The organism is Winogradskyella psychrotolerans, assembly GCF_018860565.1.
Taxonomy (GTDB): Bacteria; Bacteroidota; Bacteroidia; order Flavobacteriales; family Flavobacteriaceae; genus Winogradskyella; species Winogradskyella damuponensis.
Window position 1 is genome coordinate 521,223 of sequence record NZ_JAHKPS010000022.1, and the last position, 57,671, is coordinate 578,893.

At 32.7% G+C, this 57,671-nt stretch carries 56 protein-coding genes and 1 tRNA gene (2 of these 57 cut by a window edge); 39 read left to right on the forward strand and 18 right to left on the reverse strand.

Features of this window, described 5'->3' with window-relative positions; translation table 11 throughout:
• The 3 genes from KO504_RS11205 to KO504_RS11215 all read left to right on the forward strand — a co-directional run.
• Positions 1–722 carry the 3' portion of an exodeoxyribonuclease III gene (locus KO504_RS11205; protein ID WP_215926897.1) on the forward strand. The gene continues 40 nt to the left of window position 1, outside the view, so 722 of the gene's 762 nt are visible here — the last part of the coding sequence; the start codon falls outside the window, past its left edge; the stop codon is at positions 720–722.
• A 52-nt stretch (positions 723–774) separates the two neighbouring features.
• On the forward strand, positions 775–1,734 hold the full coding sequence (locus KO504_RS11210; RefSeq protein WP_215926899.1) for an OmpA family protein: 960 nt from the start codon (positions 775–777) through the stop codon (positions 1,732–1,734).
• A 227-nt stretch (positions 1,735–1,961) separates the two neighbouring features.
• On the forward strand, positions 1,962–2,999 hold the full coding sequence (locus KO504_RS11215) for an aldo/keto reductase (RefSeq protein ID WP_215926901.1): 1,038 nt from the start codon (positions 1,962–1,964) through the stop codon (positions 2,997–2,999).
• Between the two features lie 3 nt (positions 3,000–3,002).
• Here KO504_RS11215 and KO504_RS11220 read toward each other — a convergent pair whose 3' ends face one another.
• Together KO504_RS11220 and KO504_RS11225 are read right to left on the reverse strand one after the other, a co-directional pair.
• Entirely contained in the window at positions 3,003–3,473 is a 471-nt protein-coding gene (locus KO504_RS11220) for an Lrp/AsnC ligand binding domain-containing protein (protein WP_215927423.1), read from the reverse strand.
• Between the two features lie 90 nt (positions 3,474–3,563).
• Positions 3,564–4,928: a saccharopine dehydrogenase family protein gene (locus KO504_RS11225; protein WP_215926903.1), complete on the reverse strand. Its 1,365-nt coding sequence runs from the start codon at positions 4,926–4,928 to the stop codon at positions 3,564–3,566.
• Positions 4,929–5,010: 82 nt separating this feature from the next.
• On the opposite strand from KO504_RS11225, the gene KO504_RS11230 reads away from it, so the two are divergent.
• Both KO504_RS11230 and pckA read left to right on the forward strand, forming a co-directional pair.
• Positions 5,011–5,400, forward strand: coding sequence for a DUF423 domain-containing protein (locus KO504_RS11230; RefSeq protein WP_215926905.1), 390 nt, complete (start codon positions 5,011–5,013; stop codon positions 5,398–5,400).
• A 65-nt stretch (positions 5,401–5,465) separates the two neighbouring features.
• Positions 5,466–7,082 carry a phosphoenolpyruvate carboxykinase (ATP) gene (gene pckA / locus KO504_RS11235; protein WP_215926906.1) on the forward strand — a complete coding sequence of 539 codons (1,617 nt, stop codon included), beginning with the start codon at positions 5,466–5,468 and terminating at the stop codon, positions 7,080–7,082.
• A gap of 74 nt (positions 7,083–7,156) precedes the next feature.
• On the opposite strand, the gene KO504_RS11240 is transcribed toward pckA, so the two are convergent.
• Positions 7,157–7,906 carry a uroporphyrinogen-III synthase gene (locus tag KO504_RS11240; protein ID WP_215926908.1) on the reverse strand — a complete coding sequence of 250 codons (750 nt, stop codon included), beginning with the start codon at positions 7,904–7,906 and terminating at the stop codon, positions 7,157–7,159.
• Positions 7,907–7,923: 17 nt separating this feature from the next.
• Positions 7,924–8,574 (reverse strand): DUF4271 domain-containing protein, encoded by a 651-nt coding sequence (locus KO504_RS11245; RefSeq protein WP_215926909.1) that lies wholly within the window; start codon positions 8,572–8,574, stop codon positions 7,924–7,926.
• A gap of 134 nt (positions 8,575–8,708) precedes the next feature.
• Between KO504_RS11245 and KO504_RS11250 the strand changes: the two genes are divergently transcribed.
• Genes KO504_RS11250 through KO504_RS11260 form a run of 3 tightly spaced genes read left to right on the forward strand, consistent with a single transcriptional unit; the run spans position 8,709 to position 11,266 of the window.
• Positions 8,709–9,431: a polyprenol monophosphomannose synthase gene (locus KO504_RS11250; RefSeq protein WP_215926910.1), complete on the forward strand. Its 723-nt coding sequence runs from the start codon at positions 8,709–8,711 to the stop codon at positions 9,429–9,431.
• A gap of 10 nt (positions 9,432–9,441) precedes the next feature.
• Positions 9,442–10,785, forward strand: coding sequence for a dihydroorotase (locus KO504_RS11255; protein ID WP_215926911.1), 1,344 nt, complete (start codon positions 9,442–9,444; stop codon positions 10,783–10,785).
• Position 10,786: 1 nt separating this feature from the next.
• On the forward strand, positions 10,787–11,266 hold the full coding sequence (locus KO504_RS11260; RefSeq protein WP_215926912.1) for a DUF4296 domain-containing protein: 480 nt from the start codon (positions 10,787–10,789) through the stop codon (positions 11,264–11,266).
• Here KO504_RS11260 and KO504_RS11265 read toward each other — a convergent pair.
• Complete coding sequence (locus tag KO504_RS11265; RefSeq protein ID WP_354667394.1) at positions 11,226–12,260, reverse strand: NAD-dependent epimerase/dehydratase family protein; 1,035 nt, start codon at positions 12,258–12,260, stop codon at positions 11,226–11,228. The genes KO504_RS11260 and KO504_RS11265 overlap by 41 nt on opposite strands.
• A 274-nt stretch (positions 12,261–12,534) precedes the next feature.
• On the opposite strand from KO504_RS11265, the gene tyrS reads away from it, so the two are divergent.
• Together tyrS and KO504_RS11275 are read left to right on the forward strand one after the other, a co-directional pair.
• Positions 12,535–13,845, forward strand: a complete 1,311-nt coding sequence (gene tyrS, locus KO504_RS11270; RefSeq protein ID WP_215926913.1) for a tyrosine--tRNA ligase — start codon at positions 12,535–12,537, stop codon at positions 13,843–13,845.
• A gap of 131 nt (positions 13,846–13,976) precedes the next feature.
• Positions 13,977–14,447 carry a DUF1572 family protein gene (locus KO504_RS11275; RefSeq protein WP_215926914.1) on the forward strand — a complete coding sequence of 157 codons (471 nt, stop codon included), beginning with the start codon at positions 13,977–13,979 and terminating at the stop codon, positions 14,445–14,447.
• A 205-nt stretch (positions 14,448–14,652) separates the two neighbouring features.
• Here KO504_RS11275 and KO504_RS11280 read toward each other — a convergent pair whose 3' ends face one another.
• Positions 14,653–15,633 carry an acyl transferase gene (locus KO504_RS11280; protein WP_215926915.1) on the reverse strand — a complete coding sequence of 327 codons (981 nt, stop codon included), beginning with the start codon at positions 15,631–15,633 and terminating at the stop codon, positions 14,653–14,655.
• Positions 15,634–15,707: 74 nt separating this feature from the next.
• Complete coding sequence (locus KO504_RS11285; protein ID WP_215926916.1) at positions 15,708–17,369, reverse strand: T9SS type A sorting domain-containing protein; 1,662 nt, start codon at positions 17,367–17,369, stop codon at positions 15,708–15,710.
• 232 nt (positions 17,370–17,601) lie between these two features.
• On the opposite strand from KO504_RS11285, the gene KO504_RS11290 reads away from it, so the two are divergent.
• Both KO504_RS11290 and KO504_RS11295 read left to right on the forward strand, forming a co-directional pair.
• Positions 17,602–18,288, forward strand: a complete 687-nt coding sequence (locus KO504_RS11290) for a response regulator transcription factor (RefSeq protein WP_215926917.1) — start codon at positions 17,602–17,604, stop codon at positions 18,286–18,288.
• Positions 18,288–19,331 carry a sensor histidine kinase gene (locus KO504_RS11295; protein WP_215926919.1) on the forward strand — a complete coding sequence of 348 codons (1,044 nt, stop codon included), beginning with the start codon at positions 18,288–18,290 and terminating at the stop codon, positions 19,329–19,331. The genes KO504_RS11290 and KO504_RS11295 overlap by 1 nt, the downstream gene beginning before the upstream one ends.
• Here the strand turns inward: KO504_RS11295 and KO504_RS11300 are convergent.
• On the reverse strand, positions 19,314–20,195 hold the full coding sequence (locus KO504_RS11300) for a glycosyltransferase (protein ID WP_252723669.1): 882 nt from the start codon (positions 20,193–20,195) through the stop codon (positions 19,314–19,316). The genes KO504_RS11295 and KO504_RS11300 overlap by 18 nt on opposite strands.
• A gap of 280 nt (positions 20,196–20,475) precedes the next feature.
• On the opposite strand from KO504_RS11300, the gene trmB reads away from it, so the two are divergent.
• The 7 genes from trmB to KO504_RS11335 all read left to right on the forward strand — a co-directional run bounded on the left by trmB (position 20,476) and on the right by KO504_RS11335 (position 25,208).
• A complete protein-coding gene (trmB, locus tag KO504_RS11305; RefSeq protein ID WP_215926921.1) occupies positions 20,476–21,150 on the forward strand; it encodes a tRNA (guanosine(46)-N7)-methyltransferase TrmB in 675 nt (224 codons plus the stop codon).
• A gap of 3 nt (positions 21,151–21,153) precedes the next feature.
• Positions 21,154–21,783, forward strand: a complete 630-nt coding sequence (locus tag KO504_RS11310; RefSeq protein WP_215926923.1) for a LysE family transporter — start codon at positions 21,154–21,156, stop codon at positions 21,781–21,783.
• Between the two features lies 1 nt (position 21,784).
• Positions 21,785–22,114 (forward strand): MGMT family protein, encoded by a 330-nt coding sequence (locus KO504_RS11315; RefSeq protein ID WP_215926925.1) that lies wholly within the window; start codon positions 21,785–21,787, stop codon positions 22,112–22,114.
• Positions 22,115–22,372: 258 nt separating this feature from the next.
• Entirely contained in the window at positions 22,373–23,512 is a 1,140-nt protein-coding gene (locus tag KO504_RS11320; protein ID WP_215926927.1) for an Mrp/NBP35 family ATP-binding protein, read from the forward strand.
• A complete protein-coding gene (locus KO504_RS11325) occupies positions 23,513–23,752 on the forward strand; it encodes a NifU family protein (protein ID WP_215926929.1) in 240 nt (79 codons plus the stop codon).
• Between the two features lie 65 nt (positions 23,753–23,817).
• Complete coding sequence (locus tag KO504_RS11330; protein WP_215926931.1) at positions 23,818–24,873, forward strand: NAD(P)/FAD-dependent oxidoreductase; 1,056 nt, start codon at positions 23,818–23,820, stop codon at positions 24,871–24,873.
• Positions 24,873–25,208, forward strand: a complete 336-nt coding sequence (locus tag KO504_RS11335; protein ID WP_215926933.1) for a 2Fe-2S iron-sulfur cluster-binding protein — start codon at positions 24,873–24,875, stop codon at positions 25,206–25,208. The genes KO504_RS11330 and KO504_RS11335 overlap by 1 nt, the downstream gene beginning before the upstream one ends.
• A 355-nt stretch (positions 25,209–25,563) precedes the next feature.
• On the opposite strand, the gene KO504_RS11340 is transcribed toward KO504_RS11335, so the two are convergent.
• The 6 genes from KO504_RS11340 to KO504_RS11365 all read right to left on the reverse strand — a co-directional run bounded on the left by KO504_RS11340 (position 25,564) and on the right by KO504_RS11365 (position 30,314).
• Positions 25,564–26,055: a TlpA family protein disulfide reductase gene (locus tag KO504_RS11340; RefSeq protein ID WP_215926935.1), complete on the reverse strand. Its 492-nt coding sequence runs from the start codon at positions 26,053–26,055 to the stop codon at positions 25,564–25,566.
• Between the two features lie 16 nt (positions 26,056–26,071).
• Positions 26,072–26,968 (reverse strand): metallophosphoesterase family protein, encoded by an 897-nt coding sequence (locus tag KO504_RS11345; RefSeq protein ID WP_215926937.1) that lies wholly within the window; start codon positions 26,966–26,968, stop codon positions 26,072–26,074.
• A gap of 122 nt (positions 26,969–27,090) precedes the next feature.
• Entirely contained in the window at positions 27,091–28,269 is a 1,179-nt protein-coding gene (locus tag KO504_RS11350) for an acyl-CoA dehydrogenase family protein (protein ID WP_215926939.1), read from the reverse strand.
• A 111-nt stretch (positions 28,270–28,380) separates the two neighbouring features.
• Positions 28,381–29,097, reverse strand: a complete 717-nt coding sequence (locus KO504_RS11355; RefSeq protein ID WP_215926941.1) for a tRNA1(Val) (adenine(37)-N6)-methyltransferase — start codon at positions 29,095–29,097, stop codon at positions 28,381–28,383.
• The gene (gene rimM, locus KO504_RS11360; RefSeq protein ID WP_215926943.1) at positions 29,097–29,627 is read right to left on the reverse strand and encodes a ribosome maturation factor RimM; all 531 of its coding nucleotides are present in this window, start codon (positions 29,625–29,627) and stop codon (positions 29,097–29,099) included. Before rimM ends, KO504_RS11355 begins: the two co-directional genes overlap by 1 nt.
• A 174-nt stretch (positions 29,628–29,801) precedes the next feature.
• Positions 29,802–30,314 carry a 30S ribosomal protein S16 gene (locus KO504_RS11365; RefSeq protein ID WP_215926945.1) on the reverse strand — a complete coding sequence of 171 codons (513 nt, stop codon included), beginning with the start codon at positions 30,312–30,314 and terminating at the stop codon, positions 29,802–29,804.
• Between the two features lie 302 nt (positions 30,315–30,616).
• Here KO504_RS11365 and KO504_RS11370 point away from each other — a divergent pair, with 302 nt between their 5' ends.
• The 16 genes from KO504_RS11370 to KO504_RS11445 all read left to right on the forward strand — a co-directional run bounded on the left by KO504_RS11370 (position 30,617) and on the right by KO504_RS11445 (position 49,378).
• On the forward strand, positions 30,617–31,945 hold the full coding sequence (locus KO504_RS11370; protein WP_215926947.1) for a DUF6252 family protein: 1,329 nt from the start codon (positions 30,617–30,619) through the stop codon (positions 31,943–31,945).
• A 226-nt stretch (positions 31,946–32,171) separates the two neighbouring features.
• Entirely contained in the window at positions 32,172–36,557 is a 4,386-nt protein-coding gene (dnaE, locus tag KO504_RS11375) for a DNA polymerase III subunit alpha (RefSeq protein ID WP_215926949.1), read from the forward strand.
• A gap of 267 nt (positions 36,558–36,824) precedes the next feature.
• The gene (locus tag KO504_RS11380) at positions 36,825–37,394 is read left to right on the forward strand and encodes a TetR/AcrR family transcriptional regulator (protein WP_252723670.1); all 570 of its coding nucleotides are present in this window, start codon (positions 36,825–36,827) and stop codon (positions 37,392–37,394) included.
• 51 nt (positions 37,395–37,445) lie between these two features.
• Complete coding sequence (locus tag KO504_RS11385; RefSeq protein WP_215926950.1) at positions 37,446–38,306, forward strand: SDR family oxidoreductase; 861 nt, start codon at positions 37,446–37,448, stop codon at positions 38,304–38,306.
• Between the two features lie 9 nt (positions 38,307–38,315).
• On the forward strand, positions 38,316–38,669 hold the full coding sequence (locus KO504_RS11390) for a DoxX family protein (RefSeq protein ID WP_215926952.1): 354 nt from the start codon (positions 38,316–38,318) through the stop codon (positions 38,667–38,669).
• Between the two features lie 201 nt (positions 38,670–38,870).
• Positions 38,871–39,128, forward strand: a complete 258-nt coding sequence (locus tag KO504_RS17355) for an SdpI family protein (RefSeq protein ID WP_354667397.1) — start codon at positions 38,871–38,873, stop codon at positions 39,126–39,128.
• A 142-nt stretch (positions 39,129–39,270) separates the two neighbouring features.
• On the forward strand, positions 39,271–39,834 hold the full coding sequence (locus KO504_RS11400; RefSeq protein WP_215926954.1) for a TetR/AcrR family transcriptional regulator: 564 nt from the start codon (positions 39,271–39,273) through the stop codon (positions 39,832–39,834).
• A gap of 63 nt (positions 39,835–39,897) precedes the next feature.
• Entirely contained in the window at positions 39,898–40,644 is a 747-nt protein-coding gene (locus tag KO504_RS11405; protein ID WP_215927431.1) for an SDR family NAD(P)-dependent oxidoreductase, read from the forward strand.
• A gap of 107 nt (positions 40,645–40,751) precedes the next feature.
• A complete protein-coding gene (locus tag KO504_RS11410) occupies positions 40,752–41,720 on the forward strand; it encodes an alpha/beta fold hydrolase (protein ID WP_215926956.1) in 969 nt (322 codons plus the stop codon).
• Positions 41,721–42,014: 294 nt separating this feature from the next.
• Positions 42,015–42,332 (forward strand): thioredoxin, encoded by a 318-nt coding sequence (gene trxA, locus KO504_RS11415; RefSeq protein ID WP_020898224.1) that lies wholly within the window; start codon positions 42,015–42,017, stop codon positions 42,330–42,332.
• A 136-nt stretch (positions 42,333–42,468) separates the two neighbouring features.
• Positions 42,469–44,235, forward strand: a complete 1,767-nt coding sequence (locus KO504_RS11420) for a chondroitinase-B domain-containing protein (RefSeq protein ID WP_215926958.1) — start codon at positions 42,469–42,471, stop codon at positions 44,233–44,235.
• A gap of 36 nt (positions 44,236–44,271) precedes the next feature.
• The gene (locus KO504_RS11425; protein ID WP_215926960.1) at positions 44,272–45,201 is read left to right on the forward strand and encodes a DUF58 domain-containing protein; all 930 of its coding nucleotides are present in this window, start codon (positions 44,272–44,274) and stop codon (positions 45,199–45,201) included.
• A gap of 76 nt (positions 45,202–45,277) precedes the next feature.
• A tRNA-Asp gene (locus tag KO504_RS11430) sits at positions 45,278–45,351 on the forward strand.
• Positions 45,352–46,319: 968 nt separating this feature from the next.
• Positions 46,320–46,493 carry a hypothetical protein gene (locus KO504_RS11435; protein WP_215926961.1) on the forward strand — a complete coding sequence of 58 codons (174 nt, stop codon included), beginning with the start codon at positions 46,320–46,322 and terminating at the stop codon, positions 46,491–46,493.
• A gap of 106 nt (positions 46,494–46,599) precedes the next feature.
• Positions 46,600–48,630 (forward strand): tetratricopeptide repeat-containing sensor histidine kinase, encoded by a 2,031-nt coding sequence (locus KO504_RS11440; RefSeq protein ID WP_215926963.1) that lies wholly within the window; start codon positions 46,600–46,602, stop codon positions 48,628–48,630.
• A 79-nt stretch (positions 48,631–48,709) separates the two neighbouring features.
• On the forward strand, positions 48,710–49,378 hold the full coding sequence (locus KO504_RS11445; RefSeq protein WP_215926965.1) for a response regulator: 669 nt from the start codon (positions 48,710–48,712) through the stop codon (positions 49,376–49,378).
• Between the two features lie 254 nt (positions 49,379–49,632).
• Here KO504_RS11445 and KO504_RS11450 read toward each other — a convergent pair whose 3' ends face one another.
• Positions 49,633–50,130 (reverse strand): DUF456 domain-containing protein, encoded by a 498-nt coding sequence (locus KO504_RS11450; RefSeq protein ID WP_215926967.1) that lies wholly within the window; start codon positions 50,128–50,130, stop codon positions 49,633–49,635.
• Between the two features lie 226 nt (positions 50,131–50,356).
• Here KO504_RS11450 and KO504_RS11455 point away from each other — a divergent pair, with 226 nt between their 5' ends.
• The 4 genes from KO504_RS11455 (at position 50,357) to KO504_RS11470 (ending at position 54,740) form a co-directional block, all read left to right on the forward strand.
• The gene (locus tag KO504_RS11455; protein ID WP_215926969.1) at positions 50,357–50,716 is read left to right on the forward strand and encodes a BlaI/MecI/CopY family transcriptional regulator; all 360 of its coding nucleotides are present in this window, start codon (positions 50,357–50,359) and stop codon (positions 50,714–50,716) included.
• Positions 50,717–50,718: 2 nt separating this feature from the next.
• Positions 50,719–53,001 (forward strand): M56 family metallopeptidase, encoded by a 2,283-nt coding sequence (locus KO504_RS11460; RefSeq protein ID WP_215926971.1) that lies wholly within the window; start codon positions 50,719–50,721, stop codon positions 52,999–53,001.
• A 15-nt stretch (positions 53,002–53,016) separates the two neighbouring features.
• On the forward strand, positions 53,017–54,150 hold the full coding sequence (locus KO504_RS11465; RefSeq protein WP_215926973.1) for a tetratricopeptide repeat protein: 1,134 nt from the start codon (positions 53,017–53,019) through the stop codon (positions 54,148–54,150).
• Between the two features lie 113 nt (positions 54,151–54,263).
• A complete protein-coding gene (locus KO504_RS11470; RefSeq protein ID WP_215926975.1) occupies positions 54,264–54,740 on the forward strand; it encodes a hypothetical protein in 477 nt (158 codons plus the stop codon).
• Positions 54,741–54,831: 91 nt separating this feature from the next.
• On the opposite strand, the gene KO504_RS11475 is transcribed toward KO504_RS11470, so the two are convergent.
• The 3 genes in view from KO504_RS11475 to KO504_RS11485 are tightly spaced (at most 53 nt apart) and all read right to left on the reverse strand, a layout consistent with a single transcriptional unit that may run on beyond the window.
• Positions 54,832–55,695 carry a hypothetical protein gene (locus KO504_RS11475; RefSeq protein ID WP_215926977.1) on the reverse strand — a complete coding sequence of 288 codons (864 nt, stop codon included), beginning with the start codon at positions 55,693–55,695 and terminating at the stop codon, positions 54,832–54,834.
• A gap of 53 nt (positions 55,696–55,748) precedes the next feature.
• Positions 55,749–56,897: a glycosyltransferase gene (locus KO504_RS11480; RefSeq protein WP_215926979.1), complete on the reverse strand. Its 1,149-nt coding sequence runs from the start codon at positions 56,895–56,897 to the stop codon at positions 55,749–55,751.
• Positions 56,897–57,671 carry the 3' portion of a lysylphosphatidylglycerol synthase domain-containing protein gene (locus tag KO504_RS11485; protein ID WP_252723672.1) on the reverse strand. 158 nt of this gene lie beyond the right edge of the window, so 775 of the gene's 933 nt are visible here — the last part of the coding sequence; its start codon lies off the right edge, out of view; the stop codon is at positions 56,897–56,899. The genes KO504_RS11480 and KO504_RS11485 overlap by 1 nt, the downstream gene beginning before the upstream one ends.

Below are 57,671 nucleotides of genomic sequence, written 5' to 3' on the forward strand. Positions count from 1 at the left end.
CATTAAATAAAGGTTTTATAGAATGGTTAAAAGCAACAGACCCTGATGTGGTTTGTTTACAAGAAATTAAAGCCATGGAAGAGCAATTAGACCTCAATGTGTTCACTGAAGCTGGTTACGATTATAATTATTGGTTTAGTGCTCAGAAAAAAGGGTATAGTGGAGTTGCTATTTTATGCAAAAAAAAGCCTAATCATATTGAGTTTGGAACAGGAATAGAGTCTATGGATTTTGAAGGTAGAAATATCAGAGTCGATTACGATGAGGTTTCAATAATGAGTATGTATTTGCCATCTGGGACTAACGACGCTAGATTGTCGCATAAGTTTGAATATATGAACCTTATTCAGGAGTATTTGAGCGCATTACAAACTGAAAAACCAAATTTAGTGGTTTGTGGAGATTATAATATTTGTCATGAAGAAATCGATATTCATAACCCAAAAATGAAAGGAGTTTCAGGATTTTTACCAGAAGAGCGTGAGTGGTTAGGAGCATTTATAGATAGTGGGTTTATAGATAGTTTTAGATATTTACACCCTGAGCGCCAGGAATATTCATGGTGGAGCTATAGAGCAAATTCTAGAGCAAATAACAAAGGTTGGAGATTGGATTACGCCATGGTAAGTTCACCATTACAAGAAAAAATAAAACGCAGCGTTATATTAACGGAAGCGGTTCATAGTGATCATTGCCCGATTATGCTTGAATTAGATATATAAGGTCTTAAGCAATTACAAAACGATTAATAAATATAAAAATAGCCTCAAAATCATGATTAAAAAACTTTCAATTTTAGCATTAACAATTACATTGTTTTCATCTTGTGTGTCAAAGAAGATTTACACAGATCTTGAAGATAAATACGCGAACCTTAAAAAGGAAAATCGCAGTATGTCTGATGAATTAGAAACTTTATCTAAAGACAAAACGCAGTTAAGTAATGATTTAAGTAAACTTCAAGCAGCTTACGATGCTGCTGTTGCCGAACGTGATAAGCTTCAAACAGATTATGCTGCAGCTAAAACAAATTTAGAAACATTAAAAGCGTCCTACCAAGCTTTAGAAGAAAATAGTTCGGCTGCAATTGCTAAAAATTCACAGAAGAACAGAGAGCTCTTAGCACAATTAGAAGCTAAAGAGCAAGCTTTAGCAGCGGAGAATGAACGATTAAATACTTTGAAACAAGAATTAGAAAGTCGTTCGCAACGTGTTGCAGAATTAGAAAATGTTATTGCCTCAAAAGATGCTGCAATGCATAAACTAAAAGATGCTATCTCTAAAGCCTTAACTAATTTTGAAGGTAAAGGATTAACCGTGGAGCAACGCAATGGTAAAGTCTATATTTCTATGGAAAACAAATTGTTGTTTGAATCTGGAAGTTGGTATGTTGGCGCACAAGGAAAGCAAGCGGTAAAACAATTAGGTAGTGTATTGGCTGAAAATCCTGAAATCTCAGTTTTAATTGAAGGTCATACGGATAATGTACCATATAAAGGCAATGCGCAATTGAGTGGTAACTGGGATTTGTCTGCAAAACGTGCTACAGCCATTGTAAATATTCTTAGAGAAAATGACGCTATTAATCCTGAAAACTTAACAGCAGCAGGTCGTGGAGAATTTGCGCCAATTGCCACAAATGATACTGCAGAAGGAAAAGCAAAAAATAGAAGAATTGAGGTGATTCTAACACCTAAGTTAGATGAGATTTCTAAGTTATTGAATGAGATATAATGCATTCTTGCAAACGCAGAAGTCCTTAGGTTAGAAACCTTAACAAACATTTAGACCTCACAAGTTGTTATTACCTGTGAGGTCTTCTTATTTTTGTTTGTCATGTCTAGGTAAGTAGTATTGAACGCAAAATATCTTTTGCTTTAAGATAACTTAGGCAGTAAGTTGAAACCTAATAGAAAATTAAGTATAATTAAATTGAGATTCCTGTTTTCGCAGGAGGTGCTATGAAATACACAACACTACCAAATACGGATATAAAAGTTAGCAAAATATGCCTTGGCACCATGACTTGGGGTAATCAAAATACTCAGGACGAAGGTTTTGCTCAAATGGATTTTGCATTAAATAAAGGAGTTAATTTTTTTGATACAGCAGAGTTGTATCCTGTTCCCGCAAGAAAGGAAACTTATGCAGAAACCGAACGTATTATAGGCAATTGGTTTGCTAAAACAGGAAACAGAGACAAGGTTGTTTTAGCTTCAAAAATTGCTGGAACTGGAGATTATACAGCTCATATAAGAACTAACGGTTTTAGTAAAGAAGCGCTTAACGATGCGGTAAATAGTAGTTTGAAACGTTTAAAAACCGACTATATTGATTTGTATCAATTACATTGGCCAGAGCGTCAAACCAATACTTTTGGAGTTAGAGATTATAAGTATAATTTAAATGATAAATGGGAAGATAATTTTAATGAAATTCTTCACAATTTAGATGAGATTATAAAATCTGGAAAAATAAGGCAAGTCGGTATTTCTAATGAAAAGGCTTGGGGAACAATGCGCTATTTAGAAGAATCTAAAACGCATCACTTACCAAGAATGATTACAGTTCAAAATGCTTATTCTTTAATAAATAGAATTTTTGAAGGTGATATGGCAGAAGTTGCTCATAGAGAACATATAGGTTTATTAGCCTATTCGCCAATGGCATTTGGTGTATTATCTGGGAAGTACATAAAAGGAACAGCGACAAAAGATGCAAGACTAAATGTGTATTCACATTTTTCAAGATATAATAGTGCAAATGCTACAGAAGCTACAAAACGTTATTTAAAAATTGCAGAAGATAATAATATGTCTTTAGCACAAATGGCTTTAGCGTTCGTCAATGAAAGACCTTTTGTAACTAGTAATATCATAGGAGCAACTAACCTTAAGCAATTAGAAGAGAATATTGATAGTATAAATATATCGTTATCTGATGAGGTCTTGAAAGCTATTAATACTGTGCATGCAGAGATTCCTAATCCTGCACCATAAAATTTAGATTTTAATTTGTCTATTAATCTGTTCTTGTAAAGAGATAAACGTTTCTGTGCGAGACACTCCTTTTATACTTTGTATTTCAGAATTAAGAACATGCATTAAATGCTCATTGTCTTTTGAAAGAATTTTAATAAAAATAGACCAATTCCCAGTGGTGTAATGGCATTCAATCACTTCAGGAATTTTTCGTAATTGTTTTACGGCTTCTGGGTTACTTATGGCTTTATCGAGGTAAACACCTACAAATGCCATAGTGGTATAACCTAATGCTTTTGGGTTAATGATAAACTTAGAACCAGCTAAAAGTCCAGATTTTTCTAGTTTTTTTAAACGTTGGTGAATCGCTGCTCCCGAGATTCCGACGTTACGAGCAATTTCTAAAATTGGTGTTCTAGCATCTTCCATTAGTGCGCGTAGTATTTTTTTATCAATACCATCGATATAAATACCATTGTCGTTAATCTTCATGAATTTAGGTTCTAATAAATTGAAAGCTAAAGATAAAAAAAGCGTTTCAATTTGAAACGCTTTCATTGTTTAATCTATATAAATTTTTGTTTAAATACTTAATGGGTTGTAACCTAAATAAGGCACTTCATATTCTTTAAATACAACATCATAAGATTCTAATTCTTTTAAAATTGGAGTGTATACTTCTTTTGTAATTGGAATTTGAACTCCTGGCGTTTTAATTTTACCGTTAAGAATCGCTAAAGTAGCAATTGCTACAGGTAAACCTACGGTTTTAGCCATTGCAGTATAGGTTTGGTCTTGACCAAGAGTAACCATGGTGGCATCAATTTGGTATTTTTTACCATCGAGTTCGTATCCAAATTTATGATACATTACAATCATATCTTTATCTTGTTGACTAAGCGTCCAGCTATCCATTAAGATTTTCTGAAGAATTTGAGCAGGAGTGCCTTTGTCAAGTTCTACCATCTTTTTAGGGTTAAAAATATCGAGTTCTAAAAACTTATCCCAAACCATATCGTCTTGGTCAATTTTAAGGGCGTGTCTAAATTTAAGTTCTACAGAATCGGTTGGGCTATATGGTAAAAATGAATTAACAAAATCGCGATAACTCATATTAATGCTGTCGTCAATAGTGTAGCTATCATCTGTCATGCCTAATTGTACAAAGGCATTCCAAGCTCTACTAAATCCAACGCGTCTAATGGTTCCACGATATAAAGTTTTAACATGGTCTAAGCCATACACTTCTTGGTATTTTAAAGAATCTCTATTGGCATAACCCTCAAAACGTCCGTAACCTTCAACATCTAAAAATTCGGTACGTCTAAACAAACGGTTATAAGGAATATACTTAAATTGGTTTTCTTGTAAAAATTTAGCAGCACCACCTTGTCCTGCAAGTACAACGTTTCTTGGGTTCCAAGTAAATTTATAGTTCCAAAGGTTATTGTCACTTTCAGGGGCAACTAGTCCACCTGTAAAAGATTCAAATAAAATTAATTTACCACCTTTATCTCTAATACGGTCTATTACGTGCATAGCACTCATGTGGTCTACACCAGGATCTACACCAATTTCATTCATAAAAATGAGGTTATTGGCTTTGGCATCGGCATCTAAGGCTTGCATTTCTGGGCTAACATAAGAGGCTGTAACCATATTCTTCTTATAGGTAATACAGTCTTTGGCAACTTCAATATGAAAACGTGCAGGCAGCATTGAAACGACAATATCTGCTTTTTTAACTGCAGCAACTCTAGATTCGGCATTAAAGACATCTAAATGAATAACATCTGTATTAGGATGCGATCCAACGAGTTTTTTAGCGTTATCTACATTGAGATCTCCAATGGTAATATGAAGCTTTTCTGATTGTGAATTGTCTAGTAAATATTTTATAAGATAAGAACAAGATTTTCCTGCTCCAATGATTAATATGTTTCGCATAATGAGTTTATATAACTAATTTTGTATTGTACGAATGTAATAAATACAAGAGGTATAATAAACCGAATTCACATTTTTTATTATGAACAAGACATTATTAGTTACTGGATCTGTTTTAGGAATTTTAGGTATTATTTTAGGTGCTTTTGCAGCGCATGGTTTAGAAAAACTGGTAGAGCCAGATGCTATTAAATCCTTTGAAACAGGTGTGCGTTATCAACTTTACCATGCCTTCTTTCTTCTAATTATTGGAAGCACTTCTTTTGTGAATTTAAAAATAAAAAAAGCAATTTTATATTTAGTGATTTTAGGTGTTGTTTTCTTCTCAGGATCTATTTACGGGTTGGCTACAAATGCGCTTTCAAGCTTTGATTTTAAGACGGTTGCAGTTGTAACGCCTGTAGGCGGATTACTACTAATTCTAGCTTGGGTGGTGATGTTAGTCGGTATAATTAGAAATAAGGTCGATTAATGTAAATCATATATGCTGATTCAAAATAAAATTATAGTTTTGCAGTACTAAACAACACAAATATTATGGCAAATCATTCCCAATCAACGAAAACGATTTCGTTGGATCAATATGGAATTAAAAATGCAAAAGTTAATTATCAACTATCTTCAGATGAATTACACGCTGAAACCATTTCTAAAGGATTAGGTGTAGAGTCTTCTTCTGGTGCTTTAGCAGTTAACACAGGTGAGTTTACTGGTCGTTCTCCATTAGATAGGTTCATTGTAAAAGATGATATCACTAAAGACAAAGTTTGGTGGGGAGACATCAATATTGCTTTTGATAGTGATAAATTTCAAAAACTTTATGACAAAGTAGCTGATTATTTGTCTGAAAAAGAAATTTATGTACGTGATAGTTACGCTTGTGCAGATGAGAATTACAAATTAAATATTAGAGTTATTAATGAATATCCTTGGAGCAATATGTTTGCATACAACATGTTTTTGCGTCCAACGGAAGACGAATTAAATGACTTTTCACCAGAGTGGACTGTTGTAAACGCACCTAGTTTTATGGCAGATCCAGAAGTTGATGGTACACGTCAACACAACTTTGCAATTTTAGATTTTACGCGTAAAATTGCTTTAATTGGAGGAACGGGTTATACAGGTGAAATTAAAAAAGGAATCTTTTCGGCTTTAAATTTCATACTTCCTGTTTATAAAAATACTTTACCAATGCACTGTAGTGCTAATGTTGGTAAGGATGGAGATACTGCAATTTTCTTTGGCTTATCTGGAACAGGAAAAACAACACTTTCTACAGATCCTAATCGTAGTTTAATAGGTGATGATGAACATGGTTGGACTAAAGAAAATACTGTATTTAATTTTGAAGGTGGTTGCTACGCTAAAGTGATTAACTTGTCTCAAGAGCAAGAACCTGAGATTTTTGCGGCTATTAAAAAAGGCGCAATTTTAGAAAATGTTATTATGGATGATAAAGGCAATGTTGATTTTGCTGATACATCTATTACACAAAATACAAGAGTAAGTTATCCAATTTATCATATTGATAATATTAGAAAGCCTTCTATAGGAAAGAACCCTAAGAATATATTTTTCTTAACGGCAGATGCTTTTGGAGTTTTGCCTCCAATATCTAAATTAACTCCAAGTCAGGCAGCGTATCACTTTATTTCTGGTTATACCGCAAAAGTTGCTGGTACAGAAGCAGGTGTTGTAGAGCCTGTGCCAAGTTTTTCAGCTTGTTTTGGAGCGCCATTTATGCCATTGCATCCAACAGAATATGCTCAGATGTTAAGCAAAAAAATGAAAGATGCTGGTGTTAATGTTTGGCTGGTAAATACAGGTTGGACAGGTGGTCCTTACGGAGTAGGTACACGTATGAAATTAAAATACACACGTGCTATGATTAATGCCGCTTTAAATGGTGACTTAAATGATTATACTTATGAAGATTATCATATACACTCTGTATTTGGTGTTGCTCAGCCAAGAACTTGTCCTGGAGTACCAACAGAAGTGTTAAGTCCAAGAACGACATGGAATGATGATGAAGCTTATTACACTATGGCATTTAAATTATCTAATGCCTTTAGAGAGAACTTTAAAAAGTTTGAGTCTTATGCTTCAGAAGAAGTAAGACGTGGAGGGCCTCAACGTTATTCGTTTTAGACATAACTTATAAAAACTAAAAAAGCGATTCTAAATTTTAGAATCGCTTTTTTTATGTTATAATCGTTTTATAACTACTTCCCTTTATTTACAGCATCAATATACTTCTGTAAAGCCATAGTCATAGAAGGAGTTTCAGGTGTTGGTGCAGAAATATCTACACGTAAGCCTTTTTCTTTAACTGCTTTTACCGTTGTGTTACCAAATACAGCAATACGTGTGTCGTTTTGCTCAAAATCTGGAAAATTATGGAAAAGTGATTCTATGCCAGAAGGGCTAAAAAATACTAAGATATCATAAGTAACATTTGATAAATCAGATAAGTCACTAATAACCGTTTTGTAAAACGTTGCTTGTTTCCAATTAACACCAAGACTATCTAAAGTCTCAGGTATAATAGGTTTTACCTTATCTGTAGTAGGTAATAAAAACGCTTCGTCTTTATATTTTTTAATTAGCGGCATTAAATCTTCAAAGGTGCGCTTGCCAACATAAATTTTACGCTTTCTATAAACGACATATTTTTGTAAATAATATGCAACAGCTTCAGACTGGCAAAAATATTTCATAGAATCTGGAACTTTAAAGCGCATTTCGTCTGCTACTCTAAAGAAGTGATCTACTGAATTTCTACTTGTAAGTATAATAGCTGTGTATTTGCTGAGATCAACTTTTTGTTGTCTTATGTCTTTGGATGATACACCTTCAACATGAATAAATGGTCTAAAGTCTACCTTAACTTTTTGCTTTTCTTGCAAATCAAAGTATGGGGAGTTCTCTATTTTAGGCTCTGGTTGTGATACTAAAATTGTTTTCACTTTCATACGTAAACCTTGTGTTTTTATGTGTTATATTCTCTAATTACCTTAAATAAAAGAATATAAGGTCCAATTTCGAGAGCGCAAAGATACAATAAAAAATAGAAAAAATTGAGATTAATTAGCTTTTGATAAGTTTTGAAAGAAGTTAAAAAACCTATGACGTTTATAAGACATACCAATGAAAACGCGGATATCAAGGTAATCTCTAGAGGTATATTGGTGTATAGTAGAAACAAATTTGCAATTAAAAATACAATACCAGAATAATTTTTAAATGTTGTTTTTTGAAATAAATAATGGTCTATTAGGCTATCTATTTCAAAAAGACTACCAATTAGTCGTTCTATAAGCGTTTTTATGATAATAATTGTAGAAACCGTAAACAGCAGTTTTAAGAATGCAATTAATTCAAAAGATATTGGCGAAATAAATGTAGAATAGGCAAAATAAATAAAAATACTAAAAGATAAAGCGAGATTTATAAATAGAAAACTATCAAACTGGTCTATGAATTTTTGATCTTTGGTGTAGATCTTTAGGTATTTAGAGTTGCCAATAACATAAAGAAAATCATTAAACCTAAGTGTGTTTACAAATTTTGCAGCTACAATAGAAAGCAACCCTACAATTGTAAAGATGGTAAACCATTCGTATGTAATGAAATTTCGCATTGTGCTAAATTATAAAGAAAAATAGAATAAGTTAAGTTCTATCAAAAAAGTTAATTAAAGTATTTAGTCCATTAAAAACTTTATTTTTGTTCAAATTTTAAAAACCGTTTAAAAGCGTATTAAAAAGTGAGTTAATGTCTGACGCAATTGTCATAATTCCTACTTATAATGAGATTGAAAATATAGAATCAATCATAAGAGCTGTGTTTTCGCAACAGAAAGACTTTCATGTTTTAGTTGTAGACGATAACTCACCAGATCAAACAAGTAATATTGTTAAAGGGTTACAGAACGAGTTTAAAAACCGATTATTTTTAGTAGAGCGTAAAGAAAAAAGCGGATTAGGAACTGCATATATTGCAGGTTTTAAATGGGCTTTAGAACGATCGTATCAATACCTTTTTGAAATGGATGCCGATTTTTCACATAATCCCAACGATTTAATAAGATTATATAATGCATGCGCCAACGATGGAGCAGATATTTCGGTAGGTTCGCGTTATGTAAAAGGAATTACAGTTGTTAATTGGCCAATGTCTCGTATTTTATTGTCTTATGGAGCATCGCGCTATGTAAGATTAATAACGCGAATGCGCGTTAAAGATTCTACTGCAGGTTTTGTGTGTTATAAAAGAAGCGTGTTAGAAGCCATTAATCTCGAAAAAATAGAATTTGTAGGTTATGCGTTTCAGATTGAAATGAAATTTAAAGCTCATAAAAAGGGGTTTAAAATTGTAGAAATTCCTGTTATCTTTAAAGATAGAACAAAAGGGAAGTCAAAAATGAGTGGAAGTATTATATCTGAAGCTATTTTTGGTGTGATTAGTTTAAAATTTAAAAGTTTATTTGCAAAGTAAGAAAGAGCACATGAAGCGAAATACCCTTATAAAAAACGCTAAAATCGTTAACGAAGGAAAAATTGTCGAAGGAGATATTCTTATCGAAGACAATATTATTAAAGAAATAGATATCTCAATAAGTGTAAAGTCTGCGGATATGACCGTTATTGATGTTGAAGGTAATTACGTATTGCCAGGCATGATTGACGATCAGGTGCATTTTAGAGAACCCGGATTAACCCATAAAGCAAATATAGAAACCGAATCTAAAGCGGCTTTGGCTGGAGGGATTACGTCTTTTATAGAAATGCCAAATACCAATCCACAAACAACAACCGTAGAAAGGTTAGAGGAAAAATTTGCTATTGCGGCAGAATCTTCATATGCTAACTATTCGTTTATGTTTGGAGGAACAAATGATAACTTAGATGAGATTTTAAAAATCGATCCTAAGACTGTTGCAGGTTTGAAATTATTTTTAGGATCTTCTACAGGTAATATGTTAGTTGATGATCCTAAGGTGATTGAAAAAATATTTTCAAGTACAGATATGGTAATTTCTGTGCATTGTGAAGATGAAGCAACTATAAAAGAAAATTTGGCTAAATACAAAGCGGAGTATGGAGATGACATTCCTATGGAAAAACATCCAATTATTAGGAGTGAAGAAGCTTGTTATATTTCGTCTTCTAAAGCCATTGAATTAGCCAAGAAAACAGGTGCTAGATTGCATGTGTTTCATTTGTCAACAGGGAAAGAAACGAGTTTGTTCTCTAATAAAATTCCGTTAAAAGATAAAAAGATCACAGCAGAGGTTTGTGTACATCATTTGTGGTTTTCGGATGAAGACTATGCTAAAAAAGGAAGCTATATAAAATGGAATCCTGCGGTAAAAACAGCAAAAGATAGAGATCAACTTTGGAAAGCATTATTAGATGATAGAATAGATGTTATTGCAACAGACCATGCGCCACATACGCTTGAAGAGAAAAATAATCTATACACCAGTGCGCCTTCAGGCGGACCTTTAGTGCAACATGCTTTAGTGGCGCTATTAGAAGCGCACCATCAAGGTAAGATTTCAGTAGAAAAAATAGTAGAGAAAGCCTGCCATAATCCTGCTATATTATTTAATGTAGAAAAGCGTGGTTATATAAGAGAAGGATATTTTGCAGATTTAGTTGTTGTAGATCCACAAAGTCCTTGGACTGTAAATAAAAGTAATATTCTTTATAAATGTGGATGGTCTCCTTTTGAAGGGAATACATTTAAAAGTAGAATAACACATACTTTTGTTAATGGGCAATTAGCCTATAACAATTTTAAGGTTTTAGACGTTAAAGCAGGGCAACGATTAACTTTTAATAGATAAAATGTTTAAACGAATTAGCTTATTATTAATATTAGGAATTTTGGTTTTAGCATGTAATGGCTTTGATAAACCCAAAAAGCCGGATAATTTAATTTCAGAAACTCAGATGTCTGAGCTTTTATACGACTTATATATTGTTAATTCAGCAAAAGGAGTAAACAAAAAAATATTGGAAGCTAATGGCGTTGTTCCAGAGTCTTATATTTTAACAAAACACAATATTGATAGCGCTCAATTTGCAGATAGTAATACGTATTACACTTATGATACAGAAGCTTATAAAGCTATTGTAGAGCGTGTAAAAGCAAGATTAGAAAAAGAAAAACAAGAATTACAAGAATTAGCAGAAAGAGAGAACGACTCAATAAAAAGACGCAAAGACTCTATTAAAAGTTTGAATAAAAATAAAAGAGGAGAGCTAAAGGTTAAAAAGCAAAATGCTAAAGGTCTTTTAGGTACAATTGACTCACTTCCTCAATAGAATCATTTATAGGTTTGAATTTAAAATCTAAAGCTTTTTTCAATTTTGAAGCATCAAACTTCGAAATTCTAACGGCAGATTTTGCGTTTTGTTTGGATAAATTTCTAGGCCTTCCTAGAATCTTATGATTTAACCAATCTAGTCGCCAAGCAATTTCTAATAACCATGGTTTAGCTTCTTTTGTTGGAGGTTTAACATCTAGGGCTTTAGCGGTTTTAATCTGTAAAGTTTTAAAACTTAAGTTTTCAGAAACTAAAATAAACCCTTCATTCTTAAGGTTACTGTTCATGAGTTGTTCCATAGCATTTACGACATCCCAAACATCTATATAGCCCGTAATACCATTGGTGTAATATCTCATGCCCTTAAATATTCGCTTAAATAAACTACCGCTACCTCCTTCATTCCAAAATCCCGCACCTAAAATAATTCCTGGATTTACAATGACAACATTTAAACCCTCTTGAGTTCCACGCCAAACCTCCAGTTCTGCTCCATATTTGGTTATGGCATACACACTATTGTCGTCTTCAGGATTCCAATCGGTTTGTTCATTTATTAATTTTTCGGGATCACTATGATGTCCTACAGTAGCAACAGAGCTAACATAACACAGTTTTTTAACCTGTTGACTTATGCATAAATTAACAATGTTAGCAGTGCCTTCAATATTTACTTTTCGTAGTGTATTATATTTGTTAGGTTCAAAAGAGATATAAGCAGCACAATGATAGACGTGAGTAACGTCTTTAAATGCATCACTTAATTTTGGAACGTTATTAAGATCTGCTTCAACCCATTCAATTTTATTAAAAAGCACTTCGGCATCATCAGAAAAGTAAGAAAAGACATGTTTTACGCGTGTTAATGTTTTCTTATTCCTATATATTGAACGAATAGGAATGTTACTTTTTAAAAGTTGAAATAGTAAATGCGATCCAACTAACCCTGTTCCGCCTGTAACTAATACCAATTGATCTTTAAAATTAGGCATAAATAAATTGAATTATTTTTAGAAGAGTTGAAGTAGGAAATAGTAGTGAACCAATAATTGCAGTTGTCTTTTCAAATGAAAAATAAGCAGAAAATAAACGAATTATAGGTGTCATTAGGCGAAGTTAAAAATCTTACAGCTATTTTAGTGTTAGAGCTTTGTTAATAAGCTTAGGGATATCATAATTATTGATTCCTAAATTGGTTTAAAATTGTCTTTTGTCTTTAAAAGCGGAAACATATCTTTGCGCAAATCAATTTGAAACTAAAAAGCAATGGCAAATAAGTTTGTAGAAGAATTACGTTGGAGAGGAATGGTACACGATATCATGCCTGGTACAGAAGAACAATTAGATAGTGAGATGACTACTGCCTATATTGGTTTTGATCCTACATCAGATTCGTTACACATTGGTAGCTTAGTACCAATAATATTATTAGTTCATTTAGAAAAAGCAGGTCATAAACCTGTGGCTTTAGTAGGTGGTGCTACTGGTATGATTGGTGATCCTTCTGGTAAAAGTGACGAACGTAATTTATTAGATGAAGTCGCTTTAGCGCATAACGTTGCAGGAATAAAAAGCGTATTATCTCGCTTTTTAGATTTTAATTCTACTAAAAAAAATGCTCCAGTATTAGTGAATAACTACGATTGGATGAAAGATTTTAGTTTTATTGACTTTGCTAGAGATGTTGGTAAACGTATCACAGTAAATTATATGATGGCTAAAGATTCTGTGAAAAAACGTTTTTCTGGTGACGAAGGAAGCGTTGGTATGTCTTTTACAGAGTTTACTTACCAATTAATTCAAGGTTACGATTTTCATCACTTGTACAAAACCATGGGCTGTAAATTGCAAATGGGAGGTAGTGACCAATGGGGAAACATTACTACAGGAACAGAATTGGTAAGACGTATGCATGATGGTGAAGACCAAGCAAAAGCTTATGCTATGACCTGTCCTTTAATTACAAAAGCAGATGGTTCTAAATTTGGAAAATCGGAAGGTGGCAATGTTTGGTTAGATGCCGATAAAACTTCTGTGTACAAATTCTACCAATTTTGGTTAAATTCTACAGATGAAGATGCCGAAAAGTACATTAAAATTTTTACGTTTTTAGATAAAGAAACGATTGAGAACTTAATTAAAGACCATAAGGAAACTCCGCATTTAAGATTGTTGCAAAAACGCTTAGCCGAAGAGGTTACTATTTTTGTACATAGCAAAGAGGATTACGATAATGCTGTTAAAGCTTCTAAAATATTGTTTAGTAAAGATTTTAAAAATGAAATTAAACAATTACCAGAAACCTTGTTCTTAGATGTTTTTGAAGGAGTAAAGCATGCCGAAATTTCTGAATCAGAATTTAATGAAGGTGTAGATATGATTGGAGCTTTAGCTGCAAAAACCAACTTTTTAAGCTCTAATGCAGATGCAAGACGTGCTTTAAAAGAAAATGCTATAGCTGTAAATAAAGAAAAAGTAAAAGAAGATTATATATTGTCTGCAGAAGATCTAATTCACGATAAATATATTATTCTTAGTAGAGGTAAGAAAACCAATTTTATTTTGAAAGTGGTTTAATAATCTAATAAAATAATTTTATTTAAGACCTGTCTAGTTAAAAAATAAGACAGGTCTTTTTTTTGCTTTATGACTAACTTTGGTAGGCTTATAAAAGTAAATTAATAGGTTTTTATTAACTTACACTTCAGATGAAGCAAACAAAACAACTAGCAAATCGATTAAGAGAAGTTATTCTTAATGGTACTTGGATTGCAAACACTAATTATAAAGACCAATTAGAAAATTTAGATTGGAGGCTTGCAAATGTAAAATTTGAATCCTTTAATACGATTTCAGATTTAGCTCAGCATATGCATTATTATATCTCTGGAATAACAAATGTGTTTGTTAATAATACACTTGAAATAAGGGATAAGTATAGCTTTGATTTTTCCCCAATACAATCACAACAAGAGTGGGATAGATTTTTAAATCAATTTTGGAACGACACAGCACAACTAGCTAATTTAATAGAAAAACTACCGGAAGAAACCTTAAACAATGAGTTTGTAGATAAAAAATACGGTACATTTTTACGAAATATTGATGGTATGATTGAGCATAGTTACTATCATTTGGGGCAAATAGTATTGATTAAAAAAATCCTATTAAAAAATTAAATAATAGTTTTTATAGTATAAAAAAAAGTGCCCAAAATTACTTCTGAGCACTTCTAACCAATCAATCAACTATTGAAAACCTTTCTTTTTCATAGCTTTACAATAGTCGTAGCTAAATCTTTATCCTTACAATATTTGAATTAATTAAATTTAAGTTGGCCAAATAGCGTTCAAATCCTATTGCTTTTAGAATATCAAATTTAAATTATAAAGCCATTAAATTACAGCCTCTAATATCTGAATTATCAAATCTTCCAATGATTTCAAAATGGCCATTATCATAGACTTTTCCTAAGTCTTGAGTGGCGATAAATGAACACGAATTTATATTCGCCAAATCAATTACGTTAATGCCGCCTGTTTTGTTAGGCCGCTGTATGGTTAGTGCGTCTTCAGTATCGCGCGTTAAAATTTTCATCCAAGGCGGACACTCAAAAATGCCATTACCTTTAGAATAGGCTTGGCTTAAAAGCTCGGTCATACCATATTCACTGTGAATTTGCTTGACACCAAAGCCAGTTTGTAAAATTTGATGCAGCTCTTGTCTGATAATTTCTTTTCGTCTGCCTTTCATACCACCAGTTTCCATGATTGTAGTATGATTTAAGTTAAGCTGAAATTGCTCAACCAAATCTAATAAAGCAAAAGACACTCCAATAAGCAGTGTTTTCTGTTTTTTAGTTTCTAGGGCTTTTAATGTATGTGCTAACTCTTCAATATTGTTAAGGTAAAATCCGCTTTCAGTTTGTTTAGATTTATCAATTAAATCATTCACCATATATATAAGTGAAGACCCTTCACGTTCTAAATAAGAAGGAAGTAACGCTAATACTACATAGTCTTCAATATCACCATAAAAGTGCTTAAAAGCTTTTGTATAACTGTCTTCATAAAGTTTTACGTCGGTGACTAAATGCTTACTTGTTGTACTTCCAGTTGTACCAGAGCTAGAAAAGGTTTTTTCTATAGGTTGTACAGTGCTTAAAACATCGTGCGATTTAAAGAACTGAATAGGTAAAAACGGAATATCTGAAGTGCACTTTACATCTGAAGGATGCTTATATAATAAGTCACAAAATGAGCGATACACTTTATTGTGTTCAAACTGAAATTTAAAAACGTCTAAAGCTAGGCTATCAAACTCAGCTCTAGATGTAATCTTAAAAATGTCGTCTTTAGAAATCATGCCGCAAAAATATGGAAAATAAAAAAGCGTCTCGATAATTTTCGAGACGCTTTAAGTATGATTTTAAAATATACTTATTTAATCACTAATTTCTTAGTAGTTGAAGTATTGTTTTGAGTGATTTTTACAATGTAAACACCAGACTTTAAGTTAGCAACATTTAATGTGTTGTTAGTTAAAGTTTCGTTTTTAACTTGCTTACCTAAAATATCAAATACTTGAACAGAGATTGCTTCACTATTTCTAGATGTAATAGAAACAAAACCAGTATTTGTTGGGTTAGGATATAAGCTAAATGTATTAGCATTAAAATTATTTACACTTAATGGTGGTGCGATATCACTAGCATATCTAGGGAAAATTTGATAATCATCATTATACTGACCGCCTAAACCAGTAATGCTAGCAGCACCTGTTGGTATTGCAGAACCTACAAGATCTTCATCACCAAAAGCAACTCGTGCAATAGTCACATCAGCACCATCAGCTACGTTATAGTTAGTACCACTTTCAAAAATTCCTGAATCTTCAAACGTAACATTGTTTAAAGTGATTAATCTACTTTCGTATGCCTCACCATTGTTTATAAGTTCAGAAGCACTAACCACTATTGGTGTTAATGTATTTCCTGTAGAAGAAGCACTAGCTACATTTTCACTTGGAACAAACTGAAGTGTATTCGCAAATTCAGTAAGTTGTCCTTTTAAGCCAGTTATTCCATCACCATTATTAAATGCAGTACTTAATGTGCCGCTAGTATCGTCAATTAAGATTCCGGCACCTTCATCTTGAATGAATTTTTGGTTTCTAGAACTACTCGTAGCAATATAAGATATAATAGCTTCACCTGTTAGCTCGTAAAACTCACCTACAGTTCCTGCACGTAATGCTGTAATATTTGCGACTTGTGTCGTAGACGTCACATCAAATGATACAGAAGCAGTAACTGGGCTTGCTAATGGTTGGTGACTGTTATCTACTAATTCTAAATCTAAAGTATGCGTGCCATCAGTTAGTCCTGTTAAGCTAATAGGGTCAGTGTCATATTTCATAACAACAGAACCACCATCAACAGAGTAATGGATATGACCATCAATACCTGCACCAGCATTACCAACTACAAAGTTTTGAACACTAATTTCTACATTTACATCAGGACCTGCTACTAATTCACCATTTGAAGGAGTAGTCACACTTAAAGTAGGCACGGCTCCAGCCTCTTGGAAAAACGAAAAATCATCCCAATAAACAACGGCAGAACCATAAGTTCTAACTTCAAAATAGAATCCAGCAGCTGTTGCTGGAGCAGTTACTGTTACGCTATATTCTGTCCATTGGTTGCCATTGTTGTCAAAATATGAGTTGTTTGGGCCTCTTAATTCGGCAGCGTTATCATTAATATTAGCATCCGAACCATCTTTCCAGTAACTCCAAATTCTAGCATCAGTATCATCTCCAGACTCTACTTTATACCACATTGATATTGTGTATGAGTTGCCAGGAGTAATACCTGTTATGGTTTGTCCTAAATCTTTTGTACCATCTCCGGTCTGTTTAGCAGAAAAACTACCACTATGAGTCTCTGTAGATTCTTGAGCTACATTCTCAATTTTGGTCCAGCTTTCAGGGGTGCTGGCATCTGTCCATGTCTCAAAATTCCCATTCAATAACAATTCTTGTCCAAATGTTAAAGAAGTAATTGCTAAGGCAATAAATAAAAAGTAAATTTTCTTCATAATTGATTTTTTATAAAAAGTTAGATTACAAATATAACAACAAATAGTGAGTTTTAAGAATCAGATTCGTTAATACTTATCATTTTACAATAAGTTAATATGGTAACTATCAGGGGCTTCTTAGTTTCAGTGATTTATATTTTTAATGTTAGGGAATTGTTATCAATTCAATATTTTTAGAGAGTTAAGATGGATATATTTTATATTTACAATTATTAAAACAAATATACCATTGAAAAAGAAAGACATTAAGATACTATTAGTAGATGATGAGCCAGATATTTTAGAGATTGTAGGTTACAATTTATCTGCTGAAGGTTATCAAGTTATTAAAGGCGAAAATGGTTTAGAAGCTTTAGAACTAGCAAAAAAGCATAAACCTCATTTAATTATTTTAGATGTGATGATGCCAAAAATGGATGGTATTGAAGCTTGTGAAAGAATAAGATCGCAACAAGATTTAAGTGAAACAATCATTACGTTTTTAACAGCAAGAGGAGAAGATTATTCTCAAGTGGCTGGTTTTGATGCTGGTGCAGATGATTATATTGCAAAACCTATAAGGCCTAAAGTTTTAATAAGTAAAGTAAAAGCTTTGCTTAGAAGACTTAAGCAAACCGAAGGTGATGTTGAAACTATCTTAAAGATTGGTGATTTAGTGATTTATAAAGAAGAATATAAAATCATTAATAAAGGAGTAGAGATTACTTTGCCAAGAAAAGAGTTTGAATTATTATCTTTGTTAGCAACCAAACCTGGTAAAGTTTTTAAACGTGATGAGATTTTAGATAAAGTCTGGGGAAATGAAGTCGTTGTTGGAGGTAGAACCATCGATGTTCATATTAGAAAGCTTCGTGAAAAAATTGGAGACAAATCTTTTAAAACGGTTAAAGGTGTTGGTTACAAGTTTGTAGACTAATGCAAGGTAAAAATTTAAAGAAATCTTATAAATTCGCATTGCGAACAGCACTATATGTAACGTTGTTTACAACGGTTCTTGTTAGTGCTTTTTTGCATTTTTACCACGCCATTAATTGGCATCTTGTATTTTACCCTCTGCTATGTTTTCCTTTATGTTTTTTTATTATTCAATATAGGGTTGAACGTTTTATATACAAGCGTGTTAAGAAAATATACGATGATTTAACATTGCTAGAATCTACGAGCTTAAGACAACAACCCATAACTACAGATATGGGAACCTTAACCAAAGAGATTGATAAATATGCCAAAAACAAAAAATTTGAAATCGAAACGCTCAAAATAAGAGAAGAGTATCGAAAAGAATTTATAGGTAATGTTTCTCATGAGTTAAAAACACCTTTGTTTACCGTTCAAAGCTATTTACTCACATTATTAGATGGAGGTATTGAAGACGAAAAAATTAGAAAAAAATACCTTACACGAGCAAGTAAAGGAGTTGAGCGCTTAACTTATATAATTAAAGACTTAGATATGATTACCAAATTAGAGGTTGGTGATCTTAGTTTGGAGAAAGAGAATTTTGATATCGTTAAATTGGTGCAGAGTGTGTTTGATCTTTTTGAAATGAAAGCCGCTAAAAAAAATATTACCTTAATTTTTGATATCGATTATCCTAAGCCTATTATGGTCTATGCAGATAAGGAACGTATTCAACAAGTTTTAACCAACCTTATTGTTAACTCTATTAAATACGGACGTGAAAAAGGGACTACAGAAGTTAGTATAGAGAACCTTATTAAAAACAAAGCTATTATTAGAGTTACTGATAATGGAGAAGGTATTGCTAAAGCTAATTTGCAAAGGCTGTTCGAACGTTTTTATCGTGTAGATAAAAGTGGTTCTCGTAAAGAAGGTGGTTCTGGTTTAGGCTTGTCTATTGTAAAGCATATTATAGAAGCTCACGAAGAAAAAATATATATAGAAAGCCAATTAGGTGTTGGTAGTGAGTTTTCCTTCACGCTAGAAAAGTCCAAATAATTTGTTGTAGTTTACCTGAAATGCTTCAAATTTAAAACCGTTGTAGTTTTCAATCTCAGTTAATTGTTCAATATCAAATTCATCCTGGTTGGCGTAAGGTGCAATATGTTCTGCCTTCAATTTTTTAGCTAAATATTCTTGTTCAAATTGACCAGGAGTAGGAATAAAAAAGGCTTTCTTTTCAAGCTTTGCTAAATCCATAATAGAAGTGTAACCCGATCGACCTAATACCATATTGCTTTGGTTAATTGCAGTTTCCAATTCTACACTAGTCATATAATTATAGATATTTATATGTTCTTGTTGCGTTTTGGTTTGTATAGGTGCTACAGTGCCTTTTACAAAACAGACGTTTCCTTGATAGTATTTTAACTCTTTAAGTAATTTCTCTTCTAAAAAAGTACGTTGAGGTTCTGGTCCAGAAAGCACAACTAAAAGCTGGTATTTAGTTTCTAAATCTTGTTTTTTAAATCGAGATAAAGGACCTAAATATTTTAATGGAGCTTCAAAGTTTTCTGGGTGTCCTAAAATGCCACTAAGGTTTTTAGAGCCTTTATAGTCAGGAATCCAACATTCATCAAATTTTGAAATGATATGTTGATGCATTTTTGAGCTCAGCCAAGTAGTATTCCCACTTAAAACTTGCAATTGATGTGTTATAAATACAGAAGGAATAGATTTATGTCTTACTCCAAAACGATTATCAGAGATGATACCAGCTATAGGATTCGTTTTTATAAACGCTTTAATGGCTTTTTTCTCTTTTTTAATCGTTTTTAAAAGATGAGGTGAGTCTTTTAAAAGTTTAACCTTAAAGTTCTTTGGATTTTTAGAATACGTTATGTTGTATGAAGGTAGTTCCAAAGATTCAAGTTTAGGAAATTCTTTTTTTAATAATTGAAGTGCAATCCCATCACTGGCAATTATCGGTTCAAAATTATGACGTATTAATTCATTTATAATAGGAATACATCGTGTAGCATGACCTAAACCCCAATTTAATGGGGAGACTAAAACCTTTTTATTGTTTTGATTCTGTTTCAGTAATTATTTATTTTAGATATGTATCTACGAAACAAAGGTAAACCTAAAATGTTTCCTTAATTTTACCGAATTATTATAAAAATAAGAAATTAGAATAATTGTGGGAAGTAAAAATAAACTCAAGCGTTTTAGGGAAAACGAAACCTTTCATAATGTATATCAGCCAACACGAGAAGAATTGGTTGATGCAGCATATCAATTAAAAGGCAAATGGAAAGCCGAAGTATTTAAAAATAATAATCCTTTAGTCTTAGAATTAGGTTGTGGAAAAGGAGAATATACTGTTGGCTTAGCAAAACGTTATCCTCATAAAAATTTTATTGGTATAGATATTAAAGGAGCACGTTTCTGGAGAGGAGCAAAAACAGCCATTGAAGAAAATATTCCAAATGCAGCATTTATTAGAACACAAATAGAATTAGTTGCTCATGTGTTTGAAGAAAATGAAGTTGATGAAATATGGATTACATTCCCAGATCCACAAATAAAATACCAGCGTACAAAGCACCGAATGACTAATTTACAGTTTTTAGAACGCTATAAAAAAATATTAAAGCCAGGTGGTGTAATGCACTTAAAAACAGACAGCGAATTTATGCATGGTTACACCTTAGGTTTGTTGCATGGTTCGGGTTATGAAGTGTTGTATGCCAACCACAATGTTTATAAATTAGAAGGCAGTCCTAAAGATGTTACTGAAATTCAAACCTTTTACGAAAGCCAGTATTTAGAGAAAGACAAAGCAATTACGTATATTAGATTCAAAATCAACTAAAACTTGAGCATCACTGTTATTTTTTTTTTAGGGCTTATAGTGGCAATTATTGGTGTTATTCCGCCAGGTTTGCTTAACATGACAGCTGCAAGGATAAGCCTAAAAGAAGGAGCAGGACGAGGCATTATGTTTTCTACAGGTGTTAGTATTGTTGTATTTATTCAAACATATATCGCCGCTATTTTTGCAAGGTATTTAACCAATCATCAAGACATTGTAGAAATTCTTAAACGTGTAGCTTTTATTATTTTTGTACTTATTACCATATACTTTTTTGTGTTGGCATCAAAGCAAAAAGAGTCAAAACCAGAAACCGAAATAAAAAGTAGGCATGGTAGATTATTACATGGCATGTTATTGTCTGCATTAAATGTATTTCCTATTCCATATCAAGCTTATATGACCATTACTTTGGTGTCTTTTGGCTGGATGAATTTTGAAAAATTAAGCATTATTACTTATGTTACAGGTGCCTCAACAGGAACATTTGTAGTGTTATATTTTTATATTTTCTTTTTCGATAAGATTAAAGATAAGGCCTTTACTTCACAAAAAAACATGAACTATATTATAGGTAGTGTTACAGGAATTGTTGCTTTAATTACTTTTATTAATATTATAAAAGCGTGGTAATATGCAACCAGAAACTTTAGGTTTTTTTGAACGTGTTTATGGCGTTGCAAGGCAAATTCCTTACGGTAGAGTAACAAGCTACGGCGCAATAGCCAAATATTTAGGAGCAGGCAAAAGTGCCAGAATTGTTGGTTATGCTATGAATGGTTCTCATGGTAAAGATGTTCCTGCACACCGAGTTGTCAATCAAAAAGGATTGTTAACAGGGAAGCACCATTTTGAAGGAACCAATCTTATGCAGCAACTTTTAGAGAGTGAAGGTATTGAAGTTGTAGATCATCAAATCCAAAATTTAGACGCTATTTTTTGGGATCCTGCCAAAGAGCTTTAGTTCTTATTTTTTATTAAATAATAGAAGAATAGTTTTACTCTCTAATGAGAGTATTGATAACCTATTTAGATGTTATTTTAGGTTTGCTTTTTTGTCTATCTCTAGAGCGATTACTAAACCAAATCCACCTATTGCACAATTCAATTTTAGCGCTTCAAATTCTAAACTTTTCTAAGTACCTTTGCGCATAGAATTAATCTTAATAAAAAGAGATTAGGCGCTGTAATTTAGATACTTTTCTCTCTACTCATAATTGATATGAAACTAAAAAAACAAGATATACTTAACGCTTTAAAAACTATAACAGCACCTGGTGAAGGTGAAAATATGGTAGATAGCGGAGCTGTAACTAATGTAGTCACTTTTGCTGATGAGGTAATTGTTGATATTACAATAAGAAATCCAAGTCTTCAGGCTCGTAAAAAAACTGAAGTTGAAATTTTACAAACCATTCATAAAAAGGTTTACGAAAAAGCTAAAATAAAAGTCAATGTAAAAGTTGATGCACCTGCAGCAGCACCAAAAAACGAAATTAAAGGAAAAGCAATTCCAGGTATTCAGAATATTGTAGCCGTTGCTTCTGGAAAAGGAGGTGTAGGGAAATCTACTGTAACAGCAAATTTAGCGGTTACTTTAGCAAAAATGGGCTTTAAAGTTGGTGTTTTAGATGCTGATATTTACGGACCATCAATTCCTATTATGTTTGATGTAGCGAATGAACGTCCATTATCTGTAAATGTAGATGGAAAGTCTAAAATGAAACCTGTAGAAAATTACGGTGTTAAAGTATTATCTATCGGTTTTTTTACAAAACCAGATCAGGCTGTAATTTGGAGAGGACCAATGGCATCTAAAGCATTAAATCAAATGATATTTGATGCGGCTTGGGGAGAATTAGATTTCTTACTACTCGATTTACCTCCAGGAACAGGAGATATTCACTTAAGTATTATGCAGGCATTACCTATTACAGGAGCTGTCGTGGTAAGTACACCTCAAAATGTAGCTTTAGCAGATGCTAAAAAAGGAGTGGCAATGTTTCAGCAAGATAGTATCAATGTACCTGTTTTAGGTATTATAGAAAATATGGCCTACTTTACACCTGCAGAACTTCCAGAAAATAAATACTATATCTTTGGAAAAGAAGGAGCTAAGCACTTGGCAGAAGATTTAGACGTGCCATTTTTAGGTGAGGTACCATTAATTCAAAGCATAAGAGAAGCAGGTGACTTAGGAAGACCAGCAGCAATGCAAACCGCAACACCAATTGAAGCCGCTTTTGAAGCAATTACAAGAGATGTTGTTCAACAAGTGGTTAACCGTAATGAAGCATTACCAGCTACCGAAGCTATAAAAATCACAACAATGGCAGGTTGTTCTGCTGTTAAAAAAAATTAGATGAGCACAGAAGAACTTAGATTAAACGTAGAAAAAGCATTGGATGAAATCCGCCCGTTTCTACAAAGTGATGGAGGCGATATTAATTTATTATCTATAGACGATGATAAATTTGTAAAAGTACAACTTGTAGGTGCTTGTACATCGTGTAGTGTTAATCAGATGACTTTAAAATCTGGTGTAGAGATGACCATTAAAAAATATGCTCCACAAATCGAAAAAGTTATTAATGTAGAATAGTAATGTGACATTTATCACATTCTGAATAAAATGACATTAGTAATTTTGTATTCAATATTACATTCATGATTACAACAGATATACTTATTATTGGAGCTGGCCCAACCGGACTTTTTACGGTTTTTGAGGCCGGACTTTTAAAACTAAATTGCCATTTAATTGACGCATTACCGCAACCAGGCGGCCAATGTTCTGAGCTGTATCCTAAAAAACCAATTTATGATATTCCAGCTTATCCTGAAATTTTAGCAGGCGATTTAACAGAGAAACTCTTAGAGCAATGCAAGCAATTTGAACCTGGATTTACCTTAGGTGAGCGAGCAGAAACCATAGAAAAACAAGAGGACGGAAGTTTTATTGTAACTACAAATAAAGGGACAAAGCATAAAGCTCCTGTAATTGCTATTGCAGGTGGTTTAGGAAGTTTTGAGCCACGTAAACCACTATTAGATAATATTACAGATTATGAAGATTGTGGAGTAGAGTATATGATTAAAGAACCAGAGCTTTATCGCGATAAAAAAGTGGTTATTGCTGGTGGTGGAGATTCTGCTTTAGATTGGAGTATCTTTTTAAGTGATATTGCTTCGAGTGTAACATTAATTCATAGACGAAACGAATTTAGAGGACATCTAGACTCTGTAGAGAAAGTTCAAGAATTAAAAAATAGTGGTAAAATAAATCTAATCACTCCAGCTGAAATCACTGCAATTAATGGAAATGGTAAGGTTGAAAGCGTAGAAGTAACTAAAAAAGGAGAAGCACCTATTTTGGTAGACACCGATCATTTTATTCCGCTTTTTGGATTATCTCCTAAATTAGGTCCTATTGCAAATTGGGGACTAGAGATAGAAAAAAATGCCATAAAAGTTAATAATGCTTTAGATTACCAAACCAATATACCAGGTATTTACGCTATTGGAGATGTTAATACCTATCCTGGAAAATTAAAATTGATTCTTTGCGGGTTTCATGAAGCGACATTAATGTGTCAATCGGCTTATCAAATTATAAACCCTGGGAAACGTTATGTTTTAAAATATACGACAGTTGCAGGTGTTGATGGATTTGATGGTACACGAAAAGAAGCACCAAAAGCCGTGGTTAAAGCGATACAATAATGGACAGTTTAGATATAAATATTACAATCATTGATAGAGATGGTGTAAAGCATCAAATTGAAGCTCCAACAGATATGGCTATGAATTTAATGGAAGTTGTTCGTTCTTATGAGCTAGCTCCAGAAGGCACCATTGGGATTTGTGGTGGTATGGCTATGTGTGCATCTTGTCAATGTTATGTGTTAAGCGATACGGAATTGCCAGAAATGCAAGACGACGAAGAAGCTATGCTCTCAGAGGCGTTTTACGTTAAAGATAATTCACGTTTAGGTTGCCAAATACAAATAACGCCAGAAATGGAAGGTTTAGAGGTCGAGTTAGCTCCTGAGTCTTAAATACATTCCTACGAAAGCAGGAATCTCATAATGATATCAGCAAGTATACGCTTTAATAAGAATGAGAAGTGTAAATTGTGGTAATCTTTTTAGATAATATCATTACAGCTTTACAGATTAGTAATGTTATAAATGGCGAAAATGTCATAACTAGGTATTGTTAACCGCAAAGATAATTCCAATCTGTCAAAAGCATTACTATCCCAATTAGACTAATAATAAAAGAGATTTTAAGATATTTCTTATCTCTGTTTCTATCTTTCAAATCTTTAGACAAAATTATTATAGGTAGATTTCAAAGTACTACAAATAATAATTATCATCCAGAAGTACATTTCTAGTAATTCCATGCAATCTATTGCGTTTGAAGATTAGCCGATTCAATAAAATTTAAGGCTTTTTGAAATCGGTTTGACTTCTGAAGTATTTTGCCTTTACTATTTACGACTAAATAAGTAGGAAAAAATTCTATATCTAAATCTTTATAAAGGATTTTTCCTGAACGATCTTCATTATAATTTGTCCAATTGTATTGATGTGTGTCTAAATAAGTGATCCATTTACTTTTACTTCTGTCTATAGATATTCCTATAATTTCAATGTTTTTATGTTTTGTGGTCTTAAGATATTCTGCAATTACGCCGTGATCTTTTACACATGGAGGACATTCTAAATACCAAAAGTCTAGGATATAAATTTTGTTATCTTCTAATGTTAGTGAGGTTTGATTACCTCTTGTAGTGTTAAAGGTGTATTCCGAAAAGTTTATTGTTGTTTCAATGTTCGGATTAGGTTTAGTGTTTAGCAAGGATATTAGTATAATAAGAATAATGTTACTATAACTCATAAATACGCTTTTTAGTTTATGCTGTTTTATAATTAGCCAGTTTGGTAGGTCCTTCCAATAGAAACCGATCAATCTTCAAATTACCATCTTCAGAAGTTGTAATTTGCCATTTAATTAATGAAATCTCACCATTTTCAATTTCAAGACCTGTAATACTTCTTGGGTGGACACAACTACCATCATTAAAAAAAGCAATATCACCTGGCTCAGGAAAACGCGGTCTGTGCGTGTGTCCAACAATGGTAATTTGATTGTTGTTTTCAATAATCCATTTTTTTGTGCGCCGTTCTACTTTAATAAGTTCTTTGTAGTTTTTAGCAGGTGTTGTTGGATCAGCAATACCCATAACATTTAAAGGCTTCCATAATATACGAACTAAAAAACGACTCCATTTCCAAAATGTATAATTCCACCAATCGGCTTGGTGACCATGGGTTAAAAATAAGTTTTGGTTAGTTTCTGTATGTTTTAAAATGATCGCTTCATGATATTGAATACCACAAAATAAATCTTCGTCATTTCCTGTTTTTGGGTCAAAAAAAGTAGATAAATGCTTTTCAACATATTTAGGGTCACGATACACCATATCGTGGTTGCCCCAAATCATGTGTAGGCGATTTTCATCGTGAAATTGCTTCATCAACATATACACATTCTTGTGTGCGTAAAAGATAGATTCAAAGGACAGATTTTCCCACAACTCATCTCCGTCTCCAATTTCACAATACTGAAATCCTTCATTATAATAATGCTTTAGGGCATGAAAATAAATGTTACGATTGTTGGCGAAATCATCCGCAAAACTATTATCACCTCTGTGGCAATCGCTAAATAGTATAAGCTTACTAGAATCATCAAAGTTGATAATTTTAGCATTTTTGAAAGCACGATCTAATCTCGATTTTGAAGACATGTATATTCTTTGTTCGACTAATTTAAACAAAAAATGCTTCCCAATAATGAGAAGCATTTTTATGAATTCTAGTTTATAGTCATTAGGCCTTTAAAAAGACCTGAAATTATAGGTTTTAAATTCTATTTAAAAGCATTTAAACCTGTGACATCTAAACCTGTAATTAATAGGTGTATATCGTGAGTACCTTCATAAGTAACTACACTTTCAAGGTTCATCATATGACGCATAATACTGTATTCGCCAGAGATTCCCATACCACCTAACATTTGTCTAGCATCACGAGCTATGGTAAGCGCCATATCTACATTGTTACGTTTTGCCATAGAGATTTGAGCAGATGTCGCTGTTCCGTTTTCACGCATCACACCTAAACGCCATGCTAATAATTGGGCTTTTGTGATTTCGGTAATCATCTCAGCTAATTTCTTTTGTTGTAATTGAAATTGTCCTATAGGCTTTCCAAATTGCATACGTTCTTTACTGTAACGTAAGGCTGTATCGTAGCAATCCATAGCAGCTCCAATGGCTCCCCAAGCAATACCAAAACGTGCCGAATCTAAACAGCCTAATGGTGCTCCCAATCCAGATTTGTTTGGTAATAAATTTTCTTTAGGCACTTTTACATTATCAAAAATAAGCTCTCCAGTGGCAGAAGCTCTAAGTGACCATTTGTTATGTGTTTCTGGTGTAGAAAAACCTTCCATACCACGTTCTACAATAAGTCCATGAATTCGTCCTTCTTCATTTTTAGCCCAAACTACGGCTACATTACAAAAAGGTGAATTGCTAATCCACATTTTAGCACCATTTAAAAGGTAATGGTCTCCCATATCTTTAAAATTAGTCACCATACCTCCTGGGTTAGAACCATGATCTGGTTCTGTAAGTCCAAAAGAACCAATCCATTCACCAGAAGCTAACTTTGGTAAGTATTTTTGACGTTGTTCTTCGTTGCCATATTTCCAAATAGGATACATTACTAAAGACGATTGCACAGATGCTGTACTACGTACACCTGAATCTCCGCGTTCAATTTCTTGCATTATTAAGCCATAAGAAATTTGGTCTAAACCAGCTCCTCCATACTCTTCAGGGATGTAAGGGCCAAAGGCACCTATTTCAGCTAGTCCTTTAACGATTTGTGTAGGAAACTCTGCTTTTTGAGCATAGTCTTCTATAATTGGAGACACATCGCGTTTTACCCATTCTCTGGCTGCATCGCGTACTAACTTGTGCTCTTCTGTAAGTAATTCATCAAGATTGTAATAATCTGGTGCTTCGAATAAATCTGGTTTCATTCTAATTTTGATATTTATAACTTCTAATTTTGAGAATTTACCAAAATAGAAGGTGTTATTTTATAAGTTTAACAAAAGTAACGAAAACGATAGCATTGCCCAACAATAGATTTACATTTTCAGATAAAAATCTTTAGTGAGATTAATATAGTCTTCTGTGTATTGGTGTCGTGATGTTTCTATAATTAAATTTGAAGTTTGTTTCGCTGTATTTTGAAAAGAAAACTCTAACAAACTGCGTTTAATTTCTGTATCCGGATTGCCTTTTACATGAAGAGATCGATTCAGGAATAAACCTGCGTTTGAGGCTAAATCAATAATATTTGCTTCTTCTTTATACGGAATGATAACAGAAAAAACACCTGTTTCTGATAATAAGTTTACAGCAGCAAATATTAAATGTTTAAAAGGCATAGCATCGTTAAAGCGGGCTAAATCTCTTGTTTTATTGTCGGTTTTGTAGTCTTCGGAATAGAAGGGAGGATTGCAAATAATTAAATCAAATTCGTCCTCAATTTCTTCTACAAATTCTAAAAGCGAAGCATGGTAACAAAATAGACGGTCTGCCCAAGCAGAATTTTCAAAATTTTCAGAACACTGCTCATAGGCTTCAGCATCAATTTCTAAAGCTTCAATATTTTCAGCATGGCTTCTTTGCGCTATCATTAGAGATAAAATACCTGTTCCTGCTCCAATATCTAAGACAGAAAACGGATTATGATCAATAGAAGCCCATGCGCCAAGCAATACTCCATCTGTGCCAATTTTCATGGCACAACGATCTTGATGGACTGTAAATTCTTTAAATTTAAAAGGCAGCGAACTCATTAGTCTTCAAGATATAAATCAATGAGTCCTTCGGGTGTATTAACTTCTATCGTTTTGTGTTTTCGATCTACTTTACCAATAAACTCATCGTTCATAGGGATTAAGATTTCAACACCATCTCTATCAATTTCAAATAAAGCCTGTGCTGTAGAATCATTAATACCTTTTAAGATACCAACATCCCCAAAGTTTTTATCCTTAATGGTAAAACCAATTACTTCATGAAAATAAAACTTATCTCCATCGAGTTTTGGGAGCAGATCTAGTGGTAGGTATAATTCTGTTTTTATTAATGCATCTGCATCAGCTTCTGTATCTACATCTTCAAATTTTAAGCGTAATAAATCTGATTTGTGTAATTGTGAAGCTTCGATAAAAAAAGGTACTAGATTACCTCTTAAATCTATAAAAACAGCATCTAAATTATCGTATAAGTCAGGTTCGTCTGTATCAAGTTTAGCTAAAAGTTCACCTTTAAAGCTGTATTTTTTTACAATTTTACCTAAATAAAAACAATCTTCTTTTTTCATGACAAATTTTATTTGTCATCCTGAATTAGTTTCAGGATCTCAATTAATATTAGTAAATATCTGGTTTTTTTAACAGGATTTATTCAATTGAGTATTTATTCGGTATAAAATACATAATTGAACAAAAAAACCCAGACTATTAAAGTCTGGGTTTAAAAGTATAAAATAAATTTTTTACTCTTCTTCGTTAGAAGCTGTTGTTTCTTCAGTTGCAACATCTTCTGCTACTTCTTCAACAACTGGTGCAGCTGCAGCGATACGTGCTTCATTTACTGCTTTTTCAGCTTCAAGTGCTTTAGCTTTAGCATCAGCATCTGCTTTAGATAAACCATCAGATTTAGCTTGTACTTTAGAAGCTTTTTCTTCTAACCAAGCGTTGAATTTTGCTTCAGCTTGCTCTTCAGTTAATGCTCCTTTTCTAACACCACCAGCTAAATGATTTTTTAGCATAGCACCTTTATAAGATAAAATTGCTTTTGCAGTGTCAGTTGGTTGTGCACCATTTTGTAACCATGTTACAGCTCCGTCAACATCTAATTCGATAGTTGCAGGATTGGTGTTTGGATTGTAAGCCCCTAATTTCTCAAGGTATTTACCATCTCTTTTAGCGCGAGAATCCGCTGCTACGATCCAGTAATAAGGTTTTCCTTTCTTACCGTGTCTTTGTAATCTAATTTTTACAGGCATAATAATTAATTAGTGAGGTTCTCGACCTCTGTTATTAATGAGGGCGCAAAGATAATATATTTTTTTAATAATCAATACTTTAATTTAAGTGTTTATTGAGGTGTCCTTTAGAGATAAGATCATCAAAATAATGGAGTTAATAAGCTTAAAGATTAAATGTAGGACAATTCATTTTAACTAAAAGAACTCCACTTTAGCTAAAAGAAAAACTAAGTTGGGCATAGTATGAAAAAAAATTATACTTTTGATAATTCTGTTTCGTTATATTTGAAGCAAAGATTAAAAAAATTACTCTTTAAAAGATGAAAAAATTTACCCTTATAACTCTTGTTTTTTTAACATTATTTGGCTGTGGAGACGAAGTGCAGTTTAATTCACCTGCAATTCAGGGCTCTTATGATAATCAATTTTGGAGAGCAAAATCTTTCGGAGCTAGCATAGATGCAACAGGTGCCTTAACGATTAAAGGAATAAATAATGCTGAAACCTTAGAATTATTTTTGCCTTCTGCATCAATTAATGTAGATGGATATATTTTAGGTGATGTAGAATCAATTGAAGCGAGATTTACCAAAGCAGATGGAACTGTATATTCTACTAATAATTCTAATGGAACATCGCCTGATTATGAGGATTATGGTGAAATAAGGCTTACAGAAATATTAAATAATACCTTTACGGGTACATTTCGTTTTAATGCCTATAGTGCTTCTGGTGATGTTGTCAATTTTACAGGATCTACTCATGATGTAGAACAATCTACGGGAGATCCTATCTATGGAGGAATATTCTATAAAGTACCTTTGTTGTCGGGTTCTATTCCTACAAACCCTATCGTTTGTGCGGATGTTGAAGATTTGGCAAATGAAGCTGAAGGAGCATACGAAGCAGCAACTTCAAGTGATTTAGAGTTTATAATTAAAGCAGATTTTGAAAACGCTTGTAATAATTACATAGCAGCATTAAATGTGCAGCGTAATTATTGTGGTGATCCAGATGGTTCTATACAAGAAATGATAGATAATTTAGGAAACTGTGAGATGTCTTGTGAAGATGCTATTCACAATGCTACTGAAGCAGAGTCGCAATATATTACTGCAACTATTGGTAACTTTAATGAAAAGTGTGCACAGTATTTATTCTACCTTCAAGAGCAAATTGAAATATGTGGAGATGCCGATGGAAGTATTCAGGAAGAAATTGATGCTTTAGATTGTGCAGATGATGATAATGATGGAGTACCAAATGTGTTTGAAGATTTTAATGGAGATGGTGATATAACAAACGATGATATAGATGGAGATGGAATTCCTAACTATTTAGATGATGACGATGATGGTGATGGTGTTTTAACTATCGATGAAGCTAAAGATGAAGATGGGAATCCTATTGATACAGACGGAGATGGTGATGTGAATTATTTAGATAATGATGATGATGGCGATGGCTTATTTTCAAACTACGAAACTGGAGATACAGACGGAGATGGAGTACCAGATTATCTGGATAATGACGATGATGGTGATTCTATATTAACTTTAAACGAAAATGCAGATCCAAATGGTGATGGTAATCCTGATGATGCGGTTGATACCGATGGCAATGGAATACCAGATTATTTACAACCATAAATTAATTCTGATATATAAATAGATAAGCGTTGCTCGTTATGAGTGACGCTTTTTTTATGTTCAAAACTCTTTGTAATTTCATTTCAGAAAAGTGCAAATTCTATGTAATTTTATAAGCTAACTTTTTGAAGATTATAATTGTAATTTTTACTGATTATAAGCGTTTTATGCTTTGATGTCCTTGCAGTAAAAACACACGGCTTAATAAAAAACGACAGAACAACACATGTACTTAATATTCGATACTGAAACCACAGGATTACCAAAACGCTGGGATGCACCAATTACTGATACCGATAATTGGCCAAGATGTATTCAAATTGCTTGGCAATTGCATGATGGTATGGGAAATTGTATAGACCATCAAGATTATTTGGTGCAACCCGAAGGGTTTAATATTCCTTATGATGCCGAAAAAATTCACGGTATTTCAACGGAATTAGCACAAGAACAAGGGGTGACACTAGCTGAAGTTTTAGAAAAGTTTAATGCTGCTTTAGCAAAAACCAAATTTGTGGTCGGACAAAATGTAAAGTTCGATTTAAACATTATGGGTGCGGAGTTTGTGCGTGAAGACGTAGAAAATCCACTTCAAGAATTACCTGTTTTAGATACCTGTACCGAGCATACCGCTAGTTTATGTCAGATTCCTGGTGGACGCTATGGAAAATTTAAATTACCAACCTTAACGGAGTTACATGAGTATTTATTTAATCAGCCTTTTGCTGAAGCACACAATGCTACAGCCGATGTTGAAGCTACAACGCGTTGTTTTTTAGAATTAATTCGTCGTAAACAATATACTAAAGAGGAACTTGATGTTTCTCCAGAATATTTTGAGAATTTTACACAAGAAAATCCTGCTGAAATACAGCTTATCGGTCTTAAACATATTAATCTAAAGAGAGAGAGTGCTAAGATTAATGCAAGACTTCAAAAAGCGCAAGCAGAGGAGGTACCTGTAATTGTAGATAAAGAAGCGGCCTCTCAATTAAAGGATGCTGATTTCGCTCATTTGCATAACCATTCGCAGTATTCAATTTTACAATCTACCATAAGTATAAAAGATTTAGTTGCAGCAGCAGCCAAACAAAATATGCCTGCGGTTGCTATGACGGATCATGGTAATATGATGGGCGCTTTTCACTTTGTAAGCGCCGTTTCTGGTCATAACAAAAAAGTAAAAGCACAGCATCAAGAAGCTGAGGAAGCCGGATTAGAAAAGAAAGGAAAAATCATTAAACCAATAATAGGTTGTGAGTTCTTTGTATGTGAAGATCATACTGATAAAACCAGAAAAGATAATGGGTATCAAATTGTGCTTATGGCCAAAAATAAAAATGGCTATCACAATTTAGCAAAATTATCGTCGGCAGCTTTTACAGATGGTTTTTATTATGTACCTAGAATTGATAAAAAACTCATTGAACATTACAAAGAAGATTTAATCTGCTTAACTGGAAATCTTTATGGAGAGGTACCAAGTAAGGTGTTAAATGTGGGGGAAAACCAAGCAGAAGAGGCTTTATTGTGGTGGAAAGAGACGTTTAAAGATGATTTATATCTCGAAATCATGCGCCATAATCAGGAAGATGAAAACCGTGTAAATCCGGTATTAATTCAATTTTCTAAAAAACATAATGTAAAATTAGTCGCCACCAATAATACCTATTACGTCGATCAAGAAAATGCCAATGCGCACGATATTTTATTGTGTGTTAAAGATGGTGAAAAGCAAGCGACACCTATAGGTCGCGGTCGTGGGTATCGTTATGGTTTACCAAATCAGGAATATTATTTTAAGTCGTCTGAAGAAATGAAGGCATTATTTAGAGATGTGCCTGAAGCTATTGTGAACATCCAAGAGGTTGTTGATAAAATAGAGCCATACGAATTAGCTAGAGATGTATTACTGCCTAAATTCGATATTCCCGATGAATTTAAACATGAAGAAGATGACATTGACGGAGGTAAACGCGGTGAAAATGCTTTTTTAAGACATATTACTTATAAAGGAGCTAAAATTCGATATGGTGAAATTACACCAGAAATTGAAGAACGTCTTGATTTTGAGCTTGGCGTAATTGAAAAAACAGGATATCCAGGATACTTTCTTATTGTAGAAGATTTTATTCGCGAAGCCAGAAAAATGGATGTTTCCGTAGGTCCTGGTCGTGGTTCTGCGGCAGGATCTGTAGTAGCGTATTGTTTATGGATTACCAATATAGATCCTATTAAGTACGATTTGCTTTTTGAGCGTTTCTTAAATCCAGATCGTGTAAGTATGCCCGATATTGATATCGATTTTGATGATGAAGGTCGAAGCCGTGTTATGGATTACGTTATTGAAAAATATGGCGCCAATCAGGTGGCTCAGATTATTACTTACGGAACCATGGCTGCGAAATCATCTATTAGAGATACTGCTAGAGTATTAGATTTACCGCTAAATGAAGCCGATCATATTGCAAAGTTAATTCCATTAATGTCTAAACTCGGAAAGATTTTTGGGTTAGATGAAAAGGAATTGGCTAAAAAATTCCGAGCGGAAGATTTAGAAAAAATTAATGAACTACTTAATATTTCGGAAGGAGATGATCTTCAAGCCGAAACATTAAATCAAGCTCGAATTTTAGAAGGTTCAGTTCGTAATACAGGAATACACGCCTGTGGTGTAATTATTACGCCAAGTGATATTACCAACTATGTGCCTGTATCCTTAGCCAAAGATTCAGACTTATATGTAACCCAATTTGATAACTCGGTAGTAGAAAGTGCTGGGTTGTTAAAGATGGATTTCTTGGGATTAAAAACCTTAACTTTAATTAAGGATACGGTAAAACTTGTTAAGGCTAAACATAATATAGAATTAGATCCGGAGAATTTTCCTTTAGATGATGTAAAAACCTACGAGTTATTTCAACGTGGAGAAACTGTAGGAGTCTTTCAGTATGAATCTCCTGGAATGCAAAAACACATGAAGAATCTCAAACCTACGGTTTTTGATGATTTAATTGCCATGAATGCCTTGTATCGTCCTGGTCCAATGGAGTATATTCCAAGTTTTATTGCGCGTAAACATGGTGACGAAGAGATTGTGTACGATTTACCAGAAATGGAAGAGTACTTAAAAGAAACCTATGGTATTACGGTTTACCAAGAGCAAGTAATGTTGTTATCTCAAAAATTAGCCGATTTTACCAAAGGTGAAGCCGATGTCTTGAGAAAAGCCATGGGTAAAAAGCAAATTGCGGTTTTGGATAAAATGAAACCGAAATTTATTGAGCAAGCGGGAGCTAAAGGTTTAGATAAAAAGAAGCTAGAGAAAATCTGGAAGGATTGGGAGGCTTTTGCTAGTTATGCCTTTAACAAATCGCACTCTACGTGTTATGCTTGGATTGCCTACCAGACTGCCTATTTAAAAGCGCATTATCCGGCAGAATATATGGCAGCGGTATTGTCTAATAACATGAACGATATTAAGTCTGTAACCTTCTTTATGGAAGAGTGTAAGCGGATGCGTCTACCTGTTTTGGGACCAAGTGTTAATGAAAGTTTTTATAAATTTTCTGTAAATAAAGATAATGCAGTACGTTTTGGAATGGGAGCTATAAAAGGAGTTGGTCATGGAGCCGTACAAACCATTGTAGAAAACAGAAAAAAAGACGGACATTATAAATCTATTTTCGATTTAGCTAAGCGTATTGATTTGCGTGCGGCTAATAAAAAGGCCTTTGAAGGTTTAGCAAACGCGGGTGGATTTGATTGTTGGCCAGAAACCCATCGAGCGCAATATTTTGCTCACGATGGGGACGGCATTACATTTTTAGAAAAGGCAGTAAAATACGGAGCTAAACATCAGGAAAACGAAAACTCTGCCCAAGTGAGTTTGTTTGGTGCCGCAAGCGATGTTCAAATAGCAGAACCTGTAGTGCCACCATGTGAAGATTGGGGAACAATGGAGAAACTATCTCGAGAACGTGAGGTGGTAGGAATTTATATTTCCGGACATCCTTTAGACGATTTTGCCATTGAAATGAAAACCTTTTGCAACGGAGTGGTGGCGCATTTCAACGATTTGGAAGCTATAGTGAATAAGGAAGTAACCTTTGGAGGTGTGGTTACAGATGTGCAACATCGAGTGAGTAAACAAGGTAAAGGTTGGGCTATTTTTACGATTGAAGATTATACTGATAGTTTTGAGTTTCGGATTTTTGGAGAAGATTATTTAAAATTTAGACACTTCTTTGTCATCAATTCTTTTGTTTATGTGCGCGCCTTTGTACGTGAAGGTTGGGTCAATAGAGATACTGGTAAAAAAGGAGAACCACGAATTCAGTTTAATAATTTTCAGTTGCTGCATGATGTGATGGATACTTATGCTAAAAAATTATCCATTCAATTAAATATTAGAGATTTAGAAAAGGAAACCGTTTCTGTGTTATATGACTTAATAAAATTCCATGAAGGCAATCAAACTCTAAATTTTGTGGTCTATGATAATGCTGAAAAGATAAAAGTGCAGATGCCAAGCCGAAAAAATAAAGTCAAAATTTCACAACAGCTGTTAAATAGTCTGAAGGAACATGATATAATGTATAAGTTGAATTAGTATTTGAAATGAACACGAAAATGTAAGATTCTTTTATTATTAAATCAATAAACTATAAAAGATTATTTGACGAAAAGGTTTTATCTTTAAGTCTAAATTTCGTAGATGACGGAATAGGAGAAGAAATATTAATTTCAATAAGAAGTTCAAAATTTAATAAAAACGAGCTATAGTAAGCATTGGGTAGAATTTCGTTTTTCATGATTCCATTTTCGATTAACACATTAAATTAAGAAATCTACAGTATTATTTGGAATATTCATTCCAATGCATTTATATTTGCATGTGAATAAAAAAGAAGTCATATTATCATCTGCACTTATACTGCTTACAGAGAAAGGAGTTCATAATACACCAATGTCTGCTATTGCAAAAGCTGCCGGAACAGGAATGGGAACAATTTATAACTATTTCCCTAACAAAGAGTCTTTAATCAATGAGATTTATGTAAATATAAAGGTCAAAGAAAAATCAGTGTTTTTAGATTTTGATGTAGAGCAACCAATAAAAACACAATTTGAGAATTATCTAAGATCTATTATTGATTTTTTTATTGCAAATCCTGCTTATTTTAAATTTATGGAGCAATTACAAGCGTCTCCAATTATTACTAAAGAAAGCAGAGAAGAAGGAGGGAAATCCGTTGCTTCAGTCCATGAACTATTAGTTAAAGGTCAACAAGAGCGTATTATTAAAGCTATAGAATTAGACGAAATATTAATGTTTATTGGTGGTGCTATTTTGGCTTATTTAAGATGGTATTTTCACCAGTCAGAAACAAAAACAACATCCCTTAAAAATCAAGCACAAATGGTTTGGGACGCCATTAAAGAATAAAAAAATTTACCTAATAATTGGAATGAATATTCATTCGTTAAAACAATAATTATGAAAAAAAATGTATTAATTACAGGAACATCAACAGGAGTAGGGTTTGAAGCTTCAATGCTATTTGCTAAGAATAATTATAAGGTCTATGCTACAATGCGAAACCTTAAAAAAGCTGACCAACTTAAAAAGAAAATAGAAGAAGAAAATTTGGATATTGAGTTACTTCCTTTAGATGTCACTAAAATTTACTCCATTACATCTGCGGTTGAGACCATTATAGAAAAAGATGGTAAAATAGATGTGCTGGTCAATAATGCAGGAGCCGGATTTGCCAAAACAACTGAACAATCTACAGAAGATGAAATTAGATGGGTAACTGAAGTGAATTATCACGGAGTGGTATTCTGTACACAAGCAGTGCTGCCTTATATGAGAAAACAAAAGAGTGGTCAAATCATAAGTATTACCTCTGTTGGTGGTTTAGTAGGACAGCCATTTAACGAATTGTATTGTGGAGCAAAGTTTGCCGTAGAAGGTTTTATGGAAGCTTTAGCAACTTATGTCAGTGATGCTTTCAATATTAAAATCACTTGTGTAGAACCAGGAGGAATTGCTACAGAATTTATGACGTCTGCCATCGAAATAACCGCTGTTGAAGGTCAATTTGCAGCTGGAGAATACCAACCAATCTTTGAACGATATATGGCAGGAAATCAAAAACGAGCAAATGAAAGTGAAAATCAAGTGTATCAAACAGGAGCTGAGGTTGCAGAAGTGGTTTTAAATGTCGCACAGCATGAACAGCCACCACTGCGAATTAGAACCTCAAAATGGGCTGAAGATTTTTGTGAACTAAAAACGCAAGCCGATCCGGATGGCACTAAGATTGTTAATCAGTTAAAGGCAAGTTTTTTATAAGCAATTCGTATGAAAACAATATACTGGATATCTACAGGCATCATTTCTGCATTTCTATTGTTAAGTTCGTATTCTTACCTATTTAGTAAAAGTACTATTGATGGCATTAAAGCATTGGGTTTTCCTGACTATTTTAGGATAGAGTTGGCAGTACTAAAAAGTATAGCAGCCATTATATTAGTACTGCCATTTGTATCATCGCAGTTAAAAGAATGGACTTATGCTGGCGTTGGATTTTTCCTAGTAACGGCATTAGTTGCACATGTTAAGCATAAGGATTCCATCTTTATAATGTTATTGCTCTTTGTTTTAATGGGGATTTTAATAGTTTCAAATATTTATATGCATAAATATCTAAAATAAATACAATGGTAATAATGCATACAAAAATAACGGTTGAGCTATTCAAACGATATTAAATTTTATCCATTTATGGTCAGGGCCAAGTCTAAAAAATTAGTGCATAATATGTTATTCGAAAACCCATTATTTTTAATTCCATTTAGTAGTGGACTCATCTTTTGTATCGTAGGATGTTTTATGTACAAATTTCCACCAAAGTAGATCAATAGATTCTATGGGTATAGAACAGCAAGCTCTATGAAAAATCAACTGAGATGGGATTTTGCACAACTATATGCCTCTAAACAAATGATAAAGTACGGACTGCTACTTTCAGTGGTTGGACTCATAGGTTTGGTATATCAACCCACAGAAGGGATTTCTACAATTTTAGGTCTGGGTTTAATGATTGTAATGGTTATTCTATTGTTTTTTAGAGTCGAGAATAAGATAAAAGAAAGGTTTCAAGATACTGAATGAATGACATCACAATACATTTAAAGGCCATTTGAAGGCGTTTTAAAACGAAGATAGTTCTCTAATGCATGTGTTTTTTTTTTGATTGTAATAAATAAAACAGACAGACTTGTCTGTTTTTAAAAATAATTGATATATTTGCATCATGAAACATGCCGAAGTAAAACATAGAATTATAGAAACGGCCTCATTTTTATTTTATAAGAATGGGTATAATTCTACAGGTATTAATCAAATTATTGCCGAAGCAGGAATTGCTAAGGCAACATTATATAATCATTTTAAATCTAAAGAAGAAATTTGTCTGGCGTATCTTCAACACAAGAATATTAATTTTCTAAGTGATTTTGAAACGTTTACAATGTCTAAACCAAAGGGAAAAGAGCAAATCCTAGCAATATTCGATTTTCTTCAACTGTTTTATCAGGACAAAGATTTTAATGGGTGTTGGTGTATAAAAACGGTTTCAGAAATTCCCAAAGACAATGAGATCATTCGAAATGAAATTCAATCTCAAAAAAATGATTTTATTACACGTATCGCAACACTAATCACAAACAATTTAGAAGATATTAAAAGTGAAGAAGTAAATTCACTGGCAAGACAAATTTACTTACTCTACGAAAGTGCTGTTGGAGAAAGCCACCTACATCAAGAAGATTGGCCTATTGTTGAGTCTAAAAATTTGTGTAAAAAAATAATAGCTTAAAAAAAATTTGAACACACAAAGACAGACTTGTCTGTCTATAATTAATAATTAAATAAAAATGCAATCAAAGAATTTGAAAACAAAGTAGCCTTAGTTGTTGGCGGCACAAGTGGAATAGGTAATGCAACTGCAAATGCCTTATTAGAAGGAGGAGCAACAGTGCATGTTGTAGGTAGAAATACCGATAAAATTGCCGATGCACCAAATTTGGTTAAACACAAGGCAAACATCTCTAACACGACTGAAGTAGACGCTTTAATCGCAAAAATAGATGGTTTAGATAACTTAGATTATTTGGTAAACGCTTCAGGAATTTTCGGTCCTAAACCGTTTTTAGACCATACGATGGAAGATTATAATTCGTATTTAGATTTAAACAGAGGCTTCTTTTTTATCACGCAAAGTGCTGCTAAAAAGATGAAAGCAACTCAAGGTGGTGCTATCGTTAATGTAGGTTCTATGTGGGCAAAACAAGCTGTTAAAGCAACACCATCTACTGCCTATTCTATGCAAAAAGCAGGTTTACATTCGCTAACACAACATTTAGCGATGGAATTAGCAGAAGATAATATTCGTGTTAATGCCGTGTCGCCGGCTTTAGTAAATACACCTGTGTATCACGGTGTTTTTGGAGGTGAAGACGCAGCTAAAGAAGCATTAGTTGGCTTTAATGGGTTTCATCCTATAGGTCGTTTTGGTGAATCGGAAGATGTTGCCAATAGTATTGTATTCTTATTGTCAGACAAAGCGACTTGGGTAACAGGTGCGATTTGGGATACCGATGGTGGTGTTATGGCTGGTAGAAATTAAAAGCATACAACAATTACTAAGTCATAACCTATTTCTGTTTAGGTTATGACTTTTCTATTCTTCAAGTTTCAAAAGACTTTTGACGCATAAATCAGACAAAATATAAGATGAAGCAATTTGTAATAATTGTATTGGTATCATTAGCCTTGTTGGGCTGTGAGACTAAATCAGGCGACTCTAAAAAACAGTTCTTTTTACCACTAGCGACGACTTATAATTATGTAGCCATTGATAGTGTAAAACTGTTTTATAGAGAGGCAGGAGACAAAAATAACCCAACCATAGTTTTACTACATGGTTATCCCTCATCTTCACATTCGTATAGAAACCTTATTCCTATGTTGGCGACACATTATCATGTTGTAGCGCCAGACAATTTAGGGTCGGGTTACAGTACACATTTAGATCCCACAATGACGACTTACACTTTTGATCTATTGGCAGATTATACGCAGCAGTTGATTGATACGCTTCAAATTAAGAACTATGTGATGTACATGCAAGATTTTGGAGCTCCTGTGGGCTATCGCATGATGATGAAAAATCCAAAACGCATTCGAGCTTTAATTGTTCAGAATGCGAACATGTATTTAGACGGTTTAACGCCTCAACGACAAGATTTTTTTAGAACGGCACAAAGCGATACCTCACAAGCTGAGTATAATTTCTTATACAATCTTACAGGTAAGGACGGGATAATTAACAAGCAATACTTATTTGATTTAGACAGTACAAATATCAATATCCAAAGTCCGGATGCTTGGACACATGATTTGGCATTTCTAAAATCTGAAAGTGATAGAGAAATTCAGGTACAGCTCTTTCAAGATTATAATACCAATTTGATTCGCTATCCGAAATGGCAAACCATGTTAAGAGCACAGCAACCAAAAACCCTAATTGTTTGGGGAAAAAAGGATTTGAAATTTAACGCGGATGGTGCGAAGGCCTATTTAAGAGATTTGCCCAATGCGGAGTTACACTTATTGGATGCTGGGCATTTTGCTGCAGAAGAAAAAACAAGAGATATCGCAAAGCTGATTTTAGAATTTTTGTATAAGAATGCTATAGAATAACAATTTATAAAGGTCAGATATATTTCAAATAGATTTGACTTAAAGCTTAATTATTACGCAGAATTTGCGCAAAGGATGGTAGCGGCATCCTTTTTTGCCATTAAAAGCAAAAAAGATATAGCGGACAGCCTGGTTTATGCGCCCAAAAAAGTGCATATATAAGTCGTCTATGTGGCTATAACCAAAACATATACAGCCATTGTAAGGTTTGCCAAATATTTTGACTAATTTTGCAGTTGCACCAATAGAAAGGTGCTTCAAAAACGAATTGCAAAACAATTAAAAATAAATATTATGGCATTAGAAATAACAGATGCAAATTTTGAAGAGACAGTATTAAAAAGTGATAAACCAGTAGTAGTTGATTTTTGGGCTGCTTGGTGTGGACCTTGTCGTATGGTTGGACCAATCATTGATGAAATTAGCACAGAATACGAAGGTAAAGCTGTAGTTGGTAAAGTAGATGTTGATGCAAACCAAGAATTTGCTGCTAAGTATGGTGTTAGAAACATACCTACAGTATTGGTTTTTCAAGGAGGTGAAGTTGTTGGTCGCCAAGTTGGAGTTGCACCTAAAAAAGCTTATTCAGACGCTATCGACGCCCTTTTGTAATCGATACCAAATAAGATGTTTAATCCTAAAAATAGACCATATCATTTTTAGGATTAAACATTAAATTCTTTCTTCTTTTTAGTAGGGTTTTTTATAATTGATTTATTTTTATAAAAATTATTCTTAATCCTATACCATGATTTCTAAAATCACTCTGTTTAATATTTTATGTTTTCTGGCTTGTTGGTTTGGGAATGCTCAAATTGACTCAGTAGAAGCTATTCAAAATGCTCTAGATTCTGCCGTAGAAGGCTCTGTAATTACTATTGAAAATGGGACTTATAGTAATGGTGATTTTTCTATTGAAGCCAATGGGTCTTTTTCCAACCGTATAATTATACAAGCAGAAACACCAGGCGGAGTTATATTTGATAACTGCCGTATAAAAATGGGTGGTTCTTATATTACTTTAACAGGAATTATTTTTACAGGAACATACACGTTTAACCAATTTGGTGCCAATTCGTATGTAATTTCGTTTAAAAATGTTTCTGAATGTTCAAATTGTAAAGTTTCTCAGGTTAAAATAGATGATTATAATCCGCCATCAAATACCAGTGATTTCAGATGGATTAGAGTTTATGGCCAAGACAATGAAATTAGTTACAGCACTTTAATTAATAAAGACTGTTTGGGTTCTATGATTTTTAATCAAAGAACAACTGGTATTGAAGACCGGATGAAAATTCATCATAACTATTTTGCCTATAGAAATCAAGTGGGCCTAGCAGATGAATACAACGATGTGGATGTAATTAGAATTGGTGATAGTAGCCAGTCCTTATCCGATTCGTCGTCTGAAGTGTATGATAATTATTTTTACGAAGTTAAAGGTGGTGAACCCGAAATTATTGCCAATAAAAGTGGAAACAACCAGTATTTTAGAAACACCTTCGAAAATTATTTAGGTGCCTTATCTTTAAGACATGGTAATGGTTGTTCGGTTTATAATAATTTCTTTTTAAATGACGGTCAAACCGAATCTTATTTTAATGGCGGAATTCGTGTTATTGGCGAAGATCATCGTATTTATAACAATTACATACAAGGCACAAACGCTACCAAACAAAATTCATCGAGTAAAAGTGGAGCGCTTGGAGCTATAAACATTTCGGCTACACAGGCCAATAACGATCAGCTGAATGGTTATGGTCCAATTCATAATTTAATGGTGGTTAATAATACAATTGTAGATTGTGATCTAGGACTTCGTATAGGAGTAGATTCAGGAGGCTCTGGTCAAAATGTCGCACCAAATGATATTACCGTAGCAAATAATCTTATTGTAGATTGTGAGGTATATATTGAAACCGAAAGATCTGCAACTAATTCTGTTTTTGAAGGGAATATGTATAATTCAGGAACAGGAGATGCAATTGAAGGTTTTACAATTGGTTCGGGATTTTTAGATACCAATTTGAATGCGGATGGAGTATATCCAATTTTAGCATCAAGTTCTGCTATTAATGGATCTATAGGAACTTATGGTGAATCACTTTTTTTAGATGACGTTTTTGGAGGTATAAGATCTGGAGTTTACGATGTTGGTGCAGAAGAATATGGTGCTACAATAACGCATAGTCCTTATAAGCAAAGTGATGTAGGTGTAACAGTGGGTTTTGGTGCGTCTAATGGTCCACTTTTAATGGTTTCTGAATTTGAATACGATTTAAATCATCAAATTCGTGTGTTTCCTGTTCCAGTAGGAAAAGAAGAATTGACGATTACATCTTCTAAAATTGAAATAGGAGTTTTTCAAATATTTAATAGTTTAGGGCAAAAAGTGATGGTGCGTAATGCGGGTAATTCAAAAAATGTTACCGTAAATGTCGCCCACTTAAAACAAGGAGTGTATTTTGTCGTTCTAGAAGGGATTGGTACTATAAAATTTGTGAAGTATTAATTCAGAAAATGAAGCATGATATTTTAAATTAATTAAATGAATTTACAAGAAGAACTCAATAAAGCAGGCGGATTTAAAAACCTAGAGTTGTTAGCGAAGCAAGTTGTTGAAGGTTTTATTGCTGGAATGCATAAAAGTCCATTTCATGGGTTTTCTGCTGAGTTTGCGGAGCATAAAATTTACAATCCAGGTGAAAGCACTAAGCATATTGATTGGAAGCTCTATGCGAAAACAGACCGTTTATATACCAAGCGTTATGATGAGGAAACTAATTTGCGCTGTCATATTATTTTAGATAATAGTACGTCTATGCATTATCCAGAAACAGCAGGAACTAGTATAGATAATCTTAATAAGATTGCATTTTCAGCTTTAGCAAGTGCGTCTTTAATGCATATTCTAAAAAAGCAGCGTGATGCTGTTGGTTTGAGTATTTACAGTGATAACTACGATTTTTATGCTCCAGAAAAGGGGAGTGAGCGTCATCATCAAATGTTATTACATAAATTAAGTGACGCTGTAGTTTCTAAACCTGAGACTAAAACAACAGAAACATACAGATATTTGCATCAGATTGCCGAAAAAATTCATCGTCGTTCCTTAATTTTTGTGTTTACAGATATGTTTCAAACGTCAGAAGATGACGAAAAACTGTTTGAAGCATTACGACATTTAAAGCATAATAAGCATGAAGTAGTCTTATTTCATGTTTTTGATAAAGAAAAAGAACTGTCTTTTGATTTTGATAACAGGCCCAAACGATTTATCGATGTGGAGACTGGAGATCATATTAATTTGTATGCAGATAATATTAAATATACTTATGAAAAAGCTGTAAAAGAATACTTTACGGACTTGAAACTAAGGTGTGGTCAATACAGAATTAAGTATGTAGAAGCTGATATTAATGCTGGATTTGACAACATATTGACGACTTATATGATAGAGCGTCAAAAATTTATTTAAAATATTTTTTATTTTTTTAGTTTTTTGTTTGTCAAATTAAAAATGCGATGTATATTTGCCCTCGCAATTAAGCAACGGTCTGGTAGTTCAGCTGGTTAGAATGTCGCCCTGTCACGGCGAAGGTCGCGGGTTCGAGTCCCGTCCAGACCGCTAAAATTGCAAAAAGAAGCTTCAAGAAATTGAAGCTTTTTTTTAGCGATTAAAAGACGTTGTGTTGTTCCAAGAGAGATCTTGGAAGTAGTTTACCAAAGCAATTTGGTATTCCAATGAAAGGCTTTCCTTTTTTCTGAATAAGAAGATTGGGATGCTTTTTTGTTTTAGGCTATTTTAAATCTTTATCTTACAGTGCTAATTAGCCTACCTTTTATTAAAATCATTTGCTTGTCTTTAAACAGAACTTAAATGATAGTGAAACTATTGGCTTTGGCTATACTATTTCAGTAAATATCATGGCCATTTCTGCCTTTAAAACTGGTATAACGTAATTGTTATTAGTGCTTAAATATGTAATCTCCACCTTTTAGTGCTAATTTTAGTTTTGATGATGAGTGTTTATATACTGTGTAATGTACATGTCTCAAAATGTTATTGACAAACTCTTCTATTCTGATGCGTTAGTTTTTAGTTGAAATATAGTTTTTTTTAATATTAAAGTCGTGTTCTGATTTTCTCTTTCTTCGGTTATTTGTACTTGTATATTCTATTGTTTAAAATGTTGTTATAGTGCGTGATTTTGACTCAAGTTGGTTTTAAAAAACTATAAAATTTACTAAAACAAAATTTAAGTTTAGATATCAAGTTGTCAACAAGTTATAAACAGGAGTTGTGCATTTTGTCAGTTGAAATATGTATTTTATCGACAATTCATTAGGATGTATCAAAAATACGTTTATATTTGCAGTGCTGATTAAGTTTTTAAAACGCTTAAAAAGTGAAGTATTAATTCATTTTACTATAGGCATAATAATTGTCTAAAAAACGTCCCTCGTTTTAAGTTTTAGTATGATTTTAGGTTCCCCTAAAAATTGTTAATAATCCATTCCCTTCCCTCAGTGTAACGTTTTGCGTTGCTCAGTTTAATGTTGACTATTTTGTAAACCCTAAATTTATATATACATATGAAAACCCTAAAAATTACTATTGCCCTAGCCGCTGTATTATTATTAACTGTATCTGGAGTACAGTCTGAAGCTGTTGTAGCTAATAATGATGAGCCTACTTATAACACGCATGAGAACTATGATTTAATTGCGCACACAAAAAATAAAGTTAAGTTAAAGACTAACGGTTAAACCTTCGTCAAAAAAAATATATTAATAATTAGCCCTAATTACGATTAGGGCTTTTTGCCTTCCATATATTTAATATACCTTTGAGTAAATACTTATAATTAAATTGTTGAGGGCTTTATTTTTAATATTATTTTTATGTACAAAAATTTATGGTCAGAACTCTGGTCGTAATACGATAGCGATTCAGGTAGATTCACTTATAGAAGAATCTAAGAAGTCTAATTATTCGCAAGAGGAACGCATTGCTATCAGTCTTCAATCCGTTGAGATTGCTAAAACTTCAAAAATTGATTCTTTAGTATTAAAAGCAAATCGAAATCTATCTTTAAAATATTTTTATGCAGAAGATTATGATAAATACATCTCTGTAAATCAATTCAATTATAAATTAGCTAAAAAAATCAAAGACACTTCTGCTCTTGCTGTATCTGCAGGAAATTTGGCGAGTTACTATAACTATGTTAAAGTCTATGATAGTTCTTTTTTCTATTTTTCAAAATCTCTAAAATATTATTCGGCGTTAAAAAATTATAAGGAAGAAGCTTATTCTTTAATGAGTATTGCAGATTTACAGTATAATGAGAAAGATTATACCTCAAGTGAAACCAATGCCATTCGGGCTATAAAACTTTTGAATGAGTTACCAGAAAATGAAGATAATTTAGACGATTTATGGATCTTACATAATAGAATTGCTGGTATATTTTCGGAGCTTAATCAGTTTGATAAATCTATTCAATACCATGATAAGGCTATAAATATAGCTAACAAAATGAACGACGGTTTTCTTAATAGAGTTTTCTCTATTCATAATAAGGCATTCGTTTATAAGAAAATTGGAGATTACGATAAGGCTATTGAGTTGTATAGTAGTTTGTTGCCGTTGCGATCAAAGTATCATGAAGAAGATCCTACTTTTTATGCTTTAATTATGAGTAATCTTGGGCATACCCAACTGCTTAATGGCAATAGAAATTACTCCGAGCTTTCAAAAACTTTTCATGAAGCGCATGATTTAGCTGTACAGTATGATGATGATTTAATTAGGATTGCTGTAGATATTGATTTGTCTAAATTTTATCTCGAATTCGAGGAAAATGATTCAGCTTATATATATGCTGAGGAAGCTTATAACATATCCAAAAAGTTATATGCTAACAATTATACATTAGAAGCATTAATGCTGCTTTCAAAAATTAAAAAAGGCGAAGAAGGTAAACGTTATTTATATGAGTATATTAAGTTAAGCGATAGTTTAATAAATATAGAACGTAACGTTAGGAATAAATTCGCAAGAATAGAATATGAAACGGATCAGTTAGTTGCAGAAAACGAAAAAATTTCTAAAGAAAATTTATACTTACTTATCTTATCTATTGGTTTATTGGTAACGGCAATTTTAACTTATCTATTCGTTTCTCAACGTGCAAAAAATAGAAAATTAAAGCTTATACAGGTACAGCAAAAAGCAAATGAAGATATTTATAACTTAATGTTAGTGCAACAAGATAAAGTAGATGAAGCTAGAGCCAAGGAGAAAATAAGAGTATCAAAAGAATTGCACGATGGTGTATTGGGCGGACTCTTTGGTGTGCGCTTAAGTTTGGACAGTATTAATTTTAAAGAAGGAAAAGAAGCTATGATGACTAGGGCTAAATATATTAGTCAGCTTCAAACTGTTGAACAAGATATACGTAAAATATCTCACGAATTAAATACTGATTTTGTAGCTGGATCTGGGTTTATGGATATTCTGACTGAACTTATTGAAAACCAGGCTGAAGCTTATAACTTAGAACATCAATTTAATTATACGGATGATATTAGTTGGGATTTGGTGTCAAATAAAACCAAAATTAATATTTATAGAATCATTCAAGAGTCCATGCAAAATATCTATAAGCATGCTAATGCAAAAACGATAAAAATTAGTATTTCATTAGAAAAACACTTAATTTGCATAGATATTATCGATGATGGCAAAGGCTTTGATACTTCTAAAAGTAGAAAAGGTATTGGGTTAAAAAACATGAGATCTCGTGTTGAAGATATTGAAGGTGAGATTTCATTTTCGTCCCAGCCATACAATGGAACACAAGTTAATGTTCAGATTCCCTATATAAACCAATCAGCATGACCCGAGCGCAAAACGAATTTCAATATTTATTGCAATACGTTTAGTGTGAGAATAACATGTGACCAAAAAAAATAACCACATGAATCATATCAACATTTTAATGGTAGATGACCACCCAATTATTATTGAGGGCTATCAAAATGTGTTAATGGCAACAAAGCAAAATGATCAAACTTTACATATAGATACAGCGCATAATTGTGACGAAGCAGTTATTATGATAGAGCGTGCATCAAAAAAATACCCATATCATGTTTGTTTTTTTGATATCAGTTTACCTGGATCAGAAGATGGCCAATATGCCTCAGGTGAAGACTTGGCTTTACTGGCAAAAAAATTAATGCCTAGAGCTAAGATTGTCATTCTTACCATGTTTAATGAAACGTTTAGAATTCATAATATAATTAAAGAAATAAATCCAGACGGCTTTCTTATAAAAAGTGATTTAACATCTATGGAATTGGCAGATGGTTTTCAGCAAATATTAAAATCTCCACCTTATTATAGCAGTACGGTTAATAATTATTTGAAGAAAACAATTTCTAGTGATATTTATGTTGATGATATTAACCGAAAAATTCTGCATTTACTATCACAAGGTATTAAGACAAGAAGCTTAAATGAGTATGTAGATATTTCTACAAGTGCGATAGAAAAACGAAAAAAACAACTTAAACTTTTGTTTTCTGTAGAAGATGGAAAAGACGAAACATTACTAAAAGAAGCTCGAGAAAAAGGGTTTTTATAGAAAAATGATAAAAATAGCGCTTGTTTTAGGTAAATAAAAACGCTTGCAACTACTGTTAATTAAAGGAACTACGGTTTTTCCACAGTAAGTTTGCGGTTTTTCCGCAACAAAAAGTAAAACCACTAACTTATATTTACACCATCAGCAAGAATTAATTAATCCCTCGTTAAGTAATTGTTGAATTAATAGCAAGAATTGAAACCTAGTCACATAGTATGCGGCTAGGTTTTTTTCTTATATAATGTTTTTAAGATTTAATACCAACTTGTGTTGTGTTCCGATAATTTGACAATAAAAAAGCCTAAATAAATTACAGCCACAATAAATTTTAAAAAAGTAGATGCTATAAATCCTAAGAACGATCCAAAAGCAGCTTTTAAGGCTTTGTTGAAATCATTTCTATGTATCATTTCTCCAATAAGCGCACCTATAAAAGGACCAATGATAATCCCAAATGGAATAGGAGAAAATAAGCCAATAATTAAACCTAAAGTGGTGCCAATCATTCCAGCTTTACTACCACCAAAACGTTTGGTGCCAATGGCAGGAATAATATAATCTAGTATATAAATAAAAACGGCAAATACTAGAGTGACAATTAAAAAGGTTGTACTTAATTCTATACCATCTGTAAAATGAAGCACTAAAAGACCAACCCAACTGGTTAGTGGTCCGGGTAAAACAGGAAGAAAACTACCTAGAATACCTAAAATCATTAAAAGTAGTGCTAAGAGCACTAAAAAAATTTCCATATATATAATTTGAATTCATCTATACGTCGCAATAAGCAGAACAAAGTTACATTTGTGAACTAAAAAATTAGTTTAAACTAATTTTTTAGTTATATTAGCAGTGTGATTTAGAAAAAATCAAAGAGCATATCCTGAATTTATTTTAGGATCTGAGAATAATTATAACAGTCAGAGGCTTATAAAAACAAAATTATTTTATGAGGTTCTAAATAAAGTTAAGAATACAATGAAGCAGTTAACAAAAGCAGAAGAGGAAATTATGCAAGCTTTATGGCAGCTTAAAAAAGCCAATGTAAAATCTATAATTGAAATTTTACCAGAGCCTAAGCCTGCATATAATACGGTGTCTACAATCGTAAGAATTTTAGAAAGTAAAGGTTTTGTAAACTATGAGAAAAAAGGAAAAGGACATGTTTACTTTCCTATAGTTGCCAAGGAATCTTACAGTAATCAGTCCATCAATAAATTGGTAGATAATTATTTTCAAGGCTCTTTTAAGAGTATGGTGTCGTTTTTTGTTCAGAAAAATGATGTGGATATAAAGGACATAGAAACCTTATTGGATGAAATCAATAAAAAGAACTAATTATGTTGTATTCTATTCTTCAAATTATTGCGTTTCAAGCCTTATTTTTATTGATTTATGATTTGTTTTTAAAGCGCGAAACCTTCTTTAATTACAATAGAGCGTATTTAATAATTACGTCCATACTTTCATTTGTGTTACCATTTCTAAAATTTCCAGAATTGAAAACTATGGCAACGAAAGATTTTGTAATTCACTTGCCAGAAGTATTTATAGGAGTAAAAGCACCTACGGTTTACGACATTCAAACGGCAGAACTAGCTGGTATTATTTTAGAGGAACCAGAAACTCCACTTTGGCAAATAATTGCAGTAGTAGGCATTGTGATAGCATCATTGATTTTTCTAGCTAAAATCACCAAATTATATTGGTTAAAACATAAAAATCCTAAACGTTGGAAAGGTAATATCCTTATTGTTAAGCTCATAAAAAGTAGTGCGGCATTTTCGTTTTTCAACACCATATTTTTAGGAGAACAAATCTCAGAATCAGAAAAACCAACCATTTATGAGCATGAGTTGGTTCATATTAAAGAATTTCACACCGTAGATTTATTATTTTTTGAAGTGTTAAGAATAGTGTTTTGGTTCAATCCTTTAGTCTACATCTATCAAAATAGAATCAAAGAATTACACGAATATATTGCCGATGCCAAAGCGGTAAAACAAAGTGGTAAGGCAGATTATTATACAAGTTTACTCAATCAGGTTTTAGATGTTAATCAGGTGTCTTTTACCAATACATTTTTTAATAAATCATTAATCAAAAAACGAATCACTATGTTACAAAAATCAAAATCAAAACAGCTTAACCTCATAAAATACGCCTTGTTAATTCCTATGGTATTTGGGATGTTAATTTATACGTCTACAGAAGTTAGAGCGCAGCAAAATAAAGAGCAAAATGAACAAGTTGTTGATCAGGAAATTACTGATGAAGCCTTGATTGTTAAATATTACAATGAGTTGGTTGCCATGAAAAAAGCCGGAGCTGATTTTAATGAGCTTTTTGAATATGCAGGATTTAGTGAGAATAGTTTAGAAAAGTATCTGCTGTCTAAAGAAGAGTTTTTAAAAATGCATGCTTTTAGATTGTATATATCGGATAGTTATGTTCAAAAAAAATCAGAAAATGGAACACTCAATGAGGATGATCTCGATTATTCTGAATTTATGAAAGAAAGCAGGTATAAAAACTATGCAGAATATAAAACGTACAAAAATACAAAAGCAGCAAAAGAACATTGGGAGTTAAATACTCAAGATGGTATTCTTAAATTATTTGTAGAAGATTTAGCAAATAAAACAAAAGAAGAAGAAGTTAGGTTTAATGACTTGCTAAAGCAGTTAGAAAGTGATTCATATTTTAAAAAACTTGTAGTTACAGACGGTATACAGACGTTTGCAATAGATTCTTACACCTCAAACCAAACTACAGAAACAGTTATTGAGATTGATGAAAACATAGAAGTTCCTTTTTCAGTTATAGAAGAAACGCCAACGACATTTGAATGTAAAGATTTAGAATCTAATAAAGAACGAAAAGACTGTTTTAGTAACTTTGTAAACAAGCATATCGGTAAAAACTTTAATACAGCTATAGGTGATAATTTAAGTCCAGGAAAAAAACGAATCTTTGTACAATTTAAAATTGATACCGATGGGACTGTTAAAGACATAAAAGCAAGAGGGCCAAGTCCAGAATTAGAGATAGAGGCCAAACGTGTTATTAGTACCTTGCCTCCGTTTATTCCAGGTAAACAAAAAGGTGACGTTGTGGTTGTGCCTTTTTCTATTCCTATTGTTTTTCAGATTCATGGAGATTCTAAAAACGTAATAGATTTTAAAAAAGATAGTTTACAAGTGCTAGAAAGCATAAGGAAACGCGCTGTAGAGCGTTTAAACGATAAAGAAAATGTGCCTTTTAGTGTCGTTGAAATAGCACCAGCTCACTCGAGTTGCGTAGATCGGTCTTCAGAGGCAGACAAAAGAGCATGTACGGTGAGTACTATTAATTCATTTGTAAATAAAAATTTTAATCTCAATTTAGCGCAATCATTGGGATTGTCTTCTGGTAAAAAACGAATCCTTGTGCAATTTACAATAGATAAAAATGGGGATGCTAAAACTATTAGAGCTAGAGGGCCACATCCTAAATTAGAAGAAGAAGCCGTTAGAGTTATAAAATTATTACCACAATTTATACCTGGGCAACAAAATGGTGAACTTGTAAATGTGCCGTTTTCTTTACCAATTGAATATCAAATTCACGGATCTAAAAAATAATAATTTTAATTGCGTATGAAACTATTTTTTGGGCTATTAACGGTTGTGTTTACCTTAAATTTAAATGCACAAAACGCTAAGGCGAAAGCAGATCATCTCTATAATAATGGCAACTTTTCTAAAGCTATAGAGGTTTATAAATCTTTAGATAATTTAGAGGAGGTTTACGATGATATTGCAAAAGCCTATATGGCCATAGGGAATTATGGAGAAGCTCTAAATAATTATGAAAAAGCAATACAAGTAAATGCAGATGACCTTTTGTTGCAGTATGAATACGCAAAATTGTTAGCAAGAACAAAACAATATAAAGACGCTAATCAGCGATTTTCAAACTTAATTGCATCCGATAGTTTAAACCCTAATTACTATTATGAATTAGGTGTGGTTTTAGAAAAGCAAAAAGACACTACGGCATTACGGCAGTTTCAAAAAACATTTAAGCTGGATGCAACACATCAAAAAGCTATTTTTAAAATAGCCAAACATCATTTAATAAAACGAAATTTTATAGAGGCACATCGTTATATAGATAAAGGATTAGAAAGTTATAAAAACAATATAGAGTTGATCAGTTTAAAAGCCCAAACCTATTACCATCAAGACTATTATACCCATGCTGTTGTTTGGTTTAATAAATTGTTGGATTTAGGCGAAAAATCTGAGTTCATACATGAAAAGCTAAGCTTGAGTTACGCGCAAAATTCAGATTACGAAGACGCCATTTATCACAGGAAGCAAGCCTTAAAATATAACCCAAACGATGCTAGTGCAGTATTTGTTATTGGTACGTATTACGAGAGATTAAGTGATTTTGAAAAAGCAGAAGCGTATATTTCTAAAGCCATAAAACTTCAAGATCGATCGTTAGCAGACGAGTATCAACGATTGGGAACACTTTATAATCGACAGAAAAAGTATGACCAAGCTATTAAAGCCTTTCAGAAATCGTTAAAAGAAGATCCTTCCAATATCATGGCCGAGTTTTATATCCTTAGAACTAAAGATGAATATTATGCTGATATAGATAGTAAAATTAAGCTGTATGAGCAATTTATTGAGAAGCAGAAAAAAAGTCCATTTATAAGCTATGCAGAAGGTCGACTCAAAGAATTAAAGCAAGAAAAATTTTTAGAAGAAGAAGAATAATTCCTCATAAAAAATGAAATCAACGCATAGAGCTAAGGCTTCAATCTAAAAGCGAAGTTGTCTAGCCGATTTTTGAATAAAATATCGTACTTTTCGCTATTAGAATACTAGTAATGAATCGAATTGTTTGTCTTTTAATCTTGCTTTTTGCAACCTCTTGCAATTATTTTGAAAAGAAGAAAGTTTATCCTGAAGATTTGCTTGAGGAAGAACTGCAAACCTTTAATTGGAATGAAGTAGATACTTACCCAACGTTTACTGATTGTGAATACATGACTTCTAAAGAGGATAGTAAAATGTGTTTTCAAAACACATTGATTACTAGTGTTAATCAGTTTTTAGAAGCTCAAAATTTAGTGGTTTCTAATGATGTTAATGATACTATTACACTTAAAATTAAGATTGATAATTTGGGATTATTAGAAATAGAATCCATTAATATTCAGCCAGAAACTATACAGGAAATCCCAGAAATAGATAGTCTGCTAAGACAAAGTTTACAACATGTTCCAAAAATATTTCCTGCAATAAAAAGGGGACAACAAGTGACTACGGCGTTTGAATTACCAGTAATAGTAAGGATTGATTAAAACGTTATTAGGTCTATTTTAGCCTAACGAAGTATTTTTTGTCAAACTGTCAAACAGGCTATTAAAATAGCGCGACAAAAGAATCGTATTATTACAAATTAAATTTATAACCTACAGCAATATCGGTTGAAAAATTACCTTGATTGTCTAAAAAAATAGCGAATAATTCTCCATAAGTAATTGTAATATAACCACTAGAGCCAACTTTAATGTCAGATCCTATTCCAAAAATGAAAGGAATATCAAACGACGTCTCACTTTGGCTTTCTTGTTTTCCGCTAGCATCTTGAAAAGAAGAACTGGCAATATTTACAGTCGCTAATTTTACTTGACCATAAATAGAAAATGTAGGTTTGTTTATAATTCTATAACGATACCCTAATGCAGCTTCGTTTGTGCTATAGTTAAAATCTTCATCATCAAATGTATGACGCCCTTGAATAAATCCAGAATGACGCTGAGAAGAATTAGCTTCAAAAATTTCTAATTCTCCACCAATGAGCAGTACTTTTGTGTTTTCAGGATTATTAACAAAAGGACTGTTCGTCAATCCGCCAAAAACACCTAATCTAAAGCCTACTTTTCGAGATGTTGCTACTGAGGTATAAGTTGAGTCTGCAGACATATTATAAGTGTTAATAAAAGCTTTAAGGTCGTAAAGTGTAAATTTTAGCTTATCTGTTGCTGTGCCATTTGTAAGATTACTTAGTGTGGTTTTGTATTCTTCAAGGAAATTTCGTTTGCTTTCTTTTGTGTTCTTTAATTCGGTAATAGTACCATTTTCAGATTTAACAAAATAACGATAGTTGCCGTCATCACTCGTCCAAAGTAAATCTAATGTTCCATCTACTTCTGTTTTAAGCTCAAGCGTTTCTCCATTAATTGTATAGTTTTCTTGACTATAATTAAATTGAAAAGTCAAAAACAAAAGCATTGATAATAGTATGTTTTTCATTTGAAGTTTGGAGTTGGTTTAAGTAAAGCTACCTAATTTTTTTTAAAAGAGCACTATTTCTTAACGCTTCTGCCTTTCCAATGATAAGATTTAAAGAATGATAGGAATGCAATATAGACACTAAAGAAGGGATAAATGAGACTAGAAAACATATAAGAAAGTAATAGGTTTTCTTGTTTAAAAAAGCGTGCTGCTTTAAATAATAGTAAGAAGTCAATGCTAAATTTAATCACAAATAAAGCTATGGCTATTTTAGGAGTTATATAATTAAGAAAAGCAGCCGGCATAAGTAATAAACAGGTCAAGTTCCCCAATAAAACAATTAAGCCAACACATTTTGCAAACCAATTATTGTAATTACTTGTTTTTGAAGCCCAACGTAAACGTTGCTGTATTAATTGGTCTATATTTTTTACAGGATGAGTTGTTACAATTGCCTTCTTAGATTTTAAATAGTACACCTTTTTAGGCGTTTTTTTCCATATTTTTTCAAGTATAAATATATCGTCTCCACTTGATATGGTATCGTTACCTTGAAAACCGTTAACAGAAATAAATTCAGATTTTAGGTAAGCAAAATTAGCACCATTACACATTAATGGTTTTTGAATACCAAAGCCACCAATAGTAGCGCCTTGCAAACTCAAAATGTCTAAAGTTTGAAAGCGATTAAAAAATGAGGTCTTACCATTATAGGTTACTGGAGCAACAATGCAGTTGGGTTGATTAATTTGAATACATTCATCAAACGTGTCAAGCCAATACTTTGGTAAAACACAATCTGCGTCGGTCGTAATTATCCAATGGTGTTTAGATTGTTTAATGGCAGAGGTTATGGCATCTTTTTTTGGTGAATTAGAGGTTCTTTCATTTTTAATTATCCGAATAGCGCTAGCTATAGTCTTCTTTTGTTTATTTAAGGTTTTGAGAATTTTTTCAATAATTAAAACCGAATCATCTTCAGAATCGTCATCTACTAAAATAACTTCAAAGAACCCGTTGGGATAATTTAATTTTGTTATTGAATTTAGTAATCTTGGAAGGTTTTCGGCTTCATTCCGAAAAGGAATTACAACAGAAAATTTTGTTTTAGGAGGTAAATCTTGTAGCTTAAAGTCTTCAATTTTATCAAAACCATAAATAAGTATACCTATAACAAAGAGGTATATAATTATTGTGATAATGGCTAATAGCGCAATCATTATTCTACAGGTTTTGGCAGTTTAAAATTTAATACATAATAACTTCCAAATATACTCGGAATTACAAAATTAAATAGCCACATAAGGGTTGTAATTGAAAGAATGGTGAGTTCGTTGACTTCAAGATAACCAAATAAAAAGACCGCAATGCTACCTTTAATAATCACATCAAAAATTGAAATAGATGGTATAATAGATGCTAAAAAATACATACTTGTAATTACAACCATTGCTTTGGTGTAAGCAACATCAATACCAAAAACAGTTAATAAATAGTATAACTGAAATGAAAATATAAGATATCTAATAGAGGATAAGCAAAGGGTTATAGCATGTGTTTTTAAGGTTATTGATTTTATAAAATCGATTACAGCTACAAGTGAATAGCCTTTAATTTTAAAGCGTTTTTGTTTTACTCCTAAAGTTATAAGAGAGCCTAGTATTATAAGTATTGCCACAAACCTCACCACATTATAATAATTAACATCAATCTGATAGTGGCTCACAAATAGTATACAACCCATAAGACCAAAGATGGTCGTTACTATCATTTGTGTCATATTACCCAAGAGGTTAAGTAATACAATTCTAGTTCTAAGGTTTTTTGTAAAGTACATTGCTTTTGCACCATAGTCTCCAATGCGATTTGGTGTAATTAGCGATGCTGTATGGCCTCCTAAACTTTGTTCTAATGCAGCTTTAAATGAAATGTGTTTTATTGTTTTGACTAAATTTTGCCATTTTAAAATTTCAAAAAACCAATTAAAACTACTT

Coding starts and splice junctions, on each gene's coding strand:
- KO504_RS11400 (WP_215926954.1), top strand. CDS start 39,271: ATGAAACATGCCGAAGTAAAACATAGAATTATAGAAACGGCCTCATTT.
- KO504_RS11435 (WP_215926961.1), top strand. CDS start 46,320: ATGAAAACCCTAAAAATTACTATTGCCCTAGCCGCTGTATTATTATTA.
- KO504_RS11315 (WP_215926925.1), top strand. CDS start 21,785: ATGCAACCAGAAACTTTAGGTTTTTTTGAACGTGTTTATGGCGTTGCA.
- KO504_RS11330 (WP_215926931.1), top strand. CDS start 23,818: ATGATTACAACAGATATACTTATTATTGGAGCTGGCCCAACCGGACTT.
- KO504_RS11445 (WP_215926965.1), top strand. CDS start 48,710: ATGAATCATATCAACATTTTAATGGTAGATGACCACCCAATTATTATT.
- KO504_RS11325 (WP_215926929.1), top strand. CDS start 23,513: ATGAGCACAGAAGAACTTAGATTAAACGTAGAAAAAGCATTGGATGAA.
- dnaE (WP_215926949.1), top strand. CDS start 32,172: ATGTACTTAATATTCGATACTGAAACCACAGGATTACCAAAACGCTGG.
- KO504_RS11260 (WP_215926912.1), top strand. CDS start 10,787: ATGTTTAAACGAATTAGCTTATTATTAATATTAGGAATTTTGGTTTTA.
- KO504_RS11385 (WP_215926950.1), top strand. CDS start 37,446: ATGAAAAAAAATGTATTAATTACAGGAACATCAACAGGAGTAGGGTTT.
- KO504_RS11215 (WP_215926901.1), top strand. CDS start 1,962: ATGAAATACACAACACTACCAAATACGGATATAAAAGTTAGCAAAATA.
- KO504_RS11370 (WP_215926947.1), top strand. CDS start 30,617: ATGAAAAAATTTACCCTTATAACTCTTGTTTTTTTAACATTATTTGGC.
- KO504_RS11390 (WP_215926952.1), top strand. CDS start 38,316: ATGAAAACAATATACTGGATATCTACAGGCATCATTTCTGCATTTCTA.
- KO504_RS11250 (WP_215926910.1), top strand. CDS start 8,709: ATGTCTGACGCAATTGTCATAATTCCTACTTATAATGAGATTGAAAAT.
- KO504_RS11365 (WP_215926945.1), bottom strand. CDS start 30,314: ATGCCTGTAAAAATTAGATTACAAAGACACGGTAAGAAAGGAAAACCT.
- tyrS (WP_215926913.1), top strand. CDS start 12,535: ATGGCAAATAAGTTTGTAGAAGAATTACGTTGGAGAGGAATGGTACAC.
- KO504_RS11320 (WP_215926927.1), top strand. CDS start 22,373: ATGAAACTAAAAAAACAAGATATACTTAACGCTTTAAAAACTATAACA.
- KO504_RS11220 (WP_215927423.1), bottom strand. CDS start 3,473: ATGAAGATTAACGACAATGGTATTTATATCGATGGTATTGATAAAAAA.
- KO504_RS11335 (WP_215926933.1), top strand. CDS start 24,873: ATGGACAGTTTAGATATAAATATTACAATCATTGATAGAGATGGTGTA.
- KO504_RS11455 (WP_215926969.1), top strand. CDS start 50,357: ATGAAGCAGTTAACAAAAGCAGAAGAGGAAATTATGCAAGCTTTATGG.
- KO504_RS11470 (WP_215926975.1), top strand. CDS start 54,264: ATGAATCGAATTGTTTGTCTTTTAATCTTGCTTTTTGCAACCTCTTGC.
- KO504_RS11280 (WP_215926915.1), bottom strand. CDS start 15,633: ATGATTTCTAAAGACGACATTTTTAAGATTACATCTAGAGCTGAGTTT.
- pckA (WP_215926906.1), top strand. CDS start 5,466: ATGGCAAATCATTCCCAATCAACGAAAACGATTTCGTTGGATCAATAT.
- KO504_RS11245 (WP_215926909.1), bottom strand. CDS start 8,574: ATGCGAAATTTCATTACATACGAATGGTTTACCATCTTTACAATTGTA.
- KO504_RS11255 (WP_215926911.1), top strand. CDS start 9,442: ATGAAGCGAAATACCCTTATAAAAAACGCTAAAATCGTTAACGAAGGA.
- KO504_RS11460 (WP_215926971.1), top strand. CDS start 50,719: ATGTTGTATTCTATTCTTCAAATTATTGCGTTTCAAGCCTTATTTTTA.
- KO504_RS11465 (WP_215926973.1), top strand. CDS start 53,017: ATGAAACTATTTTTTGGGCTATTAACGGTTGTGTTTACCTTAAATTTA.
- KO504_RS11380 (WP_252723670.1), top strand. CDS start 36,825: ATGCATTTATATTTGCATGTGAATAAAAAAGAAGTCATATTATCATCT.
- KO504_RS11340 (WP_215926935.1), bottom strand. CDS start 26,055: ATGAGTTATAGTAACATTATTCTTATTATACTAATATCCTTGCTAAAC.
- KO504_RS11475 (WP_215926977.1), bottom strand. CDS start 55,695: ATGAAAAACATACTATTATCAATGCTTTTGTTTTTGACTTTTCAATTT.
- KO504_RS11225 (WP_215926903.1), bottom strand. CDS start 4,928: ATGCGAAACATATTAATCATTGGAGCAGGAAAATCTTGTTCTTATCTT.
- KO504_RS11420 (WP_215926958.1), top strand. CDS start 42,469: ATGATTTCTAAAATCACTCTGTTTAATATTTTATGTTTTCTGGCTTGT.
- KO504_RS11410 (WP_215926956.1), top strand. CDS start 40,752: ATGAAGCAATTTGTAATAATTGTATTGGTATCATTAGCCTTGTTGGGC.
- KO504_RS11285 (WP_215926916.1), bottom strand. CDS start 17,369: ATGAAGAAAATTTACTTTTTATTTATTGCCTTAGCAATTACTTCTTTA.
- KO504_RS11355 (WP_215926941.1), bottom strand. CDS start 29,097: ATGAGTTCGCTGCCTTTTAAATTTAAAGAATTTACAGTCCATCAAGAT.
- KO504_RS11450 (WP_215926967.1), bottom strand. CDS start 50,130: ATGGAAATTTTTTTAGTGCTCTTAGCACTACTTTTAATGATTTTAGGT.
- KO504_RS11240 (WP_215926908.1), bottom strand. CDS start 7,906: ATGAAAGTGAAAACAATTTTAGTATCACAACCAGAGCCTAAAATAGAG.
- KO504_RS11275 (WP_215926914.1), top strand. CDS start 13,977: ATGAAGCAAACAAAACAACTAGCAAATCGATTAAGAGAAGTTATTCTT.
- KO504_RS11425 (WP_215926960.1), top strand. CDS start 44,272: ATGAATTTACAAGAAGAACTCAATAAAGCAGGCGGATTTAAAAACCTA.
- KO504_RS11480 (WP_215926979.1), bottom strand. CDS start 56,897: ATGATTGCGCTATTAGCCATTATCACAATAATTATATACCTCTTTGTT.
- trxA (WP_020898224.1), top strand. CDS start 42,015: ATGGCATTAGAAATAACAGATGCAAATTTTGAAGAGACAGTATTAAAA.
- KO504_RS11210 (WP_215926899.1), top strand. CDS start 775: ATGATTAAAAAACTTTCAATTTTAGCATTAACAATTACATTGTTTTCA.
- KO504_RS11345 (WP_215926937.1), bottom strand. CDS start 26,968: ATGTCTTCAAAATCGAGATTAGATCGTGCTTTCAAAAATGCTAAAATT.
- rimM (WP_215926943.1), bottom strand. CDS start 29,627: ATGAAAAAAGAAGATTGTTTTTATTTAGGTAAAATTGTAAAAAAATAC.
- KO504_RS11230 (WP_215926905.1), top strand. CDS start 5,011: ATGAACAAGACATTATTAGTTACTGGATCTGTTTTAGGAATTTTAGGT.
- KO504_RS11265 (WP_354667394.1), bottom strand. CDS start 12,260: ATGCCTAATTTTAAAGATCAATTGGTATTAGTTACAGGCGGAACAGGG.
- KO504_RS11295 (WP_215926919.1), top strand. CDS start 18,288: ATGCAAGGTAAAAATTTAAAGAAATCTTATAAATTCGCATTGCGAACA.
- KO504_RS11350 (WP_215926939.1), bottom strand. CDS start 28,269: ATGAAACCAGATTTATTCGAAGCACCAGATTATTACAATCTTGATGAA.